The sequence below is a fragment of the Rhodanobacter aciditrophus genome, from assembly GCF_050026795.1.
GTDB lineage: Bacteria > Pseudomonadota > Gammaproteobacteria > Xanthomonadales > Rhodanobacteraceae > Rhodanobacter_A.
On the sequence record NZ_JALBWP010000012.1, the window covers coordinates 340,923 to 397,583 of the forward strand.

Below are 56,661 nucleotides of genomic sequence, written 5' to 3' on the forward strand. Positions count from 1 at the left end.
CGCAAGGCGATCCAGGTGACGAAGGGCACGATTTCCATCGCCATCGCGCCGACCAGCAATGGCAGGCCCACGCCCAGCGCCAGCGCGCCGGCAAGCAGGCCGCGACCGGCGAGCAGCGACACCGCCGCCAGCAGCAGCGCAACCAGGCCCATGCGCCAGTGCCGGTACAGCGCGTTGCGCCGCGCGGCCGGTACCGGCCACTGCAGGCCCAGCGCGGCCAGCGCGAACGCGCCACCGCCCGCGGCCGCCACTGCCGGCAGCACCACGCCCGTGCCATGCCGCAGGTGCCATGCGGAAGCCAGCGGCAGCGCCAGCGCCACGCCGGCCAGCCAGATCGCCTGCGCACGCGCCGGCACGCTGCCGGTGGCCTGGAACATCGGCATGGTGAGCCGCCCCACCGCGGCCAGCAGCAGCACCATCCAGCCCAGCACGCCGAAGGCCGCATGCACATCCACCGCAGCGGGCGACCACGGCCGCCCGCCGGCAAGCAGCAGGGCCAGCCCGCCGCCCGCCAGCGCTGCCGCCACGCCATAGCCCAGCGCCGCGCCGATGCCGGCGCGCAGCAGCCGTTCGCCGGCGGCGGCGAACACGCCGGGCAGTGTCATCGCCGCCAGCCACAAGAAAGCCAGCGGCAACAGGATGCCCGCGGCGAACAGCGGCACGCGCGCGGCGGCGTGCAGGCCGGCGACCAGCAGCAGCACACCGAGGTTGAACACCGCATGCAACCACGGCGCGCTGCGACGCCAGCACAGCTCCGCGCCTGCCGCCACCGGCAGGAACTGCAGCAGGCTGCCGAACATCGCGTTGCCCAGCACGCCCAGCGTCCACACGTGCACCAGCGCCAGCGTGGCGGGGTGCCAGCGGGCACCGAGTGGCGCATCGCCGTCGATCAGCAACAACATGCCGCCCGCCATGCCCCAGCACGGCATGGCCAGCAGGAAGCGCAGCGGCAGCGTGGCCGCGGGCGCCTGTTCAAGCCGCAGTTTCGGCATCTTCGCAGCGCTGGATCACCACGCGCACGCTGCCGTCGGCCTGCGGCGCTTCCGGCTCTGCGTCGAAGCCGAGGCGGGCAAGCTCCAGCAGCAGCGGACGGGGCAGACGCGGCGCCACGATGGCCACCGCCTCGCCCGGCGCCAGCCGCTCGGCAGCAGCCAGCGCACGCAGCATGGGTTCGGGCGCCTCGAGTCGGCGCAGGTCCAGTTCCCGGAAAATCATGTCGGCATTGCAGCATCGGCGATGCCATGCCGGCGCTGATGCAGGTCAAGCGCCGGCACGATGGCCACCGCAGGGGCGTCAGAACCTGTAGGCGATCATCACCCGGTCGTAGACGAAGGGCCGGTTGCCGGGGTTCAGGCCGATGCCGCCGATGGAACGCTCCCAGCGGTTGCGCAGCGACAGCCCCTGCAGGCGGCCGTCGAAGTTATAGGCGGTGTCGAAGTACACGTCGTGGCTGCGGCCGCTGCGTGCGGTGTCGTACTTCGCATAGGCGGCGGCGAGCTGCAGGCGTTCGTCGAGCAGGCCATAGACGAAGCGGGCCTTCCAGGCGCGGCCAGGACCCTGCTCCACCAGGCCGCGGATCATCGAGGTGGTGTACAGCGGATCGCTGGCCCAGCCTGCGGTGTACGGGGAGACCAGGCCGCCATCGCCGACCGCGCCGTCCCGCCGCGCGATCCGGTTCCAGGACAGGTCGAACCCGCCGTGCGGGATGTGGACGCCGACGTCGGCACCCCAGGCGCGGCTGCCCACCTTGCTGCCGGCGACGCCGAACAGCTTCGCCTGGCTCTGCGCCAGCGTGCTGCCCGCGCCGGCGCGCTCGCGGACGTACTGGGCGGCGACGAAGGGGTCGAGGCCGCTGCCGGTCCTGAACGTGTAGCTGCCATCGGCGTAGGCCATCCGCGCGAAGCCGATGAAGTCGTAGTACCAGGCCCTGCCCTTGAAACCGCCTTCCGCATAGGCGGTGCCGAGTGCCCAGGTGCCGGACATCGCCCTGGCCGTGGCGGGCAGTCCGCCGAGGCCGCCGTACATCGCGTCGCCGCGGTAGGTGGCCGGGTAGTAAAGGTTGTCGGAGTGGTAGCCGTTCGATGTGCGGCTCTTCCAGCCGAAGCTGCGCAGCGCGCAGACGTCCCAACCCCTGGCCGGGGCGAACCCTGCCAGCAGCGCCTAGTACGACGCCGGCAGCACGCGCGCGTCGCTGCTGCCCATCCATGGCGTGTCGAGGTACTGCTGGCCGGCACGCAGCAGCATGCCGTGGTTCCGGTACTGCACGTAAGCCTGGCCCAGCGCGCTGACGGCATTGTCCGTGCCCATCAGCGTGACGTCGTTCCTGGCCGGGTTCGACGGCTGCGTACCGAAAGCGTTGGCGCTCAGCAGCGAGGCGCCGAGGCCGAAACCGCCGCCGAAATCCGCGGTGCGCAGGTTGAGCAGCACGGCGCCGGACAGCGCCCGGGCATCAGGTTTGGCATCGGACGAATACAGGCGATTGAAATCGTAGAGGCGCAGTTCGCCGTCGATGTGGCCGTGGCTGAGGGGGTCGCCGAGCGCATCGGCGTGGCCGGCAAAACTCAGGCCGCCCAGCACGACGGCGGCGGCAACGGCGATCAGGGGGTGGCGCATTCGGGGAGCTCCGGAGGGGAAAAGGAAGTGATCGACCTGCCGCGCGCGACGCGCGTTGCACCGGGCGCGTCGGTCCGGCGTCGCGATCGCGAAAGGGTTTGCCGCAGCCGCGCCGGCACGCATCGGCATGCGCACGCCCGTGATGGATGCCGCAACGCCGGCGGCGCCCGCCGGCGCTGCCGGTCAGGTTCCGTGGAGCTGGTGCCTGATCGCCTCGACGAACGCCGGATCGAGCCGGCCGATGTGGCTGGTGCGCGCCACGATGCGGCCGTCGGCGTCGAGCAGGATCAGCTCGCTGGAATGGTTGAAGTCGCCGTCGGGCAGCTGGCGGTACTGCAGGCCGAGCACGCCCGAGAGCTGGCGCACCGCGGCGGGCTCGGCGCGCGCCAGCGTCCAGGCCGGGGCGTCCAGCTTGCGTTGCTGCGCGTAGCGGTGCAGCACCGCCACGCTGTCGCGGGCCGGGTCGAAGCTCACCGCCAGCAGGTCGATCTGCGCACGCTCGGCGGGATCGAGTGCACCGCGGGTGGCGCGCATGCTGTCAATGATCATCGGGCAGACCATCCGGCAGGACGCGTAGAACATCGTCACCAGTTGTAGCCGGCCGCGTCGCACGGAAAGCGGCTGCCGGTGGCCGTCCTGGTCGGTGAGCTGCAGCTTGAGGTTGTAGACCGAGTCGCCGGGCAAGGGCTGGGTGGCGTGCGCCGCACCGAATGCGAGCGTCAAGGCAAAGAGCAGGAGCAACCGTTTCATCGTGGACCTCGCCAGGCATGCTTTGCTGTACTGATGTCGCGGGAGGGCATTCCTGCCCCCTCCCAGACTCGCCCAGGCCGGCCGCTGGCCGGCCTGGGCTCCGCCGCGGAATTGCTGCGCGATTCCCCGCGTGCGGCCCATCCATGGGCCGCCGGCTTCGGGCTGCCGCACCGCGAGCTGGAGTTCAGGGTTTCGCGCAACGGAAGCCCATGTTGTTGGTGGTGTCCGACGCCTTCAGTGCGGAGAGCATGGCGATGCGCATCAGCACCGCGTAGTTCTCCTTCTGCCGCAGGCTGATCGCGCCCGCGCCGCAGAATTTCAGCAGATCGGAATCGTTCGGGTCGCGGCTGTCGCCAGCGACCATCAGCGCGTTGAAGTCGTCCACCCACTCCCACACCGGCTGGGTGATGTCGCGCACGCCCCAGGCATTCGGCGCGCCACCGATGTCGGGCAGCGGCGCACCGGACGGGCGCGCGTACCAGGCCAGCAGGTTCTCGCGCCAGGCGGGATCGCGGCGCGCGTCGCGCCGCGTGGCATCGGCGGCGGCCGCGTATTCCCACTCGTACCAGCTGGGCAGGCGCGCGCCTTCGCTTGCGCAATAGGCCTGGGCAGCGAACCAGCTCACCCGGGTCACCGGCTGGCGCGGCTTCGCCGCCTCGCCCAGCGCGACGGGGCCGGCCCAGTGGCTGAGGTAGCGCGCGTCGGCGAGGATGCCGGCGACGCGGTCGCGCCGCCATTCGGGATGGGCCTTCACGAACGCCAGGAACTCGGCATTGGTGACTGGCTCGGTGCGCAGGCGGAACGGCGCGAGCTGCGCAGGTGCCGACTTGCCGTCGGCCGGAAGCACGCTGGCGAAGCGCCCGCCCGGCAGGGCGGCGTAGTTCGCCGCCGCTGCCGGCAGGGCCAGCACCAGGCCCAGCCAGGCCAGTACCAGGTGCGCACGCATGCTCAGTGCTCCGCCACCACCACCGGCGCCGACCCGGCGCGGGCCTTGGCCACTTCGTCCGCGCTGAAACGGCCGCCCGGGTTGCCCCAGCTGTTCATCACGTAGGTGAGGACGCTGGCCACCTCGTCGTCGGTGAGCTGGCTCATCGGCGGCATCACCGAGTCGTACTCGTGGTCCCGCACCTTGATCTTGCCGCTGAGGCCGTGGGTGACGATGCTCATCGCGCGCCTGGGATCGGCGGCCAGGAAGTCCGACTTGGCCAGCGGCGGGAACACGCCCTGCAGGCCCTCGCCGTTCGCCTGGTGGCAGGTCGCGCAGGTGCCGCCGAACAGCCGCTTGCCAGCGTCGATCTGCCCTTCCTTGGTCGAGGCCGCCACTGCAGGCACCTTCGCCGCGGCGAGCACCGCATCGCGCCTGGCCTGGGCGGGATCGCCCGCGAATGCCGTGTCGGCTTGCTTGCCGGAGAAGACGGCCTTGTTCTCCGGACCGTCTACCTTGAGCGCGCCCAGTGCGCCCTTGTTGAACGCGCGGAAGATCGCATGGTCCACCAGGGCGTAGGTGCCCGGCACCGTCGTGCGGAACTGCACCGTGACGGCGGCGCCCGGCGACACCGGCACCGTCTGCATGTCCTCCAGCGGACGATCGAAACTGCCGAGCCACACCTTGTCGAAGACCTCGCCGATCACGTGGAAGCTCGACAACAGGTTCGGGCCGCCATTGCCCACGAACAGGCGCACGGTTTCGCCGGTCTTCGCGGTGAGCGCGTTGGCCCCGGTGAGCGCCCCTTCCCGGCCGTTGAACAGCACGTAGGTGGGCTGCTCGGCGATCGCCTTCTGCATGTCGAAGTCCTGGTGACCCTTCGCGTGGTAGGCGCCGCTGGTGTAGAAGTCGCCTTGCATCACGTAGTACTCGTGGTCCACCTTCGGCAGCCCCTGCGGCGGTTCCACCAGGATCAGGCCGTACATGCCATTGGCGATGTGCATGCCCACCGGCGTGGTGGCGCAGTGGTACACGAACAGGCCCGCGTGCAGTGCCTTGAAGGTGAAGGTCGACGCGTGGCCCGGCGCGGCGAAGCTGGCGGCCGCGCCGCCGCCCGGACCGATGACGCTGTGCAGGTCGATGTTGTGCGGCATCTTGTTGTCGGGCGCGTTCTCCAGATGGAACTCCACCGTGTCGCCCTGGCGCACGCGGATGAAGCTGCCCGGCACGGTGCCGCCGAAGGTCCAGAAGGTGTAGGTCGCGCCATCGGCGATCGGCATCTCCTTCTCCACCACCTCCAGGTTCACGATGACCTTGGCGGGGTAGTCGCGGTGGATCGGCGGCGGCACGTTCGGCGGACTGGCCAGCACCGCGTGGATCGGCTGGCCCTGCGGCGCACCGGGATCGACTGACGCGACGCTGGTCGGCGCGGGATCGGCATGTGCGTCTCCGATCACCGCCGCCGACACGCCGCCGGGTCCGCCGCTGCACGCGGCAAGGGACAGTGCGGCAGTGATGGCGGCAACACACAACACGTACTTCATGGCATGGCTCCTTGGTTTTCGGCGCCATGCTGGCGGGCATCCGGCAGACCGGGCTTGACCGCAATCAGGCGCACACACGCCGATCGCCTTCTGCGTCAAGTCACCGCAGCACCACGGAATGCAGACGCGCCGACATCGATCATGCAGACGCGAAAACGGCCCGCATGGGCGGGCCGTTCTTCATCGCAGCGACGGATGGCGCGTCGCGCCGGGCGGCTCAGCCGCGGCGCGGCAGCATGCGACGCAGCGTGTCGTCGCGGGTCCAGTAGTGATGGAACAGTGCGGCAGCGGCGTGCAGGCCGATCAGGTAGTAGCCGATCTCGCCGATCGTCCCGTGGAGTTCCTCCAGCGAATGGCCCAGCGCCTTGTCCGCACCGAGCAACGCCGGCAGTTGCAGGCCGAAGAACGGGACCGGCTTGCCCTGGGCACTCAGGGTCAGCCAGCCAAGCACCGGCATGACCAGCAGGAAGACATACAGCACCAGTTTCATCAGCGCGGCGAGGCGATGCTGCCACGCCGGCAGCGGCGGGCGGATCGGCGGCGCCGCACCTCCGGCGGCACGCAGTGCCAGGCGGATCGGCAGCAGCGCCAGCACCACGAGGCCAAGCATGAAATGCCATTGCATCATCGCCGCACGGCCGGCGCTGCCGCGCGGGAAAATGCCGCGCAGCTCGATCAGCGCATACACGGCGACCAGCAAGCCCAGGGTAAGCCAGTGCAGCGCGATCAGGCCGCTGCCGTAATGGTCGTTGCCGTTCCGGAAGTTCATGGCGGGGCTCCCATGGCGGGTCGAGGATGACCGTAATCTGGCACGACCATCCGGGCAGCCATTTGAGCGCGGTCAACCGCGTGCGACGCTTCCGTACGACGCTGGCCGCGCGGCGGCATCGAACGGGCTTTCAGGCAGCGAGCAGGTTCTGCCCCAGCTCGCGCAGCTGCAGCGGCTCGCGCAGGTGCAGCACGCGCCGCTCGATCGCCACCAGGCCCTTCGCACGGAAGCGGCTAAGCGTGCGGCTCACCGTCTCGGCGGCTAGGTTGAGGTGGCTGGCGATGTCGCTGCGCGACATGCTGAGCTGGAAATGGGTGCCCGGGAATCCGCGCGCCGCATAGCGTTCGCCGAGGTCGACGAGGAAGGCGGCCATGCGTTCGTCCGCGCTGTGGTCGCCACCCAGCAGCCGGGCCATGCCAAGCTGGCGGCTGATCAGCCGGAACAGGTGCTGCTGCACCGCCGGCTTGCGCGTGGCCAGCGCGCTCATCGCGGGGAACGAGAAGCGGCAGAACTGTGCGTCCTCCAGCGCCACGGCGTCGCAGGGAAAGCGGTCCGGGTAGATCGCGTCGAGGCCGATCACCTCGCCCGGCAGGAAGAAGCCGAGCACGTGCTCGCGGCTGTGATGGTCCTGCTGGCGGATCTTCACGGTGCCCGCGCGCACCGCGAACACCGCCTCGAACGGGTCGCCCTGGCGGAACACGGTTTCGCCGGCGCGGTATGGGCCCAGGTGCTCCATCAAGCCATGCAGGGGCGACAACTCGGGCTTGCCGTAGCCGACCATGGCGCACACGCTGGACAGCGCGCAGGTGCGGCAGAAGTCCGGAGCATCGCCCGCGGCGAGGGACACCCCCGGCTGGCGGCTGGCAACGTGATGCGGTCGCGCTTCCGCGTCGGGCCCGGGCAGCGGTCCGTCACTCATATCGTGCGCGAGAACCGGGGCGCCGCCGTCCGGCCGAGGTAGGCGTCGAAGCACATCGCCACGATGCGCAGCAGCAGCCGCCCGCGCGGGGTGACCCGGATCATCCGCTCGTCCAGCGTCAGCAGGCCGTCGTCGGCCAGCGCGCGCAGGCGTTCCAGTTCCGCCGCGAAGTATTCCGCGAACACGATGTCGCGCTGCCCGCCGAACTCGAGCATGTCCAGCTCGCCGTAGCACATCAGCTGGCCGATCACCTCGCGCCGGATCAGGTCGTCCACGTTCAGCGACAGCCCCCGCGCGATCGGCAGGCGGCCGTTGTCCAGCGCGGCGTAGTAGCCGGTGAGATCGCGCGCGCTCTGGCTGTAGCTGTCGCCGATGCGGCCGATCGCGCTGACGCCGAGGCCGACGATGTCGCATTCGCCGTGGGTGGAATAGCCCTGGAAATTGCGCTGCAGGGTGCCGGCGCGCTGCGCGGCGACCAGCTCGTCGTCCTCGCGGGCGAAGTGATCCATGCCCACATAGACGTAACCGGCCTCGCCCAGCCGCGCCAGCGCACGGCCGATCAGCTGCAGGCGCGTGGCCGGATCGGGCAGATCCTCGGCCTTGATGTGGCGCTGGGCCTTGAACATCTCCGGCAGGTGCGCGTAGGCGTACACCGCCACGCGATCCGAGCCCAGCGCGATGATCTCATCCAGCGTGCGCTCGAAGCCGGCCACGGTCTGCTTGGGCAGGCCGTAGATCAGGTCCACGCTGGTGGAACGGAATCCGCTGTCGCGCGCCGCCTGCAGCACTTCGCGCGTCTGCGCCACGCTCTGGATGCGGTTCACCGCCTCCTGCACCGCCGGGTCGAAATCCTGGATGCCCACCGAGATGCGGTTGAAGCCCAGTTCGGCGATGCCGCGGATGTAGTCGGCATCGGCGAAGCGCGGGTCGATCTCGATGCCGAACTCGCGGCCGCGCTCGTTGCTGAAGCTGAAGTGGCGCGCCAGCACGCCCATCAGCTCCTGCATGCGCGGCACGTCGAGGAAGTTCGGCGTACCGCCGCCGAAATGCAGCTGGGTCACCTGGCGGTCGCGGTCGAACAGCCGCGCCACCAGCTCGATCTCGCGGTACAGCCGTTCCAGGTAGCGGTCGGCCTTGCCCACGTCGCGCGTGATGATGCGGTTGCAGCCGCAGTAGAAGCACGGGCTGACGCAGAACGGCACGTGCACGTAGATCGACAGCGGGCGCGGGATCGGGTCCTCGTTGGAGGCCCGGATCACCGAGCGCAGCGCGCGCTCGTCGAAATCGCCATGGAACTGCGGCGCCGTCGGGTAGCTGGTGTAGCGCGGACCGGCCACGTCGTAGCGTGCGACCAGCGCGGGATCGAACTCGGGAATCTGGATGGCGTGGTTCATGGGCGCAGTGTGCGCAAGCGCCCGCGCAAGAGCTTTGACGCACGTCAAACCGGCGTCCCGGCAGCGCACGGCCCCGCGCGGGGCGCGCAGGCCGCGCCGCGCGGCCGGGCGTGGCGCGCCGGCGCCACCGCCCTGGCGGAAACCCCCGTGTCGAATCGCCGCAGCCGCCCTTCCCCGCCCGCAGCCGCATCGGCGACGTCGTCCACCATGCGCCCGGCGCACTCAAGCATCGCGTGGAGCGACCGATACCCCAGCAACAGCTGCGCACGCTACAGGGAGTGATACATGCTGGTTCTCGTCGGCTCGTTGGTGGTGATCGGTTGCGTGCTGGGCGGCTACGTGCTGTCGCACGGCCACCTGCTGGCACTGTGGCAACCCTACGAGTTGCTGATCATCTTCGGCGGCTCGATCGGTGCCTTCCTCACCGCCAACTCCAGCAAGGTGGTGAAGGCCGCGCTGGGCGAGGTGGCGGCGCTGTTCAAGGGGCCGGCCTACCGCCAGCAGGATTTCCTGGACCTGCTCTCGCTGCTGTACGACATCTTCAGCGTGATGCGCAAGGAAGGCCTGCTCGGTATGGAGGAGCACATCGAGGACCCTCAGTCGAGCACGCTGTTCTCCGCCTATCCGCGCCTGCTCGGCGAACGGCACCTGGTGGAGTTCATCACCGACTGCCTGCGCCTGATCGTGGGCGGCAACATGGAGGCGATCGAGCTGGAGGCGCTGCTCGACGCCGAGGTGGAAACCCACCACATGGAGGCGGAAGTGCCGGCGCTGGCGGTGGCGAAGATGGCCGACGCGCTGCCGGGCTTCGGCATCGTGGCGGCCGTGCTCGGCATCGTCACCACCATGTCGAGCCTCTCCGGCGATACCTCGCAGATCGGCGAGCACATCGCCGGTGCGCTGGTCGGAACGTTCCTGGGCATCCTGCTCTGCTACGGCTTCATCGGCCCGCTGGCCGCCGCGATGGAGGCGCGCGTGCGCGAGAACAGCAAGGCCTTCGAATGCGTGAAGGTGGGCCTGCTGGCCAACCTGCGCGGCTACAACCCCAAAGTGTCGGTGGAGTTTGCCCGCAAGGTGCTCTCCGCGCATGCACGCCCGAACTTCCAGGACCTGGAGGAGCATCTCGGTAAGGTGCATGCCGGAGCCCGAGCATGAGCGACGCGCCACCGCCGATCATCATCAGGCGGGTCAGGAAGCGCGGCCATGGCCACCACGGTGGTGCCTGGAAGGTGGCCTATGCCGACTTCGTCACCGCGATGATGGCGTTCTTCCTGGTGATGTGGATCGTCGGCGCGGGCTCGCGCCAGCAGAAGGCGGCGATCTCCGACTACTTCCGCAACCCCAGCGCCACGCCGGGCAATACCACGGTGGCACCACCCGGCCGGATGGGCCCCGGCGGCGCCAGCGACTCCCTGATCAAGCTGGGCGGCGCGATGGATCTTTCGCACGGCCCCGGCAAGGACCGCCACAACGGCCCGACGGGCGCCCCCTCGAAGGCGGAGATCGAACGCCGCGCACGCGAACTCGACCGTGCACGCCTGCAGGAGCTGAAGGAGCAGCTGAACGCGGCCATCCAGAACAGCCAGGCGCTGGCGCCGTTCAAGGACCAGCTGCTGCTGGACATCACGCCGGAAGGCCTGCGCATCCAGATCGTGGACAAGCTCAACCGGCCGATGTTCAACCTCGGCAGTGCGCGACTGAAGGATTACACGCGGGTGATCCTGGGCGAGCTGGCCAGATTCATCAACCGCGTGCCCAACCATATCAGCATCATCGGCCACACCGACGACGCGCCCTACGGCAACGACAACAGCTACAGCAACTGGGAGCTGTCCACCGACCGCGCCAATGCCGCGCGGCGGGCGCTGATCGCCGGCGGCCTGCTGGACGACAAGGTGACGCGCGTGGTGGGGCTGGCCGCCTCGGTACCGCTGGACAAGACCAACCCCGGCAACCCGATCAACCGGCGCATCAGCATCATCGTGATGACCAAGGAGGCCGAGGCGGCGGCACTTTCCAGCGGGATGGCGGACAGCACCTTCATGCCAGGCCGGAACGACGCGTCGCCAGCGGCACCTGGGCCCGCCACGCCGCCCGCACCGGCGAACGGAGCGCATGCGCAGGCCACTCCAGCCACCGAGCCGACCGCCGCCATCGCCACGCTGCCGGTACCGCCGACACTGCGCGCCAAGGAAGGCGGGCAACGCGCAGGTTGAGCGCAGCACGCCGCGGGTCACTGTGCCCGCGAGCGGGCACGCCGACTCCATATCGCCTGCACCGCGACACCGGTCTCCCCCCCAAACATCCTGCAGGGTGCCGGGCGCCGCGCCGCCTGCCGCACGTGTTCCGTCGCGCGTGAGACGAAATGCCGCAGCCGCCGCGGCCGCGCCACGACACGCTTTCCCTGCCGATGGTCCGCGGGCTGATGCAGATCAGGGGCAACAGCGATTCCGGCACCTAGCATGCCGCCCGCTTCCCCTCCCCCACCCATCCTCCCAAGGAGATTTGCATGGCCTCAGCCACGCCATCTGCGGACCCGGCCGGCCCGCAGGATCGCATCAGCCGAATACTGGTCTGGATTCTCGTCGCCGTCACCATCGCCTGCTCGGCCGGCATGCTGGCGGCCACGCGCTCCACCTATCAGCAGGCCGCGCCGATTCCCCAGTTGATGGCGACGGCCGACGGCACGCCGGTGCTGAGCTACGCCGACATCGTCGCCGGCAAGTCCGGCTTCCAGAAAGCCGACCTGATGGACTACGGCAGCCTGTACGGCATGGGTTCGTCCTTCGGCGAGGACTACACCGCCGAGTACCTCGTGCAGCTGGCGAAGGAGGTGCGGGACAACCTGGCGCAGGCGCGCTACGGCCAGCCGTTCGACGCGCTCGACGCCGACCGGCAGTCCGGCATCACGCGGACCATGCGCGCGGAACTGCAGGGCATCGACCTCAGCCAGTCGCACGTGGTGCTGCCTGACACGGTGGCCAGGGCGATCGACACGCTGCGCACGCGCATCGGCGCATCGCTGCGCCGCGACGACTTCACCAAGGGCTACACCGGCGCCCGCGCGCTGAACCCCGAGAGCGCGCGGCAGACCGCGGGCTTCCTGCTCTATTCCTCGCTGACCACGGTGGCACGCCGTCCCGGCAAGGACTACTCGTGGACCAGCAACTGGCCGTCCGAACCGCTGGTGGGCAACCAGCCCACGCCGGCCACGTTCACCTGGACCTGGGCCTCGTTCACCATGGTGTTCTTCGCCATCGGCGCGATCCTGGTGATCTTCCGCCTGTGGATCGAGCCCAAGGCGCCGAACGAAACCTTCGAACCGGTGCTGGAAAAGTTCTTCGCGCCGACGCCGAGCCAGAAGGCGCTGTGGAAGTACTTCCTGGTCGTGGCCGCCGTGCTGCTGGTGCAGATCCTGGCAGGCTCGATCATGGCGCACTACTACACCGAGCGCGCCAGCTTCTACGGCATCGAGGTGGACAAGTGGCTGCCGTTCGCCTTCCTGCGCAGCGTGCATCTGCAGGCGCCCATCGTGTGGATCGGCGTGAGCTGGATCGCGGGCGGCCTGTTCCTCGCCCCGATCATCGGCCGCGGCGAGCCGCGCGGGCAGCGCTTCCTGGTGAACCTGATCTTCTGGGTGCTGGTGGTGATCGTGGCCGGCGCGCTGATCGGCAACTACCTCGGCATCGCCGGCATCGTCGACCAGCACTGGTTCTGGCTGGGCAACCAGGGGCTGTCCTACCTTGAGATGGGGCGCTTCTGGCAGATCCTGTTCTTCGTCGGCCTCGCCGTGTGGTGCCTGGTGCTGCTGCGCGCGTTCCTGCCCACGCTGCGCACGCTGTTCCGGCAGAGCGGCTCGCTGTACGGCCTGTTCCGCATCGAGCACCTGGTGTGGATCAGCACGCTGACCGTGGCCCTGTTCTACGTGTTCGGCATGATCCCGCTGGGCTCGCCCAACCCCTCGTTCTCGATCACCGACTTCTGGCGCTGGTGGGTGGTGCACCTGTGGGTCGAGCTGGCCTTCGAGCTGTTCGCCGCCTCGGTGACCGGCTACTTCCTGATGGCGCTGGGGCTGGTGTCGCGGCAGATGGCCGAGCGTGCGGTGCTGTTCGAATGGATCCTGATCGTGATCGGCGGCGTGCTCGGCACCGGCCACCACCTGTACTGGGCCGGCGAGCCCGGCCTGTGGGTGGGCGTGGGCAGCATGTTCTCCTTCATCGAGGTGCTGCCGCTGGTGCTGCTCGCGCTGGAGGCGATCGACCAGCACCAGCACATCAAGGCCAAGCAGAACTTCCCGTACAAGCTCGCCTACCTCTACATCCTGGGCGCGGCGTTCTGGAACTTCGTGGGCGCCGGCGTGTTCGGCGGCGGCACGCTCAACGCGCCGCTGGTGAACTACTACGAGCATGGCACCTTCCTCACCCTCAACCACGCGCACACCTCGATGTTCGGCGCCTTCGGCCTGCTGGCCATCGGCCTGCTCTACATGGTGCTGCGCTACTTCAACGGCGAGCGCCCGTGGAGCGACCGCTGCGGCGTGTGGGCGTTCTGGCTGTACAACATCGGCGTGGTGATGTGGATCGTGATGAACTTCTACCCGGTGGGCTGGCCGCAGCTGGAAGCGGTCTACACCCACGGCTACGCCTACGCACGCAGCCTCGCGTTCTACGACACCACCACGTTCTGGCAGTGGATGCGCATGCCGGGCGACATCGTGTTCGCCGCCGGCGCGCTGCTGATGGCCTGGGATTTCCTGGCCAAGCTGTGGGGCCAGCACCGCGCCCGCCTCGCGGCACCCGGCCGCTAGGCGGCCGCGCGGGCAGCCGGTGGACGCGCTCCACCGGCTGCCCGTCCTTGATCGGCGGGTTTCGCCGGGCCAACGAATCCGCGCTCCCCTGTCGCAAGAAAATTCAGCGTTGCCGCGCCTGCCGCCGAGGGAATATCTTCGGCGGCTCGTGCTTGCCCGGGACGTCCGCCAAGACTGGGGCCCGGAGCCGAAGCATGGCCGATGGCGCGGGGCTCGTCTCTCGCCGCAACGATGCGTGAGGAGAGTACGGGTTCGCCATGGTTGCCTTGCCGTTCGTCCGCGTGCCCCTGGCGCAAGCCTTGCGATTCGCCGTGCCGGTGGCCGCCGCGACGCTGCTCGCGGCCTGCGCCGCGGGGCCGGATTTCAAGACGCCTGCGCCGCCCGCAGTCGGCGGCTACGCGCCGCATCCGCTTTCGACGACCGTCGCCACGCCGGGCGTGGCCGGTGGCGCGGCCCAGCACCTCGAGCCGGGCGCGGACATTCCCGGTGACTGGTGGACGCTGTTCCATTCCGCGCCGCTTGATGCGCTGATCAGCCAGGCGCTGCGGCACAACCACGACCTGAAGGCGGCACAGGCAGCCCTGCGCGTGGCGCGCGAGAACACGCTGGCGCAGCGCGGCGCGTTCCTGCCCAGCGTAACGGCGAGCTTCTCGGCCAGCCATCAGCGGCAGTCGACCCAGCTCGCCCCGACGCCGAACTATCCCGTGGTGTCGAGCGAGTATCAGTACAACCTGTATACGCCGCAGCTCTCGATTTCCTACACACCGGACGTGTTCGGCGGCAACCGGCGCGCGGCCGAGTCGCTCCGGGCGCAGGAACAGGCTGCACGCTTCCAGATGATCGCGACGTGGAACACGCTGGCCGCCAACGTGGCGGTGGCGGCGATCCAGCTGGCCTCGCTGCAGGCGCAGCTCGACGCCACGCGGCAGGTGCTGGACGCGGACACGAAGATGCTCGGCATCCTGCGCTACCAGTACGCCAGGGGTTACGCCAGTCGCGTGGATCTCGCCGCGCAGGAATCGCAACTGGCGCAGACCCGGGCCACGCTGCCGCCGCTGGAAAAACAGCTGGCGCAGCAACGCGATCAGCTGGCCGTGCTCACGGGACGCTTCCCGTCGCAGGCGGCGGACGGCGGGATCGCGCTGGACAGCCTGCAACTTCCCGGCAAACTGCCGCTGTCCCTGCCTTCGGCCCTGGTGGCGCAGCGGCCGGACGTGCGCCAGGCGCAGGCCAACCTGCACGCCGCCAGCGCCGCGATCGGCGTCGCCACCGCGGCGCGGCTGCCGGACATCACGCTGTCCGCCGATGCCGGCAGCTCGGCGCTGGAACTCTCCAGGCTGTTCACCGGCGGCACCGGCTTCTGGGACGTGGCGGCCGGCATCACTGCGCCGATCTTCGAGGGCGGCACCCTGCTGCACCAGCAGCGCGCGGCCAAGGCGGCCTACGACGAAGCCGCCGAGCAGTACCGCGGCACGGTGCTCGCGGCGTTCCAGAACGTCGCCGACACGCTGGCAGCGCTGGATCAGGATGCCAGGGCGCTGCAGGCGGCAGCCGGGGCCGAGCGGGCCGCGCGGCTGACGCTCGATCTCACGCAACGCCAGCTCAAGGACGGCTACGCCGGCAACCTGCAATGGCTGACCGCCGAACAGACCTGGCAGCAGGCGCGCGTCGCCCTGGTGCAGGCCCAGGCCAACCGCTACGCCGACACGGCCGCGTTGTACCAGGCGCTGGGCGGTGGCTGGTGGCACCACTCCGATCTGAGCAAGCAGTGACGATGAACAAGCCCGTCCCGTCCTTCCCTGCCTTCCCGCGCCGCGGCGTCGCGTTCGCGGCGCTGCTCGCAGCCCTCGCGCTCGCCGCCTGTTCATCCGGCGCGAGCGCGCCGGAAGGTGCCGCCACCACGCCGCACAACGTGACGCTGACGCAGGCGCAACAGCAGCGCATCCGGCTCTACACGGTCGAGCCATCGACCTACCGGACGGAGACCGACACCACCGGTGTGGTGGACTATGACCATGACCGTTCCGCCGCGGTGCTGGCGCCGTTCTCCGGCCCGGTGCTCAAGGTGCTGGTGAACCTGGGCGACCGGGTGAAGCAGGGCCAGCCGCTGGCCACCGTGGCCTCGCCCGACTTCGCCGCGGCCGTGGACGGCTACCGCAAGGCACTGGCGGCCGCGCGCGCCGCCGCACAGCTCGCTGCCACCGACAAGGACCTGTACGCCCACGACGCGATCTCGCAGCGCGAGAACGCGCAGGCGCAGTCCGATGCGGTGGGCGCCGAATCCGACAGCAACGCGGCGCGGCTGGCGCTCGTGGCGCTGCAGGTCGATCCGCAGACGATCAGGGCCATCGAGCAGGGCCGTCCGGTGGCCAACCTGCAGGGCGTGATCCGCGCACCGATGGCCGGCACCGTGGTGCAGCGTTCGATCACGCCCGGCCAGCTGCTGCAGGCCGGCAGCACACCCTGCTTCGCCGTGGCCGACCTGTCGAAGATGTGGGTGATGGCGCAGCTGTTCGGCAACGACCTCGCCAAGGTGCAGGTCGGCGACAGCGCGGAAGTGGAAACCGGCGCCGGCGCGAAGACGCTGCCCGGCAGCGTGGCCAACGTGTCGCCCGAGGTCGATCCCGATACCCGTTCGGTGGCCGCCCGCGTGGTGGTGGACAACCCCGGCGGCCTGCTGAAGAAGCAGATGTACGTGCGCGTGCGGGTCCGCTCCGCGAGGCCGGAACGCGGCCTGCTGGTGCCAGTGGACGCGGTGCTGCGCGACGACGAGAACCTGCCCTTCGTGTACGTGCGGGAATCCGACGGCAGTTACGCGCGCCGCCCGGTGACGCTGGGCGCGCGCACGGGCGACCGCTACCTGGTCACGAAGGGCCTCGCAGCCGGCGACAAGGTGGTGACCGAGGGCGGCATCTTCGTGCGATTCATCCAGACCCAATGAGCGAGCTGACGCCGCCACCGGGAGCGCGTCCGGCCTCCTTCATCAACCGCATCGTGGCGTTCGCGCTGCAGCAGCGCCTGCTGATCGTGCTGCTCACGGCGCTGCTGGCGGGTGCCGGCATGTGGGCGCTGAAACGCCTGCCGATGGACGCCTACCCCGACCTCTCGCCGCCGATGGTGGAGATCATCACGCAGTGGCCCGGCCATTCCGCCGAGGAGGTGGAGCGGCTGATCACGGTGCCGGTCGAGCTGGGCATGAACGGCATTCCCAGGCTGTCGGTGAAGCGCTCGATCTCGCTGTACGGCCTGTCCGACGTCACCCTCACCTTCAACGACGGCACCGACGACTACTGGGCACGCCAGCGCGTGTTCAACCGGCTCGGCGGCATCGCGCTGCCCAGCGGCGTGACGCCCTCGGTGTCGCCGCTGTCCTCTCCGTCGGGGCTGATCTACCGCTACGTGCTCGAGAGCACCGACCGCTCGCCGATGGAGCTGAAGACGCTGGAGGACTGGGTGATCGCGCCGCAGTACCGCTCGGTGCCCGGCGTCGCCGACGACTCCGCGTTCGGCGGCGGCGACATGCAGTACCAGGTGCTGCTCGATCCCGCGAAGATCGCGGCGCAGGGCCTGTCGGTGAGCCAGGTGGAAGCGGCGATCGCCGCCAACAACGGCAATGCCGGCGGCGGTTTCTACACGCAGGGCGGGCAATTCTTCTACGTGCGCGGCCTCGGCCTGCTCAAGACCACCGAGGACATCGGCAACATCGTGCTGGCCGTGCACAACGGCACGCCGGTGCTGGTGAAGGACGTCGGCAAGGTGGAGATCGGCATCGCGCCGCGCCTGGGCGAGTTCGGCTACATGGGCCAGGACGACGCGGTGGAAGGCGTGATCCTGATGCTCGCCGGACAGAAGACCCAGGACGTGCTGCAGCGCGTGGAGGCCAAGACCCGCGAGCTCAACGAGCACCTGCTGCCGCCGGACGTGAAGATCCATCCGTTCTACGACCTCAGCGACCTGATCGCGCAGACTACCCACGTCGTGCAGCGCAACCTGCTGCTGGGCATGCTGCTGGTGGTGGCGGTGCTGATCTTCTTCCTGTACGACGTGCGCGCCGGCCTGATCGTGGCGGCGACGATACCGCTGGCGCTGCTGTTCGCCTTCGTCTGCATCCAGCTGCAGGGCGCCTCGGCCAACCTGCTCTCGATCGGCGCGGTGGATTTCGGCATCCTGGTGGATGGCGCGATCTTCATGGTCGAGAACATCTTCCGCGAGCTGGCGAAGCGGCACGGCACCGGGTACGACATCCGCGAAGTGATCCGCGTCGCGGCCTCTGAGGTGGACCGCCCGCTGGTCTACGCCATGGCGGTGATCGTGGCCAGCTTCCTGCCGATCTACGTGCTCACCGGGCCGTCCGGCACGCTGTTCAAGCCGATGGCCGACACCATGATCTTCGCCCTGGTGGGCTCGCTGCTGGTCACGCTCACCCTGCTGCCGGTGCTGTGCGCGCTGTTCATGCGCAAGGGCGTGCGCGAGCGGCGCAATGCGATCCTGGAGAAGCTGCAGGTGTCCTATACCCGCTGGCTGGACCGCTGCCTCGCCGCGCGCCGGCGCACGGTGCTGGTGCCGGCGGTGCTGCTGGCGCTCTCGATGCTGCTGGCGCCGCGCATCGGCGCGGAATTCATGCCCCACCTCGACGAAGGCTCGCTGTGGGTGCGCGCCACCATGCCCTACACCATCTCGTTCAAGGAGTCGGCCGAGATCACGCCGAAGATCCGCGCCATCCTGCGCTCCTTCCCGGTGGTGACCACGGTGACTTCGGAGCTGGGCCGGCCCGACGACGGCACCGACTCCACCGGCTTCTTCAACGTCGAGTTCTTCGTGGGACTCAAGCCGTATTCCGAATGGGGCGGCAAGTACGCCAGCAAGCAGGCGTTGATCGACGCGATCAACAAGAAGCTCGCGGTGTTCCCCGGCATTTCCTTCAACTACACCCAGCCGGCCGAGGATGCGGTGGACGAGGCCGAGACCGGCCTCAAGAGTTCGCTGGCAGTGAAGGTGTACGGGCCCGACCTCAAGACGCTGCAGGACAAGGGCAAGGCGATCAAGGAAGCGATGCAGCAGGTGCCCGGCATCACCGACGTGACCCTGGTGCACGAGCTGGGCCAGCCGAACCTCGCGATCGCCATCGACCGTGCGGCCATCGCGCGCTACGGGCTCAACGTGTCCGACGTCAACAACGTGATCGAGGCCGCGGTCGGCGGCGACGTGGCCACCCAGGTCGTGCAGGGCGAGAAGCAGTTCGATCTGGTGGTGCGGCTCGAGCGCCGGTACCGCGACAATCCGCAGGAGATCGGCGACATCCCGGTGCTGACGCCCGGCGGCCAGCAGATTCCGCTGAAGGCGCTGGCCGACATCCGGGTCGAGAACGGCGCCTCCTTCATCTACCGCGAGGACAACTCGCGCTACATCGGCGTGCAGTTCTCGGTGAGCGGGCGCGACCTCGCCAGCACGGTCGGCGAGGCGATCAGGCAGGTGGCGCAGAAGGTGAAGCTGCCGCAGGGCTACCGGCTGGACTGGGGCGGCGAGTACAAGGAATACACCGCCTCGCGCGCGCAGATGGACGTGATCCTGCCGCTCACCGTGCTGCTGATCTTCGGCCTGCTGTTCGTGCTGTACGGCAACTTCAAGTTCCCGTTCATCACCGTGCTGGGCGTGCTGCTCACCTCGCCCGTCGGCGCCATCCTCGCGCTGTGGCTCACCGGCACGCCGTTCTCGGTGTCCTCCGGCATCGGCTTCATCGTGCTGTTCGGCGTCTCGGTGCTGACCTCGGTGGTCTACATCTCCTGCGTCAACGAGCTGCGCCTGGGCGGCATGGGGATCGCCGAAGCCACCCGCCAGGCCGCCCTGCTGCGCCTGCGGCCGATCATGATGACCGCGCTGGTGGCCGCGCTGGGCCTGCTGCCGGCGGCACTGGCCACCGGCGTGGGCACCGACTCGCAGCGCCCGTTCGCGCTGGTGATCGTCGCCGGCATGATCTCGCGCCTGGTGATCGGCGTGCTCCTGATGCCCGTGCTGTACAGCCTGGTGGCGCGCGACGACGACCGGTTGCAGGTGTGACGGCTATCCGAGCAGACCGGCGATGCCGGCGTACAGGCCCAGCCCGGTGGTGAGCGCGATGGTGGCGCCGGCCACGGCCGCATAGGCTCCCTTGAGGCGATGCGGCTCGGGCAGCACGCGCCAGGCCAGCAGGAACAGGAAGCCCAGCACGATCGGCAGCAGCAAGGCATTCATCACCTGCACGCCCACGCTCAGTTCCACCAGATCGGTACCGGAAGCCACCAGCACGCCCCCCAGGGCGAGGATCGAGGCGTAGGACCCATAGAACCACGGCGCCTCCTGCGGGCAATAGCGCAGGGAGTGCTCGAGACCCATCACCTCGCACAGCGCACGGGCCGCGGTGAGCGTGACCACGATAGTGGCCACCAGCGCGGCTCCCGTCATGCCCAGCGCGAACATCAGGGTGCCGGTCCAGCGGCCCAGGAACGGCGTGACCGCTTCCACGATCTGCTGCACAGTACCCAGCGGTCGCCCCGGTTCCGAGCGCCCGATCGTGGCCGCCACCGCGATCAGCACGGCTGCCATCACCGCCTGGGTCGCCACCGAGCCGATAGCGGTATCCCATCGCGCCGCCCGCAGGTCGGCGGCCGTCAAACCTTTCTCCGCCACCGCCGACTGCTGGTAGAACACCATCCACGGCATGATCACCGCACCGATGTTGGCGGCCACCAGGTACAGGTAGTGGTGGTCGGCGAACGGCACTCGCAGGGTTTCGCCCCATGCCGCCGACCAGTCCGGCCGGGCGAGCCAGGCGACGAGCAGGAACACGCACTCGAACAACCCGATGCACAGGGCGATGCGCTCCACGGTGAGGCAGGAGCCGCTGCAGACCATCGCGGTGAGCCCGGCCACCACGATGAGCATGCTGAGCCAGGCGGGGATGCCCACCAGCGCGGCAACGCCGGCGATGCCGCTCAACTCGGTGATCAGCGCCCCCACGCAGGCGAACAGCAGGGTCGACACCGATACCCAGGCCCAGAACCGGCCGAAGTGCCGGCGGATGGCGTAGCCGTGCCCGTGTCCGGTGAAGATGCCGAGGCGAACCGTGAGCTCCTGCACCACGAACAGGATCGGCACCAGCATCACCTGCAGCAGCAATAGCCGGTAGCCGGATTCCGCCCCGCTCTGCGCCGCCGTGACGATGCTGCCCGCGTCCGTGTCCGCCAGCATCACCACCATGCCGGGGCCGGCGACGGCGAAAAAACGCAGCAGGCGCGCCAGTCGTCCCCCTGGTGGCCGCGCCCGGAGGGCTCCGGTGCCCGGCAGGGCTTCGGCGGCTTCGATCTGCATCGACTCGCTCGGCTCAATTGCGAATGATTCGCATTGTAAGGCGAGCCTGTCCGGCGGACCTGATCCAGGTCAGGGGTAGCCACGGGAGTCCGCCCATGGCCGCAAGTGAAAGTCAGCGCCGGGCGCGGAAGAAATCCCGCAGCATCGTGGCCGATTCCTCGGCCAGCAGGCCGCCCTGCACCTCGAGGCGATGGTTGTGGCGCGGGTCGATCAGGGTGTCGAACACGCTGCCGGCGGCGCCGGTCTTGGTGTCGGTGGCCGCGTACACCACACGGCCGATGCGCGCGTGGATCAGCGCCATCGCGCACATCGCGCACGGCTCCAGCGTCACGTACAAGGTAGCCCCCACCACCCGGTGGTTGGCGACTTTTTCTCCCGCTGCGCGCAGCGCCATCACCTCGGCGTGTGCGGTGGGATCGTGCAGGGTGATGTTGCGGTTCCAGCCCAGCCCCACGATCTCCCCGTTCAGCACCAGCACCGCGCCCACCGGCACCTCGCTCTCGGCGTCGCGGGCATGCGCGGCCAGCTGCAGGGCGCGGCGCATGTGGGCTTCGTCGGTGGCTGAGAACACCGTGGGGGATGCGGGGTTGTGGGCGACCATCATGCGACGCGGGATTTTTCGCCATTGTAGCAACCCGGCGCTGGCCAGCGGCCGACTATCGCACCGCCGCACCTGCCATGAAGAAGGCCAAGGCGCCAGTGAGCTCGTCGGTCAGCTTGATCCGGCGATCTTCCAGCCAGCGCAGCAGCGCGCCCAGATACAGAAAATGCAGATGGCTGGACAGCAGCGCAGCAGGGATATCGTTGCGAATCTCGCCTTGGCTCTGTGCTTGCTCGATGAGCGTCTCGTACAGGGTGAGCATCTCCGAGTCGCCCTGCCCGGCATTGCCGTCCCCCAGCATCTGAAAACGATGGCGGATATAGGGAGCGGCGTAACTGCGGTGCGCCTCCCACCATCGCGCCGATGCCTCCATGACGCCGGCGAGCTGCGTCCGCAGGCTGCGGCGGGCCACAACCTTGTGCAACAGCGGCTCCAGATCGTGCGCCAGTTGCGCATGCAGGGCGTGCGCGAGCACCGCCTCCTTCAACGCGAAATGGTTGTACAGCGTGCCGCGGGCCACATCCGCTTCCGCGGCGATCTGCTCCATGGTGACGGCCTCGTAGCCGTGCCGCTCGAACAGCGCTCGCGCCACCGCAGCGAGGTGCTCGCGGGTACGGGCGCGTCTGCGGTCGTTGCGTGTCGGGGTCGCCATGCTTGCAGCTTACATTGAACAGTGACTAATATCGAACATTGTTCAATAATTAGCGGCACGCGAAGCGCCTGGCATGCGCCGAGCCCCATCGCTCCTCCCTTCCCTTCCGTCCCGAGCGCCCGACATGTCCAGTGTTTCCCGCCCATGCATCGTGATAGGCGCCGGCCTGGCCGGCCTGTCGGCCGCCCTGCGTCTGGCGCGCGCCGGCAGAGAAACGATCGTGCTTGAAGCCGCGCAGGCCATCGGAGGCTGCTGCTCCGGCGCGCAGTTGGACGGCTGCACGTTCAACAACGGCGCGGTCTACGTGGCCGTACCCTCGCTGTTGCGTCGCGCATTCGAAGAGCTGGGACTCGACTTCGACGCCGAAGTGCCTTTGATGCCGATCGCGCATCCGCACGAAACGCATCTCGACGACGGTACCGTGATCCACCTCGGATCACCGGATGTCGCCCATGCGGAAGGGGTGGAGTCACAGGCACGAACGCTCCTGCTGCGCGACGGGCTGCGCGAGCTGCACGCCGACTGGCAACCGATCTATCGCTGCCTGGTGGACAAAATCCTCCCCAACGAGCCCTCCCTGCCCCGGGCCATCGCACGCCTGTGGCATCACCTGCCCAAGCTGGGTGGCCGGGCGGACCGCCTGATCGCGCGCCACTTTCCCGACCCGACCTTGCAGGCGGCGGTGGCGTCCACCCTGCTTTATACCGGCACGGCACCCCGGCGCCTTCCCGCAACGCAGATGATCGGCTTGATTGCCATGCTGGAGGAAGGGTTCCACCTGCCGCTTGGCGGCATGGGCGCGATCACGGCGACCCTGCACCGTGCGCTGCTGCAAGCTGGCGTACCGGTCCGTTGCGGCAGCAAGGCCGATCGCATCGAGGTGGTTCGCGGCGCCGTGGCGGGCGTCATGCTGGCCAGCGGCGAGCGCGTTCCGGCTGGCCAGGTGATTGCCACCTGCGCGGGCTTCGACGTGGTCGAACGCTTGCTGCCGGCGCGGGACGTCCCAGGAACGTTGCGGCGCAGGGCCGGCAAGGCACCGCTGTCGCACCGCGCGATCGCCGTGCAACTGGCCGGCCGCTTCGAGCCCAGGTCCGATGCCTTCATCGTCAACCACGTGCCGGACATGGCGCGCCAAGGCGAAATGCACCAGTCGCCCTTGGCCATGCGCCCCTGGCTGTCGTGGACGACGCCCACGGCGGTGCTCCCCACTCTGGCGCCACCGGGCACAACGATCATCGAGACGTACGCGCCCGTCTCCGGTATCTCGCACGCGCAGGAGTGGACGCCGGACATGACCAGGCATGCGCTCGGCATGCACCTTGAAGCGCTGCATCGGCATCTCCCGGGCCTGAAGGTCGATACGTTGCGAACGCTCGATCCGCAGGATTTCGTGCGGCAACGCCACCTGCACGAGGGCGCACTCTACGGCATCGCCCCCGGCACCACACCCAACCACTACTTCCCGCATCGCACCGCATTGACCGGCCTGTACCTCGCGGGACAAACCACGTTCCCGGGTTTTGGCGTACCTGCGGCGATGTATTCGGGCCTGCAGGCTGCCGAATCCCTGCTGGGCGAAGCTCGGCACTGACGGGTCCCGCGGCCGTCAACGATTCACCATCCAACCCGGGACAAGCGCCACGGCAAAAGCGATCCGGGCGGATCCGGACTCGAACGACGTCCTGCTGCAGGCACGCGGATTTCTTCAGCGCCTCCGGTGCAGCAATGCTGCAGCCGCACGGGCGGCGCTCACTCCCACTCGATGGTGGCCGGCGGTTTGCCGCTGATGTCGTAGACCACGCGCGAGACGCCGCGCAGCTCGTTGATGATGCGGTTGGACACCTTGCCGAGGAACTCGTACGGCAGGTGCGCCCAGTGCGCGGTCATGAAGTCGACGGTTTCCACCGCGCGCAGCGCGATCACCCATTCGTAGGCGCGCGCGTCGCCGACCACGCCGACCGACTTCACCGGCAGGAACACGGCGAAGGCCTGGCTGGTCCTGTCGTACAGGTCGGCCTTGCGCAGCTCGTCGATGAAGATGGCATCGGCGCGGGCCAGCAGTTCGGCGTATTCGGGCTTCACTTCCCCCAGGATGCGCACGCCCAGGCCCGGGCCGGGGAACGGGTGGCGGTAGACCATCTCGCGCGGCAGGCCGAGTTCCACGCCGATGCGGCGCACCTCGTCCTTGAACAGCTCGCGCAGCGGCTCGACCAGCTTGAGCTTCATGTGCTCGGGCAGGCCGCCCACGTTGTGGTGGCTCTTGATGACGTGGGCCTTGCCGGTCTTGCTGCCGGCGGACTCGATCACGTCCGGATAGATCGTGCCCTGCGCCAGCCACTTCACGTGGCCGTTGCCGGCGGCGGTAACCTTCGCCGATTCCTCGTCGAAGATCTCCACGAACAGGCGGCCGATGATCTTGCGCTTGGCCTCCGGGTCGGCCACGCCTTCCAGTGCCTCGAAGTAGCGCGCCGCGGCGTTCACGCGGATCACCTTGACGCCCATGTGCTCGGCCATCGTGGCCATCACCTGGTCGCCTTCCTTGAAGCGCAGCAGGCCGGTGTCGACGAACACGCAGGTGAGCTGGTCGCCGATGGCCCGGTGCAGCAACGCGGCGACCACGGAGGAATCCACGCCGCCGGACAGGCCGAGCAGCACGTGATCCTCGCCGACCTGCTCGCGCACGCGGGCGATCTGGTCGTCGATGATGTTGGCGGCGGTCCACAGCGTGGCGCAGCCGCAGATCTCGGTGACGAAACGCTTGAGCAGCGCGCTGCCTTGCTTCGTGTGCGTCACCTCGGGATGGAACTGCACGCCGTACCAGCGCTTGTCCTCGTTCTCCATCACCGCCACCGGTATGCGGTCGGTGGATCCGGTGATGGCGAAGCCCGGCGGCGCCTGGCTGACGTGGTCGCCATGGCTCATCCAGACGTCCAGACGGTGCGCGTCGGCATGGTCGCTCAGGCCGTCGAACAGGCGGCTCTTCGCCACGATGTCCACTTCCGCGTGGCCGAACTCGCGCTGGTCGGCCGCTTCCGTCGCGCCGCCCAGCTGCGCGGCCAGCGTCTGCATGCCGTAGCAGATGCCGAGGATCGGCAGGCCCGCGTCGAACACTTCCTGCGGCGCCTTCGGCGCGCCTTCCAGCGTGGTCGATTCGGGGCCGCCCGAAAGGATGATGCCCTTGGCGCCGAACTTGGCGATCTCGGTCGGGTCGTGGTCCCAGGCCCAGATCTCGCAATACACGCCGATCTCACGCACCCGGCGCGCGATCAGCTGTGTGTACTGCGCGCCGAAATCGAGGATGAGGATCTTGTCGGAATGGATGTTCTGCATCGGACTCGGGCTTTTCGGGAATGGGTCCGGAATGGGTCGTGTCGTGCCCGCAGGCGCGGGAACGTCGTCACGCATGGATCGCGGGTCGGGCAGGAATCTGCTGCCCGCCCTGCCTCAGGAATTCAGCCGGTAGTTCGGCGCTTCCTTGGTGATCTGGATGTCGTGCGGATGCGCCTCGGTGACGCCGGCCGAGGTCACCTTGACGAACTGCGCCTTGTGGCGCACGTCGTCGATGGTGGCCGCGCCGAGGTAGCCCATCGAGGCGCGCAGGCCGCCGATCAGCTGGTGGATGATGTTGCGCAGCGGGCCGCGGTACGGCACGCGCCCTTCGATGCCCTCGGGCACCAGCTTGTCGGCGTCGGCTTCGTTGTCCTGGAAGTAGCGGTCCTTGGAACCGAGCTGCATCGCGCCGATCGAACCCATGCCGCGGTAGCTCTTGTACGAGCGCCCCTGGAACAGCTCGACCTCGCCCGGCGATTCCTCGGTGCCGGCGAACATCGAGCCCAGCATCACGGTGGAGGCACCCGCGGCCAGCGCCTTCGGGATGTCGCCGGAATAGCGGATGCCGCCGTCAGCGATCAGCGGTATGGAATCCTTCAGCGCCGTGGCGACCAGGTCGATCGCGGTGATCTGCGGCACGCCCACGCCGGCCACCACGCGCGTGGTGCAGATGGAGCCGGGGCCCACGCCCACCTTCACCGCGTCGGCGCCGGCATCGCGCAGCATCAGCGCGGCCTCGCCGGTGACAATGTTGCCGGCCACCACCTGCACCTGCGGGAACTGCTTCTTCACCCAGGCCACGCGGTCGATCACGCCCTGCGAATGGCCGTGCGCGGTATCCACCACCAGCACATCCACGCCGGCCTCGACCAGCGCCTCGACGCGGCGCTCTGTATCGCCGCCCACGCCCACCGCGGCGCCGACCAGCAGCGCCTCGTTGCGGTCCTTCACCGAATTCGGGTTGTCGCGCGCCTTCTGGATGTCCTTCACGGTGATCAGGCCGCGCAGCTGGAAGTCGTCGTTGACCACCAGCACCTTCTCGATGCGGTGCTTGTGCAGCAGTTGCAGCACCTCGTTCTGGCTGGCGCCCTCCTTCACCGTGACCAGCTTGTCCTGCCGGGTCATGATGTTGCGCACCGGGTCGTCGGGCTTGCGCTCGAAGCGCATGTCGCGGCTGGTGACGATGCCGACCAGCTTCTCGCCCTCCACCACCGGCACGCCGGAGATGTTGTGTGCGCGGGTAAGCTTGAGCACCTCGCGGATCGAGGTGTCCGGGCTGACGCTGAAGGGATTGCGGATCACGCCCGCCTCGAACTTCTTCACCAGGCGCACTTCGGCGGCCTGCTGTTCGAGCGTCATGTTCTTGTGGATGATGCCGATGCCGCCCTGCTGCGCCATGGTGATGGCGAGGCGCGCCTCGGTGACGGTGTCCATTGCGGCGGAGACGATGGGGATGTTCAGGCGCAGGTTGCGGGTGAACCGGGTGGAGGTGTCCACGTCGCGCGGAAGCACGGTGGAATGGCCCGGAACGAGGTAGACGTCGTCGTAGGTGAGCGCCTCGGCGAGTATGCGCATGGTAAGCCCCGCGGCAAAGAGAGGATTATACGCGGCACTGCAGCATGCCGCCAGCGCGGAGGCTGAATGGATCAGGCCGCGTCGCGCGCTTCCGCCGCTTCCAGCGTGTTCTCCATCAGCGTGGCCACCGTCATCGGGCCGACGCCGCCGGGCACCGGCGTGATCCAGCTTGCGCGCTCGGCGGCGGGCTCGAATTCCACGTCGCCCACCAGCCGGCCGTCGTCGAGCCGGTTGATGCCCACGTCGACCACCACCGCACCCGGCTTGACCCATTCGCCCTTCACCAGCCCCGGCCGGCCCACGGCGACGATCACGATGTCGGCCTGGCGCACGTGGCTTTCCAGGTCGCGGGTGAACTTGTGGCAGCAGGTGGTGGTGCAGCCGGCGATCAGCAGTTCCAGCGCCAGCGGCCGGCCCACGTGGTTGGACACGCCCACCACCACCGCGTGCTGGCCGCGCACCGGGCGGTCGGTGTGCCCGAGCAGGGTCATCACGCCCTTGGGCGTGCACGGGCGCAGGCCGAAGCGGCGCAGCGCGAGGCGCCCCACGTTCACCGCCTGGAAGCCGTCCACGTCCTTGCCCGCGTCGATGCGGTCGACCAGCGCGTCTTCGTCGATGTGCGCCGGCAGCGGCGACTGCACCAGGATGCCGTGCACCGCGGGATCGGCATTGAGCCGGTCGATCAGCGCGAACAGCTCGTCCTGCGTGGTGCTCGCCGGCAGGTCGAAATCGAAGGAGCGGAAACCCACCTGGTGGCAGGCCTTGCGCTTGTTGCGCACGTACACCGAGGAGGCGGCATCGTCGCCCACCAGCACCACGGCCAGGCCCGGTGCGGGCCGGCCCTGCGCCTTGCGCTCGGCGACGCGCCGGCCGATCCGCTCCAGCAGTTCCTGCGCGATGCGTTTGCCGTCGAGTATGCGTGCGCTCATGTTGATGCCATGCCGGAAGAGGCGCCATTATCCAAGCTCCCGCCGCAGCGCACAAACGCCACGCCATGGCAGATGCCGTCGCCAACACTTCGCCCACACTCGCCGACGGCCGCCTGCTGCTGCGGCCGTGGTGCGATGCGGATGCCGCCGACCTGCATGCGGCGGTGCGCGAATCGGTCGCCAGCGTGGGGCGCTGGCTGCCCTGGTGCCGCGACGACTACGGCATGGCGCAGGCCATGGCGTGGACGACGCATTGCCGCGAGACCTGGCAGAGCGGCACGCAGTTCGCGTTCGCCGCACGCGACGCGTCCAGCGGCGACTTGCTGGGCGGCTGCGGGCTCAATCAGCTCAACCTGCCGCATCGCAGCGCCAACCTCGGCTACTGGGTGCGTGCGTCGCGCCAGGGCCACGGCATCGCCACCGCCGCCGCCCGGCTGGTGGCGCGCTTCGGCTTCGCCGAACTGGGCCTGATCCGGATCGAGATCGTGACGCTGCCCGGCAACCACGCCAGCCGCCGCGTCGCGGAAAAGCTCGGCGCCGCGTTCGAAGGCATGGCGAGGCACCGGCTGTGGGCCTGGGACCGCGCCCACGACGCGGCGCTGTATGCGCTGATTCCCGCCGATCTCGCTCAACCGGCAGCGGCGCAGAAGGCGGCGATGTCCTCGTAACCGGTGAAGCGCGCCGCCGCACCGCAGCCCGGGCAGGCCGGGTCGCGCGGCAGGCGCGTCTCGCGGAAGCGCATGCCCAGCGCATCGAAGGACAGCAGGCGGCCGACCAGCGGCTCGCCGATGCCGAGGATCAGCTTCAGCGCCTCGGTGGCCTGCAGCAGGCCCACGATGCCAGGCAGCACGCCGAGCACACCTGCCTCGCTGCAGTTGGGCGCGTCGGCGGCTGCGGGCGGTTCGGGGAACAGGCAGCGGTAGCACGGCGCATCGTTGCGGCGCGGATCGAACACGCTGACCTGGCCGGTGAAGCGCTCCACCGCGCCGTACACCATCGGCAGGCGCAGTCGTCGCGTAGCGGCGGCAAGCAGGTAACGCGCGGGAAAATTGTCGGCGCCGTCGATCACCAGCTCGTGGCCCCCGAGCAGGCGTTCGACGTTGTCGGCACGCAGCCGCTCGTTGCGCGTTTCGACGCGCACGCGCGGGTTCAGCGCGTTGAGCGCGAGGCGCGCCGATTCGGTCTTGGCCATGCCCATGCGCGCATCGGCGTGGATCACCTGGCGATGCAGGTTGGAGCGCTCCACGCGGTCGTCGTCCACCAGGGTGAGCTGGCCGACGCCGGCCGCGGCGAGATACAGCGCCGCCGGCGCACCGAGGCCGCCGGCGCCGAGCAGCACGACCTTCGCCGTGGCGAGCTTCGCCTGTCCCGCCTCGCCCACCTGCGGCAGGCGCAGCTGGCGCGCGTAGCGTTCGGCGGCGTCGGCGTCCAGCGCGGCGGCGCTCACCGGCAGGCCTTCGGTCTTCCAGCGCTCGAAGCCGCCGGCCACCGAGGCCACCTCCCGGTAGCCCATGCGCCTGAGTGCCTCGGCCGCCAGCAGCGAACGCGCGCCGCTGCCGCACAGCGTGAGCAGCGGCCGCGCGCGGTCCGGCTCGCTCTGTTCGATGCGCAGTTCGAGGAAGCCGCGCGACAGGCCCAGCGCGCCGGCCGGCATGCCGGCGGCGCGCTCGCCCTCCTCGCGCACGTCGACCAGCAGCGCGCCCCTGGTCTGGCGGGCCAGCGCTTCGGCGGGAGAAACCTCGGGAATGCTGGCGCGCAGCGAAACCAGCCAGCTTTCGCGATTCAGTGCGTCGTTCATCGCGTCAGTTTAGACCTGCCGGCGCGAGCGCGCGCTCAGCGCTTGCGCTTTTTCATCTCGCGGATCATGCGCTGGCGCTTGCGCTGCTGCGCCTCGGTGAGCACGTTCTTCTTGCCGGCGTAGGGATTCTCGCCCTCGCGGAACACGATGCGGATCGGCGTGCCTTCCAGCTTGTAGCGCTTGCGGAAGAAGTTCTCGAGATAGCGCTGGTAGGCCGGCGCGATGTGCCTGGTGCGGCTGCCGTGCAGCACGATGGTGGGCGGGTTGCTGCCACCAGGATGGGCGAAGCGCAACTTGGGCGCGTGCCCGCGCACCAGCGGCGGCTGGTAGCCCTGGTAGGCCTGCTCCAGCGTGCGGGTGAGGTCGGAGGAGCCGAGTTCCTTCGTGGCCGAGGCATGCGCGCGCACCACCGCGCGCATCAGTTCGCGCAGCCCCGACCCGTGCAGCGCGGAAATGTAGACCTGTTTCGCCCAGTCCACGAACTGCAGGCGGCGTTCCAGCGCACGCTGGCACTGCTCGCGCTGGTAGGCGTCCAGGCCATCCCACTTGTTGACGGCGATCACCAGCGCCCTGCCTTCGTCCAGGGCGTGGCCGATCAGGGTGAGGTCCTGGTCGGCGAGGTTTTCGCGCGCGTCGATCATCAGCACCACGACTTGCGCGGCGGCCATCGACTGCAGGGTCTTGATGACGCTGAACTTCTCCAGCGCCTCCTCGACGCGCGCCTTGCGCCTGACGCCGGCGGTGTCGATCAGGGTGTAGCGGCGGCCGTCGCGCTCCAGCGGCACGCGGATCGGGTCGCGGGTGGTGCCGGCCACGTCGGAGACGATCAGCCGGTCCTCGCCGAGCAGGCGGTTGACCAGGGTGGACTTGCCCGCGTTGGGCCGGCCGACGATGGCAACGCGGATGCTGCCGTCCTCGTCCGGCACGGCTTCCCCGTCAGCGTCGTCGGGCAGCAGCGGTCGCAGCGCGGCAAGCAGGCGGTCGGTGCCGCGGTTGTGCGCGGCGGCCAGCGGCAGCGTGGCGGCGATGCCGAAGGCGGCGAACTCGGCCAGCGCGGCCTGTTCGTCCAGGCCGTCGGTCTTGTTGACCGCGGCGATGATCGGCTTGCCGCTGCGGCGCAGTTCGTCGAGGATGCTGCGGTCCTGCGGCAGCAGGCCGTCGCGCGCGTCCAGCACCAGCACCAGCACCTGCGCCTCGTCGATGGCGAGGCGCACCTGCTGCGCGGTGAGCGCGTCGAGGCCTTCGTCCATGCCGGACAGGCCACCGGTGTCGACGACCACGAAAGGCCGCTCTTCCATGAGGTGGCAGACGCCGTAATGGCGATCGCGGGTGACGCCCGGCAGGTCGGCCACCAGGGCGTCGCGGCTGCGCGTCAGCGCGTTGAAGAGGGTCGATTTACCGACATTGGGACGGCCGACCAGGGCGACGACGGGCAGCATGGCGAAACACGGCTCCTTGCGGCGGGTGCGGCGTCAGTGCGCACCGAGACGGTAGGCGCCGATATGGCCCTTCACGTCCTCGACGTACACGGTGTCGCCCACCACCAGCGGCTGGGCCTGGATCGCCTTCTTCGACAGGCGCACGCGCGCGGCCAGCGCGCCGTCGCCGGTCTGCAGCCAGTGCACGTAGCCGTACATGTCGCCGACCACCACGTAGTTGCCCTGCACCGCGGGACCGGTCAGCCAGCGGTACTTCAGCTTGTCGTTCTTCCACATGTCCGCGCCGCCGCTGCGGTCGAACGCCCACACCACGCCCTGATCGTCGACGCCGTAGACGGCGTTGCCGCCGGTGGCCAGCGCGGTGTAGGTGGAGAACGGGTGCGACCACAGCGGACGCCCGCTGGGTCCGTCGATCGCGGTGAGGTTGCCGTGGTAGGCGGCACCGTACAGCGTGCTGCCGTCAAGCAGGATCGCGCCGTCGGCGTCGTCGAGGCGCTCGATGTCGGTGCGGCCCTCGCCGTTGGCGAGCTTCTGCTCCCACAGCTTCTCGCCGTTGTCCTGGCGCAGCGCGACCAGCTTGCCGTCATCGCTGCCGACGAATATCACGCCGTTCGCGGCCAGCGGCACGCCGTTGCCGCGCAGGCTGAGCGTGGGCACGTTGCCCTGGTCGTAGACCCAGCGGCGCTTGCCGGTGGCGGCGTCGAGGCCATAGATGCGGCCGTCCTGGGTGCGCGCGATCACGAGGTCGCCGCTGATCGCCGGCGCGGCGACCACCTCGGAGACCAGGTCGGCTTCCCAGCGCGGGCCGCCGTCCTTCGCGTTCATGCCGTAGACGTGGCCGTCGAGCGTGCCCACGACGAGCAGGTCGCCGGCCACGGCCGGACCGCCGGCGTACAGCGCGTCAGGGCGCTTCTTGTCGCCCCAGCCGAACCAGCCCTTGGTGCGGCTGCTCTTTTCCCACAGCTTCTTGCCCGTGGCGGCGTCGAACGCGGCGATCTTGCCGTCGGTGCTGTCGGCGTACAGCACGCCGTCCACCACCGTCGGGCGCAGGCGCACGCCGCTGATGCCGGGACCGTCACCGATGCGTGCGCTCCACACCTTGCTGACCTGCACCGTGGCCTTGAAATGCTTTTCCAGCGGAGTCGGCGGCTCGAGGTTCTTCTTCTTGAACGAATTGCAGCCGGCCAGCAGCACCAGCGAACCGACAGCGACCAGCCATGCGCGCTTGTTCACCACGACTTTCATGCACCCTGCTTCCCGGCCACGGCCAGATCGTCGATTTTCATCTGCAGGACGGCATGCTGCGGCGCGTCCTCACCCAATGCCGTCATCGCCGCCTGGTAGGCCTTGCGTGCGTCGTCGGCGCGTCCCAGCTTGACCAGCGCATCGCCGCGGAGTTCCTGGTCGAGGCCGGTGTACTGCCCGGCCGGTATCGCGTCGAGCGTGGCCAGCGCGGCCTTGCCGTCGCCCTTGGCCAACTGCACCCGGGCGATGCGCAACTGCACCAGCGCCTTCAGCGCCGGGGCGGTGGCGTGCCCCTCCGCCCACTGCAGCGAAGCGATCGCCTTGTCCAGTTGCTTGTCCTGCACCTGCTGCTTCGCGCGGTCGCTGACCGCGAACAGCGCATACGGCGACTTGGCATAGTCCTTCATCAGCTCGTCGACGAAGGCGGTCGCCGCCTCCGGCTTGCCGCTGGCCAGCGCCACCTGCGCCTGCTGGTACAGGGTGGCGGCGGCGGCTTCGTTGTTCGCCTGGTGCTTGCGCCACTGCTGCAGGCCGAAGATGCCGACCAGGCCGATCGCGATGCCCACGGCGATGGACAAGCCGTTCTCGCGCAGCCATTTCTGGACACGTTCGCTTTGTTCGTAGTCGTCGTATGCGTCGAATGCCATGCTTCACCGTTGAAGGAAATCGTGCGCGTCGCGCACCGCGTGCGGGGGACGGAAAACAGTCCGCCGGCACCCTTCGCCCGGTCAGGGGCGAAGAATGGGCAAGCATAACCGAAATGGATCGCCCGCAGGCGCGGCGCGCGCCTGCGCTGCAGCGGTCAGAGGCTGGCTGCAGCGGCCTTGCCGTCCGCGATCTGCACGCGGAAATGCGCCACGTTGGCGTGGCGGAAACCGTCGAGCGCCACCGGCTGGCCGTCGATGCTCACCTGCGCGCCGCCGACGTTGCCGATGCGCACGTCCAGCGGCTGGTCGCTGTGCCAGGTCTTGCTGCTGCCGGCCGGCAGCAGGCCATATTCCAGCCGCGTGCCGTCCTGCCCGGTCACCTCGATCCAGCTGGCCGCGCTGAGGTTCACGCTGAGGCTGTGCCCGCCCGTCCCCGCATCTGCGGCGGCCGCGGGCGCGGCGACCTTCGGCGGCTGCGGTGCGTCGTCGCCGAGGCTCGGGAACGGCGCCATCGAGGCCATCAACGGCTGATCCTGGGCGGGCTGCGCGACCGGCGCCTTCGCGACGGGTGCCGCCGCAGCCGCGGCTGCGCCCGGCTTGCCCGGCACGGTGGCCTGCACGTCCTGCTGCGCCACCGGCGAGGCATCCAGCGGGGTGAGATGGCTGAGGTCGCGATCCAGCGTGCTGCGCACGCCGAACCATACCGTCGGCACCACGATCACCAGGGTAAGCACCAGATAGGTGGCGGCGGTGGCGTAGCGGTCGAACAGGAAGCGCGAATGCGAGACGCCGCCGGTGGCCACCAGCGGCGGCTCGGCCTGGCGGATGCGCGCCTGCTCGGCCTGGATCTCGGCCTCGCTGATGCCGAGGTACTGGCCGTACTTGCCGATGTAGCTGGCGAGGTAGATCTTCGAATCGATGCCTGCGTGCTCGCCCTGCTCCAGCTTGCGCAGGATGCGCAGCGGCAGCTTGAGTGCGTGCGCGCAGGTCTCGAGGTCCCTGCCAAGCGCCTCGCGCGCCGCCCGCAGGCGGCTGCCGAAGGCGGCGTCGTGGTGGTCGAGCGGGTGACTGGCGGCGGAGACTTCCATGACGTCACGCCGATCGACGAACAGATCATGCGCGGCCGGATCCTGGCCGGACTGGGAAGGCTGCATCGTGGTCATTGACTGCTGGCAGTGGTTTTCAGGGCGCGAGCCTGCTCCGAGTCCGGGAACTGGCCCTGCAAACGCCTGAGATAGGTCTGGGCTGCGTCCGTATTACCCAAGCGCGACTCGATATCGTAACCAAGCTTGAGAGCGGCCGCATTGGGTTTGCCCAGCGCATCGAAACGCTGGATGAAGGCCCGAGCACGAAACGCATCCCCCTGCCGGTAGAGTACTTCGGCGAGATGGAAAAGTGCATCGCCATTGCGGGGATTTCGTGCGATTGCGTCACGAAAACTCGCTTCCGCGCCGGCCGTGTCGTTCACCCGCAACTGGCAGATGCCGGCATTGGTCAGTGCCACGTCGGGGGTGGCGTAGAAGGGATCGGCCACCGCCCTGTTGAAGTAGCCGATCGATTCCTGCACCTTGCCGGTGCGGCAGAGGAACTGGCCGAGGTTGTTGTTCGGGCCGCCCTTGGTCGGCTCCAGCGCCACCGCCTTGCGATAGTGGGCCTCGGCCTCGGGGAGGTTGTTGATCTTCTCGTAGACCACCGCGATCACGGTGTGTGCCGGCGCGTAGTTCGGGTCGAACTTCAATGCCAGCTGCAGCTTGGCCAGCGCGTCCTGCAGGTCGCCGTCGGCGAGGTAATGCTGGGCCAGCTCGGTATGGATGCGGGCCGCGTCCTGGCGCTGGTCGGCCTTGCTGGTCGCCGCGATGTTGGCGCTGCTCGATTGCCCGCTGCCGCTGCCGTTGCCGTTGTCGCCACCGCCCACCGTCACGCAGCCGGCGAGCGCCAGCGCCAGACCGAACCCCAGCAGCGGCTTACAGCGCATGCGTCACCTCTTGGTCCACACGTTGGCGAATCCCGGCGCTGCGCCGGGTGCGGTCGTTCACCTGCCCGGCCAGCTGGCCGCAGGCCGCGTCGATGTCGTCGCCGCGGGTACGGCGCAGCATGGTGAGGATGCCGGCGTTGAGCAACTGGGTCTGGAACGCACGGATGGTCTCGGCGTCCGAGCGCTCGTAGCGCGTGCCGGGGAAGGGGTTGAACGGGATCAGGTTGACCTTGCAGGTCGGCAGCCTGCGCATGAAGCGGATCAGCTGCTTAGCATGCTCGGGCTGGTCGTTCACGCCCTTCATCAGGGTGTATTCGAACGTGATCGAGGTGCGCGGCTTGCGCGCGATCCAGCGCTGGCAGGCGGCGGTGAGTTCGGCCAGCGGATAGCGCTTGTTGATCGGCATCAGCTCGGTGCGCAGCTCGTCGTTGGCCGCGTGCAGCGACACCGCCAGCGACACGTCGATCACCTCGGAAAGCCTGTCGATCCAGGGCACCATGCCCGCGGTGGACAGCGTGACGCGCTTGGCGGCGAGGCCGAAGCCGAGGTCGTCGCGCATCAGGTTCATCGCGCGCACCACGTTGTCGAAGTTCGCCAGCGGCTCGCCCATGCCCATCATCACCACGTTGGTGATGCGACGGTTCTGGTGGGTGACGTTGCCCAGCTGCTTCGCCGCCACCCACATCTGGCCGATGATCTCGGCGGTGGCGAGGTTGCGGTTGAAGCCCTGCGCGCCGGTGGAGCAGAACTGGCAGTTCAGCGCGCAGCCGATCTGCGAGGACACGCACAGCGTGCCGCGGGTGGGTTCGGGGATGTACACCGCCTCCACCGCGTTGCGGGCATCGATGCCCAGCAGCCACTTGTGCGTGCCGTCGGCGGCGGCCTTGTCCAGCAGCGTCTTCGGCGGACCGACGTGGCAGCTCGCCTCGAGCTTGGCGCGCAGCGCCTTGCCCACGTCGGTCATGTTGGCGAAGTCGGACTCCAGGTGATGGTAGATCCACTTCATCACCTGCTCGGCGCGGTACGGCTTCTCGCCGAGCTGCGCGAAGAAGTCGCGCAACCCCTGGCGGTCGAAGTCGAGCAGGTTGACCTTGCCGGCGGTGCCGGTCGGATCGGATGAAGTGGCGGGTACCTGGTTCATGTCCTTTTTCTGAGCGCGGCCACGGACGGCCGCCTTTTGATCTTCGCGTTGATGGATGAACGCCCTGGCTCAACTCGTGCGGCCACGGGCGGCCGCGTTTCGATCTCCGCGTTCATCGATGAACGCATCAGCGGGAGTGCACTTCCGTCGCGGCGAAGAAGTAGGCGATCTCCACCTTCGCGGTCTCGGCGGCGTCGGAACCGTGCACCGCGTTCGCGTCGATCGAGTCGGCGAAATCGGCGCGGATCGTGCCCGGCGCGGCTTCCTTCGGGTTGGTGGCGCCCATCAGCTCGCGGTTCTTCAGGATCGCGTTCTCGCCTTCCAGCACCTGGATCATCACCGGGCCGGAGATCATGAACTCCACCAGCGCCTTGAAGAACGGGCGCTCCTTGTGCACCGCGTAGAAACCCTCGGCCTCGGCGCGCGACAGCTGCGCCATCTTGGCGGCGACCACCTTGAGGCCGGCCTTCTCGAAACGGGCGTAGATCTCGCCGATCACGTTCTTCGCGACGGCATCGGGCTTGATGATGGAAAGGGTGCGCTCCAGCGCCATGGGGGTGCTCCGGGAAACGGGATGGAATGAGGAGTCGGCGTTGCGCCGCGATGAGCCAAAACCGACTCGGAATGCGGGTTTAGCCTGCGAAGTTTGACAGATTCTATCCCATTCGCAAGTCGCGCACGGGCCGGCCGCCCCGGCGGTTTGACGGCGGCGAAGCCGCCCGCGTATGCTCAAACGATCGTTTGAACGACACCCCCGGCCACCTGGGAAGACCCGATCCGTGAACCGTACCGGCTCCACCAAGGAACGCATACTCGCCGCCGCCGAGGCGCTGTTCGCCCAGCGCGGCTTCGACGGCGCCTCGCTGCGCCAGCTGACCAGCTCCGCCGGGGTCAACCTCGCTGCGGTGAACTACCACTTCGGGTCCAAGGAGAAGCTGGTCGAGCAGGTGTTCCGGCGCCGGCTGGACGCGCTGAATGCTCGGCGCCTGGCCGCACTGGCCAGGGTGGCCGGCCAGCCCGAGACCCGGCTGGAGGACGTGCTGGACGCCTTCATCCGCCCTGCTCTCGAACTGTCGCACGACGACAACGGCTCGCTGTTCATGCGCGTGCTGGCGCGCGCCTTCGCCGAGCACGACGACACCCTGCGCAAGTTCCTGTCCGAGAACTACGGCCACGTGATGCGCCAGTTCACCGCCGAATTCGCCCGCCTGCTGCCGCGGTTGAGCAAGGAGGAGCTGTACTGGCGCATCGACCTCGTCACCGGCGCGCTGACCCACGCGATGTCCGGCTTCGGCATGATCCAGCGCAAGCACGACGTCAGCGAAAGCGTCCACCGCGAGCAGACCGTCGCCCACCTCGTCCGCTTCGCCGCCGCCGGCCTGAGGGCCGGCGAATGAGCGCCCGCGACCTTGCCTTCACCGGCCGCTGAGCGCCGGCCGCGTTCCATGTCCTTCCCGCCTCATGTATTCGCATCACACCTGGAGAATCCAATGACCGCTCCATCCACCACCACCCCGGCGCTGCGCATCCGCAAGGCGGCCGTGCTCGGCGCCGGCGTCATGGGCGCGCAGATCGCCGCGCACCTGACCAACGCCGGCGTCGAGACCGTGCTGTTCGACCTCGCCGCGAAGGAAGGCCCCAAGAGCGGCATCGCGCTCAAGGCCATCGAGCACCTGAAGAAGCTCTCGCCCGCCCCGCTGGCCGACGCCAGCCTCGCCGCCGCCATCATCCCGGCGAACTACGACGAGCACCTGGCCCTGCTGGAAGGCTGCGACCTGATCGTGGAAGCCATCGCCGAGCGCATGGACTGGAAGCTGGACCTCTACCGCAGGATCGCCCCGCACGTCGCGCCCGCCGCGGTGCTGGCGTCGAACACCTCCGGCCTGTCGATCAACGGCCTGGCCGAGGCGCTGCCGGAGGAAATGCGCCACCGCTTCTGCGGCGTGCACTTCTTCAACCCGCCGCGCTACATGCACCTGGTCGAAGTGATCCCGACCCGCCTCACCGACGCCAGGGTGGTCGAAGGCCTCGAAGCCTTCCTCGTCACCACCGTCGGCAAGGGCGTGGTGATCGCCCGCGACACGCCGAACTTCATCGGCAACCGCATCGGCGTGTTCTCGATGCTGGCCACCATGCACCACACCGAGCAGTTCGGCCTGGGCTTCGACGTGGTCGACGCGCTCACCGGCCCCGCCGTGGGCCGCCCGAAGAGCGCCACCTACCGCACCGCCGACGTGGTGGGCCTGGACACCATGGCGCACGTCATCAAGACCATGGCCGACACGCTGCCGAACGACCCGTGGCACGCCTACTTCAAGTCGCCGGTGTGGCTCTCCGCACTGATCGAGAAAGGCGCGCTGGGCCAGAAGAACGGTGCCGGCTTCTACCGGAAGGCCGGCAAGGACATCGTGGTGCTCGACGTCGCGAAGCAGGACTACCGCGCCAGCGAGCAGAAGGCCTCGGACGAGGTGGCCGCCATCCTCGCCATCAGGAACCCCGCCGAGAAGTTCGCCAAGCTGCGCGCCTCCGCGGACAAGCAGGCGCAGTTCCTGTGGGCCACCTTCCGCGACCTGTTCCACTACACCGCCTACCACCTCGCCGACATCGCCGACACCGCGCGCGACGTGGACTTCGCCATCCGCTGGGGCTACGGCTGGAAGCTCGGCCCGTTCGAGACCTGGCAGGCCGCCGGCTGGCAGCAGGTGGCCAAGTGGGTGCAGGAGGACATCGCCGCCGGCAAGGCGATGAGCAGCGCGCCGCTGCCCGCCTGGGTGCTGGACGGCCGCGACGGCGTGCACGGCAAGGACGGCTCCTGGTCCGCCGCCGACGGCAAGTACAAGTCGCGCTCCGCGCACCCGGTCTACGCGCGCCAGCTGTTCCCCGATCCCATCCTCGGCGAGACCTTCGACCAGGGCAGCACCGTGTGGGAGAACGACGGCGTGCGCCTGTGGACGCTGGGCGACGACGGCGTGGGCATCCTCTCCTTCAAGACCAAGATGCACACGGTCAACGACCAGGTGCTGGACGGCATCCAGCACGCCATCGGCATCGCCGAGGAAAAGCTCAAGGCCGTGGTGATCTGGCAGACCGGCGAGCCGTTCTCCGCCGGCGCCGACCTCAAGGGCGCGCTGGGCCTGCTGCAGGCCGGCAGGTTCGACGACTTCGAGAAGATGGTCGCCAACTTCCAGCGCACCAGCATGCGCATCAAGCATTCGCTCGTTCCCGTGGTGTCCGCCGTGCGCGGCCTCGCGCTGGGCGGCGGCTGCGAGTTCCAGATGCACTCCGCACGCACCGTGGCCGCGCTGGAAAGCTACATCGGCCTGGTCGAGGCCGGCGTGGGCCTGCTGCCCGCCGGCGGCGGCCTGCACGAGCTGGCCGTGCGCGCGGCCAAGGCCAACCCGGCCGATCCGTTCGAGGCGCTGAAGAAGGTGTTCGAGACGGTGGCGATGGCCAGGGTCTCGCCCAGCGCGATCGAGGCGAAGAACATGGGCCTGCTGCGCGACAGCGACGTGGTCGTGTTCAACGCCTACGAGCTGCTCTACGTGGCGAAGAAGGTGGCGCTGTCGCTGGCCGAATCCGGCTACCGCCCGCCGCTGTATCAGCGCAACGTGCCGGTCGCCGGCGACGTGGGCACCGCCACCTTCAAGGCCTCGCTGGCCAACCTGCAGGCCGGCTACTTCGCCTCCGAGCACGACATCGCCATCGCCACCCGCATCGCCGACACCCTGTGCGGCGGCAACGTGGAGCGCGGCTCGCTGGTGGACGAGGAGTGGCTGCTGGAGCTGGAGCGCAAGCACTTCGTGGAGCTGGCCAAGACCGAAAAGACCCAGGCCCGCATCGCCCACACCATGACCACCGGCAAGCCGCTCAGGAACTGATCGGACTTCACAGGCACGTCATCCCGGCGCAGGCCGGGATCCAGCGGCAAAAAGCGACCACTGTCGAGACTGGATTCCGGCCTGCGCCGGAATGACGAACAAAACAAACCAACGGCGCGTCGCTGCTTGATGCGCGACGCCACGGAGCAAGAACCATGACCAAGCAAGTGCAAGACGCCTACATCGTCGCCGCCACCCGCACCCCGGTGGGCAAGGCGCCGCGCGGCGTGTTCCGCAACACCCGCCCCGACGACATGCTGGCCCACGTGATCAAGGCGGTGCTGGCGCAGGCACCCGGCATCGACCCGCACGAGATCGCCGACGTCATCATCGGCTGCGCCATGCCCGAGGCCGAGCAGGGCATGAACGTGGCGCGCATCGGCCTGCTGCTGGCCGGCCTGCCCGACACCGTGCCCGGCGTCACCATCAACCGCTTCTGCTCCTCCGGCCTGCAGGCCGTGGCGATGGCCGCCGACCGCATCCGCCTCGGCGAGGCCGACCTGATGCTGGCCGGTGGCACCGAGAGCATGAGCATGGTGCCGATGATGGGCCACAAGATCGCGATGAACCCCGCGATCTTCAGCAACGAGCACATCGGCATCGCCTACGGCATGGGCATCACCGCCGAGAACGTGGCCAAGCAGTGGAAGGTCAGCCGCGAGGCGCAGGACGCGTTCTCGGTGGAAAGCCACCGCCGCGCGCTGGCCGCGCAGGCCGCCGGCGAGTTCAACGACGAGATCACCCCGTTCCGGCTCGACGACCGCTACCCCGACCTCGCCACCCGCGGCATCGTCACCGACAGCCGCGTCATCAGCGCCGACGAAGGCCCGCGTGCCGGCACCACCGCCGAGGTGCTGGGCAAGCTCAAGACCGTGTTCAGGAACGGCCAGTTCGGCGGCACCGTCACCGCGGGCAACTCCAGCCAGATGTCCGACGGCGCCGGCGCCGTGCTGCTGGCCAGCGAGGCCGCGCTGAAGAAGTACAACCTCGCGCCGCTGGGCCGCTTCGTGGGCTTCTCCGTCGCCGGCGTCAAGCCCGAGGTGATGGGCATCGGCCCGAAGGAGGCGATCCCCAAGGCGCTCGCGCAGACCGGCATCAGGCAGGAGCAGCTCGACTGGATCGAGCTCAACGAAGCGTTCGCCGCGCAGGCGCTGGCGGTGATCGGCGACCTCCGGCTCGATCCCGCCAAGGTGAACCCGCTCGGCGGCGCCATCGCGCTCGGCCACCCGCTGGGCGCCACCGGCGCCGTGCGCATCGCCACCCTGCTGCACGGCCTGCGCCGCAGGAAGCAGAAGTACGGCATGGTGACCATGTGCATCGGCACCGGCATGGGCGCGGCGGGGATCTTCGAAGCGCTGTGATCGCGCGACCGCCCGGCACCACCTTCGTTCCAACGCAAAGGGCGGCCACAGGCCGCCCTTTGCTTTATGCCGTCGACTTGCGCCCGCCGGCCATGGCCATGCGGGCGCCGCCGGCGAACCTCACGCCGGCGTCGGCTCCCCCGCCGGTGCCGGTGTAGCGCCCGCCTTCGCAGCGCGGGTAAAGCGCGCCGAAAGCATGCGGCGCATCTCGTCCAGCCCCTGCCCCTTGCCGGCCACCTTCAGCACCGCGTAACCCTCCAGCGCACTGCTCATCAGGTCGCTGCCCAGCGCCATCTCCGTATCCGCGCCGCGCTGGTACAGCCGGCCGAGGCGCAGCAGGCGCGGACGCAGCGCATCCAGCGTGGCCAGGTCGCGCTGGTAGGCGGCCAGGTCGAAATTGCCGGGCAGCACGCCGGGGTTCTGCGCAAACACGTGGCCCGCCTGCCGGCAGAACGATTCGGACTTGTCGCCCATCTTCACCAGCTGGTGGCGCTGGTCCGGCGTGAGCGCCACCAGCGGGGCGAGGCCGGCCTCCAGCGCAGTCAGCGCGTTGTCGATGGCGGCGAGGGCGTCGGCGGTAAGGTCGATGTCGACGAGGTTCTGGCTCATGTTCGCTCCATGAATGATGGGAAGGTCGCGCCGGTCCGCAGGGCCGGCGCAGGCAGCCTATCCGCCCACTCCGCCCGGGCTTGTAGGGCGTCGCCCCGCATCCGCACCGGCCTATTCCGCAAAACCTGCCCGCGCCCGCCGACCACGGCGCGCACACCGCCCCGCCCTGCCATTCCCCCCGCGCAGGGCCAGCGCAAGGCCCCAAGCTCCGAGCGCAAGGCTTTTAGTCCCACGCGCAAGGCAAAAAGCCTTGCGCGCCACTCCGCCGGCCTTGCGCGCAAGGGTCCGAGCCTTGCGCGCAACGCCCAAAGCCCCGTGCGCAAGGCAAAAAGACCCGCACGCAAGGCCGACCAGCCTCGCGCGCCGGACTAAAAGACCCATGCGCAAGGCTCCGCGAGCCGCGCGCCGGACAAAAAGACCCGCGCGCAACGCCCGGAGCCTTGCGCGCGAGACAGATTGCGTTGCGGCCGGGTCGCCGGGACTTGCGACCGACCCTGTCCGGCTTGTCGCCTGAACTCAGGGACACTCCGGCAAGCTGAGCAGGTTGTCCGGTTGCTCGCCATCCGCTTCGGTCTTGAGGTATTTGTGGCCGAACCGGCTGACGGCCACCAGCACCCGCACGGTGTTTCCGGCGCGCGACACGTAGAAACTCCACGTACCGCGCTCGATCCCTGCAATCGCATCCTGCTGGCTCAGCTGCCAGCGTTCCCCGTTTGGGTTGACGCCTCCGACACGAAGGATCCGCTCATGCGCGTCGTAGCGGTTCGACTTGTTGATGCAACGTATTTCGACTTGATTGGCCATGACCCTGCTCCTGTAGACATTCGGGCGACGCCGACCATCGGCGCCACCGACACAGGCTTAGCCCTTGCTGTCTCATGGGTCGAGATCGCCAACGTGCAGCGACGCAGCTCCCCAGCCTCTACACTTGCCGCAGGAACGACGCAGGGGAATCGCCCATGACGCCCGAGGCGCGCGCACGGGAAGTGATTGATCGCAAGCTGCAAGACGCGGGCTGGCTCATCCAGGACACCAGAACCCTCAACCTTGGCGCGGCAACTGGCATTGCCGTTCGCGAATTCCCCACCGACACCGGCCCGGCCGACTACCTGCTGTTCGTGGACCGCCAGCCGGTGGGTGTCATCGAGGCCAAGCGGGACGAAGCCGGCGAAAACCTCACCGTGCACGAGGCGCAGACCGAGCGCTACGCCGGCGCCCAGCTCAAGTGGCGCAAGGACAACGCGCCGTTGCGCTTTCTGTACGAGAGCACCGGCCAGATCATCCACTTCACCGACGCTGGCGACCCGCGGCCACGGGCCCGCGAGGTGTTCCACTTCTTCCAGCCGCGCACGCTGGCCGAATGGGCGGCCCAGCCCGACACCCTGCGCCAGCGGCTGGCGACACGGATGCCGCCGCTGCCGACGGACAACCTGCGCGACTGCCAGATCGGTGCCGTCACTGGCCTGGAAAAGTCGCTGGGGATGGCCAAACCGCGCGCACTGGTACACATGGCCACCGGTGCCGGCAAGACCTTCACCGCCATCACCTCGGTCTACCGGCTGCTGAAGTTCGGCGGGGCCAAACGCATCCTGTTCCTGGTCGACACCCGCAACCTCGGCAAACAGGCGCACCAGGAGTTCATGGCCTACACACCGCCGGACGACGGCCGCAAGTTCACCGAGCTGTACAACGTGCAGCGCCTTGCCAGCAGCCGCATCGATCCGCACGCGCAGGTGTGCATCAGCACCATCCAGCGCATGTACTCGATCCTTTCCGGCGAGGCCATCGACGAATCCGCCGAGGACATCTCGCTGGCCGAGCTGCCGCCCGGCACCAAGCCGGCGCGCGAAGTCCGCTACAACCCGACCGTGCCGATCGAGACCTTCGACTTCATCGTCATCGACGAGTGCCACCGCAGCATCTACAACCTGTGGAAGCAGGTGCTGGACTACTTCGACGCCTTCCTCATCGGCCTCACCGCCACCCCGGACAAGCGCACCTACGGCTTCTTCAACGAAAACGTGGTGGCCGAATACAGCTACGAGCAGTCGGTGATCGACGGTGTCAACGTGGGCTATGACGTCTACGAAATCGAAACCCAGATCACCAAGGCCGGCGCCGAGGTGAAGGCGAAGGAATGGGTTGACCACCGCCACCGCGAGACCCGCGCAAAGCGCTGGGCCGAAACGGAAGAGGACATCGACTACACCGGCAAAGAGCTGGACCGCTCCGTGGTCAACCCCAGCCAGATCCGCACCGTGATCCAGGCGATGAAGAGTGCGGTGGAAAACGCCCTGTTTCCCAGCCGGCAGGAAGTGCCCAAGACGCTGATCTTCGCCAAGACCGACAGCCACGCCGACGACATCATCCAGATCGTGCGCGAGGTCTACGGCGAGGGCAACGCGTTCTGCAAGAAGGTCACCTACCGCGCCGAGGATGACCCGGACACCGTGCTCTCCAACTTCCGCAACGACTACCACCCGCGCATCGCCGTCACCGTGGACATGATCGCCACCGGCACCGACGTGAAGCCGCTGGAAGTGCTGCTGTTCATGCGCGACGTGCGCTCCAAAGGCTACTACGAGCAGATGAAGGGCCGCGGCGTGCGCAGTCTGGACGTCGAGTCGCTTAAGAAGGTCAGCGGCAGCGCCGACAGCGCCAAGACCCGCTTCGTGCTGATCGACGCGGTGGGCGTGGAAAAGTCGCTCAAGACCGAAAGCCGCCCGCTGGAGAAGAAGCCCGGCGCCAGCCTGGAGCAACTACTCAAGAGCATCGCCTTCGGCGGGCGCGACGAGGACACCGTGCTCAGCCTCGGCAACCGCCTGGTGCGCATGGCCAAGCAGCTGGACGACAAGGCGCAGGCACGCATCACCCAGGCGGCCCAGGGACTCAGCCTGCGCGAGCTGGCTCGCGGCCTGATCGAAGCGGTGGACCCGGACCGCGTGGTGGCCGATGCGCTGGACGCCGCCAAGGCCGCCGGCATCACCCGCAGCGAGGACACCCTCACCCCGGGCGAACTCGACGCCGCCCGCGAGCAGCGCATCACCGCCGCCTGCCAGCCGTTCGACGATCCGGCCTTGCGAGACATGCTGGAAACCGCCCGCCGCGAGCACGAGCAGCTGATCGACCACCTCAACCTCGATCAGGTCACCTTCTCGGGCTACGGCGCGCAGGCCGAGGCCAAGGCGCAGGCCACCGTGCAGGCCTTTGCCGACTACCTCAGCCAGCACAAGGACGAGATCGCCGCGCTGGGCTTCTTCTACGCGCAGCCGTACCAGCGCCGCCCGCTCACCTTCGCCATGATCGAAGACCTGCACGAAGCACTGAGCCGCCCGCCGCTGATGCTCACCACCGAGCGCCTGTGGTCGGCCTATGCCCGCGTGCAGGCCAGCAAGGTGAAAGGCGCCGACACCCGCCGCCAGCTCACCGACCTGGTGGCACTGGTGCGCTTCGCATTGGGGATGGACGACGAACTTAGGCCCTTCGCCGACAACGTGGACAGGCGTTTCCAGGCCTGGATCTTCCGGCACAATGCGCAGCGCGCCACGTCGTTCACCCCCGAACAGACCGAGTGGCTGCGGCTGATCAAGGACCACATCGCGTCCAGCTGTGCCATCAGCCCCGAAGATTTCGACTACGCCCAGCTCGCCGCCAAGGGCGGGTTGCAGAAGGCGTGGCAGGTATTTGGCGAGCAGCTCGATGGGCTGCTGGCGGAAATGAATGAGGAGTTGGTGGCTTGAGCTTATGCGTCTGGACTAACGGTGATATCCCTACTGGGTGGGTAGTGAACGAGCTCACTGGAATGGTCACCACACGAGCGGGAAACTCCAAACTCATCAAAGGAAAGTTGAGCAGCCTCCCATCAAGACGGCTCTATCAGGCTTTCAGTGCATCTGGTCCCGACGTGTGGACTGAACATTTTGAATATCAAGGGGATGGCATCGTCGTTTCTGCGGTCGGTGCGCGTTGTGGCAAGTCATTTCTGGCACATGGGGAATGGACAGCGATAGCAAATACGCACGTGATCATTCCTGACCCGGAAGCGTTCGAAACCAAATTTTTGTGGTACGCACTTAACGATGAAGACTTCTGGATAAAAAGCGGCTCGGCTCAGCCATTTGTTGTGGTCAGTAAAAGTCTGGCTCGTAAATTCGCACTCCCTCCACGACACGAACAAACCCGCATCGTCGAAAAGCTCGAAGAACTGCTGTCCGACCTCGACGCCGGCGTGGCCGAACTGAAGGCAGCGCAGCGCAAGCTGGCGCAGTACCGCCAGTCGCTGCTGAAGGCCGCCGTGGAAGGCGCCCTCACCGCCGACTGGCGTGCCGCCCGCGCCCGCTCCGGCGAACCCCAGGAAACCGGCGCCGACCTGCTCCAACGCATCCTCACCGAACGCCGCGCTCGCTGGGAAGCCAAGCAACTCGCCAAGTACGCCGAACAAGGCAAGACCCCACCCAAGGGCTGGCAAGCCAAATACCCTGAGCCTGTCGCGCCAGATACCGCAGACTTGCCAGTGCTGCCCAGTAAGTGGACATGGGCGAGCCTGGATATGGTCGGCGACATCGCTTCGGGTGTCGCCAAGGGTATGAAGCGTTCGCCCACGGTAGCCACTCGCGAAGTGCCCTACCTTCGGGTGGCGAATGTTCAACGTGGCTATCTCGACCTCACGCAAGTTAGGACCATCGAGGCTACCGAGGCCGACATCCAAGACCTTCGCCTGCAGCCACGGGACGTGCTCTTCAACGAAGGCGGAGATCTCGACAAACTCGGCCGTGGCTGGGTCTGGCGCGGCGAAGTGCCCGAATGCATCCACCAAAATCACGTGTTCCGACTGCGGCCTTACCTGCCTGCAACTCCGTCCGAGCTGATCTCACACCACGGAAATACATTTGGCAGGACCTGGTTCAAGACGGCGGGCAAGCAGACGACCAATCTTGCGTCTATCAATATGACGATGCTGCGGGCTTTTCCCGTTCCCGTGGCCCCGGAAGATGAGGGCGTCGAGATCTTGGAACAGCTTTCCCCGATGCTTGACGCCGTGGCAGCGCAGGAGGCCAGCATCGAGCTGGCCTTGAAGCAAGCGACCACCCAGCGCAAGAACATCCTCAAAGCCGCCTTCACCGGCCAGTTGGTTCCGCAAGATCCCAACGACGAGCCCGCCAGCGTGCTGCTGGAGCGCATCCGCGCCGAACGCGCCATGCGCGACAGCGCGGCGAAACAACGCGGCCGCAAGCCCAGGACCACCGCATGAACAGCAACACCCTCGTCCAGAAGATCTGGAACTTCTGCCACACCCTGCGCGATGACGGCGTGGGCTACGGCGACTACCTGGAACAGCTCACCTATCTGCTGTTCCTCAAGCTCGCGCACGAGTACGCCCAGCCGCCGCACAACCGCGCCACCCACATCCCGCGCAGTTGCGACTGGAACAGCCTCAAGAGCAAAACCGGCGAACCGCTGGAGGCGCACTACCTCAACGTGCTGCACAAGCTCGGCGAAGAGCCGGGCATGCTCGGCGCGATCTTCTTCAAGGCGCAGAACAAGATCCAGGACCCGGCCAAGCTTTCCCGGCTGGTGCAGATGATCGACGCGGAGAACTGGCTGAGCCTGGATGCCGACGTGAAGGGAGACCTCTACGAAGGCCTGCTGCAGAAGAACGCCGAGGACACCAAGAGCGGCGCCGGCCAGTACTTCACCCCGCGCGCGCTGATCCAGGCGATGGTCGAGTGCGTCAACCCCGAGCCGATGAAGACCGTGGCGGACCCGGCCTGCGGCACTGGCGGATTTTTCCTCGGCGTGCACGAGTGGCTCACCCGCCCCGGCACGTCGCTCGACCGCAAGCAGGCCAGGTTCCTGCGCCACGAGGCCTTCCACGGCAACGAGATCGTCGCCGGCACGCGCCGCCTGTGCCTGATGAACCTGTTCTTGCACAACATCGGTGAACTGGATGGCACGCCGGCCGTGGACCGCTCCGACGCGCTGATCTCCGAACCGTGGAAGACCTTCGACTACGTGCTGGCCAATCCGCCCTTCGGCAAGAAGAGCAGCATGACCATCACCAACGAGGACGGCGAGGAAGACCGCGACGCGCTGACCTACGAGCGCCAGGACTTCTGGCAGACCACCTCGAACAAGCAGCTCAACTTCCTGCAGCACATCGTCTCGATGCTCAAGACCACCGGCCAGGCCGCCGTGGTACTGCCGGACAACGTGCTGTTCGAAGGCGGCGCCGGCGAGAAGATCCGCCGCAAGCTGCTGGAAACCTGCGACGTGCACACCCTGCTGCGCCTGCCCACCGGCATCTTCTACGCGCAGGGCGTGAAGGCGAACGTGCTGTTCTTCGATAAGAAGCCAGCCAGTCCGAAGGCTCACACCAAGGGCGTGTGGATCTACGATCTGCGCACCAACAGGCACTTCACGCTCAAGACCAAGCCGCTCAAGCGCGAGGACCTGCAGGACTTCATCGACTGCTACCACCCGGCCAACCGCCACAAGCGCCAGGAAACCGAGCGCTTCAAGTACTTCGACTACAAGACGCTCGTCGCCCGCGACAAGGCCAGCCTCGACATCTTCTGGCTCAAGGACGAAAGCCTCGACAACCTCGACAACCTACCCCCGCCGGACGTGCTGGCGCAGGAGATCGTGGAGCACCTGGAATCGGCGCTGGCGTCGTTCCGCGAGGTGGCGGCGGCGCTGCCGGGTTCGCATGACGGCAACCGCTGACGCCGGGCCGCCGCAGGGTCAACCTCCTCCGCGCAGGCGCTGGCCGATCCGCTTCCAGAACGACGGCCTGGCCTGCCCCGCGGACGCCTTCGGCGGCACATAGCCGGGCTGCATGGCCTGGCAGTCCGCATAGAACGGTTGCGTGAGTTTTTCGGCCAGCGAGGGCGCCAGCCAGAAGCCGAGCCGCACCGGGCTGCCGGTGATCTCGACCCAGGCACCCAGCGAACCTGTACGCAGCACATTCGTGAGTTCCGCGAACGGCATGCGGCGCTCGAACACCAGCGCGTCGCCGTCCGCCTGCGGGCGCTTGCCCAGGTGCGGCTGCCAGGCCTGCTCGCCCACCTCGAAGTAGGCGTACATCGCGCGGGCGGCCAGGCTGCGGGCGCGTTCGTCGCCCACCGCGTAGCGGGCTGTCAGGGCGACCTGGCCCGGCGCGCACTGCAGCGTCACCTGGTCCTCGCGGCCGCGCACCGTCTGCGAAAGCACGAGCCGGGGCGCGTCGCCGGGGGTCTTCATGTAGGACGCCGCCAGCGGCAGGCGGCCGTTGTTCGCCACCTGCGCGGGCAGCAGCCTGGCGGCGTCCCACCAGGCGATGCCGTTCGCCATCGCGCCGCTCACCTGGGCGAGGCGCGCGGGATCCACGTCCATCGCGGCGACGTAGTCGCGCAGCTCGGCCGGCGGCGGCGCGCCGGGCTCGGCGGCGGCGCGGTCGGGCAGCAGGTTCTGGTGCAGGCCAATGCGGTCGGTGCCGCTGGGCGACCAGCGGTACAGGCCGCCCAGCCAGGCGTAGGCGCAGGCGTCGAGGCAGGTGGCCGGCCGCGCCGGCGCCGAGCCCGTGTGCCAGGTGCCGAGGTGGGTGCTGAGGCGGGCGGCGCGGAACAGCCTGCCGAGCTCGATGCCGGCGGCGATGTCGCCGCTGGACGAGTCGAGGTAGATGTCGGTGCCGGGCGACACCCGGCCCGAGCGCAGCAGCTGCCGCATCTGCTCCACCGCGGCGGCGTCGATGGTGCCGGCCAGGTAGAGCTGCGGCGCCTTGGCCATGCGCAGCGTGATGCTGTCGCTGCGGAGGTGCACGGCCAGTGGCCCCGCGAACCCGGGCGCGGATGTCGCCATGGCCGGAGCCGCCAGCGCGCAGCCCACCGCGGCCAGCAGCAGCATCGCGCCGCGGGAAAGGAGTGAATCAGGCAAGATCACGCGCCTCGTGGGGAGCAAAGAGGCGAAGTGTCGCGCACTCGCGCTGGGCCTTGCATGAATGCGCGGGAGCCTGAGGATTCGGCCTCGCCTGAATTCCAGGCCGTGCGGACTGTTCCATCGGCGCGTGCGGCGCATCTCCGCTCGCATTCGCGCGAATCGGCCGCATGCACACCGCGGCCGCGGCGGAGAACCACGGCCGCTCAGCGCAGCTGGCTGTCCTTGCTGCCGCGGCGGTTGTAGAGGTTGGCCGCGCGTTCGGCGTCCTGCGCCTGCTGGCAGGCCACGCACAGTCGCACGCCTGGCATGGCGCGGCGGCGCGCCTCGGGAATCGGCGCGTCGCATTCCTCGCAGCGGGCCAGGCCCGGGCCGCGCTTCAACTGGTCGCGGGCACGCTGCACCGCGTCGGCGACGGTGGCGTCGATCTGGTCCTGCACGGCGCCGTCGCCGGCCCATCCGGTAGCCATGGAAACCTCCGCACACGCTATGGCTGACTCTGAAATATGCGGCCGCCGGCGCGGGATTTCCAGCAGGCGGGGCTTGACCCACATCAGCGCGCTGCGGGCGTCGATGGCTAGGATGGACCGCCGACAGCGGCGACACCGGCGGGCGGCATGGGCATGTTTCAACTGGCGTGGTTGCAGGAGCAGGCCGACGCACCGGCCGGCAACCGCACGGCGCAACCGTCCGGCCCCGTCGCCGACGCGCACTTCGCACCGGGCCCGTTGCTGATCGCCTATGCCTCGCAGACCGGCGTGGCCGAGGATCTGGCCGAGGCCACCTACGAGCAGTTGCGCGCCGCCGGCATCACGGCGCAGGTGGTGGATTTCGAGGCGCTGGACCGGCCGCTGCTGGAAGCCACCGGCCAGGCGCTGTTCCTTGCCAGTACCACCTACGACGGCGACCCGCCGGACATGGCCGGGACGTTCAGCGACGAGGCGATGGCGCAGCCCGCCGCGCTGGCGCAGCTGCGCTACGGCCTGCTGGCGCTGGGCGACCGCGGCTACGGGGATTTCTGCGCCTTCGGCCGCGCGCTCGACGCCTGGCTGCAGGCGGGCGGCGCGCAGGCGTGGTTTCCGCGTATCGAGGTGGACGACGAGGACGCCCAGGCGCTGCAGCGCTGGCATGCGCAGCTTGCGGCGCTGGCCGCTCCGCCCGCGCCGCGCGGTGCCGACGCCCTCCCGTCGAAGGTGTCCACATGAGGACGCCGCTTCCTGTCGAATGGCACGAGCGCCTCGGCGCGGCACGGCCGTTCCTGCTCACGGCGCTGGCGGCCCTGCTGGCTGCGGGCTTCGTGGCGGCCGCCGTGGCACACGAACCGACCCGGCCGCTGGTATGGATGGTGGCCTACCTGGTGCTGGTGGCAGGCGTGGCGCAAGCCGTGCTGGGGCTGGGCCAGGCCGGGCTGCCCGGGCGGCTGCCGCCGCCGCGCTGGCGGGCCGCCGAATGGTTGCTGTTCAACGCCGGCAATCTCGGCGTGATCGCGGGCACGCTGCGGGGTTCGCCGGCGCTGGTCGCCGCCGGCACCGTGCTGTTCGTGGCCGCGCTGGCGGCCTTCCTGCTGGGCGTGCGCGGCGAAGGCGGCGGCTGGCTGCTGCACGCGTTCCGCGTCGTGCTGGCGGTCACCTGCCTCGGCGCCTGCGTGGGCCTGGCGCTGTCGGTGTCGGGCGCAGCGGCCTGATCGCGGAAACAATCCGTTCGCCGCGCGCCCGTTCTCCCGCGGCGCGTTCGCCTTCATGCTGTGGCCATCCAACCATGAGGGCATTCCCATGATCGAACGCAGGCCTTTCGACCGCCTCGGCGGCGCCGACCACGGCTGGCTCGACGCGAAGCATCACTTCTCGTTCGCCGGCTACCACGACCCGGCGCGCATGGGCTGGGGCGCGCTGCGCGTGTGGAACGACGACACCATCGCGCCGCACACCGGCTTTCCGCCGCACCCGCACGCCGACATGGAAATCATCACCTACGTGCGCGAGGGCGCGATCAGCCACCAGGACAGCCTCGGCAACAAGGGCCGCACGGTGGCCGGCGACGTGCAGGTGATGAGCGCGGGCAGCGGCATCACCCACGCCGAGTACAACCTGGAGGACGAGACCACGCGCATCTTCCAGATCTGGATCATCCCCGACGCGCACGGCCAGCCGCCGTCGTGGGGTACGCGGCCGTTCCCCAGGGGCGAGCGCGCCGGACGCTTCGTGGCGATGGCCAGCGGCCTCCCGGGCGACCCCGACGCCCTGCCCCTGCGCACCAACGCGCGCGTGCTGGGCGCCACGCTGCAGGCCGGCGAGACGGCGGAATACGCGATGGCGCCGGGCCGCCACGCCTACCTGGTGCCGGCGCGCGGCGCGGTGGAATTGAACGGCGTGAGGCTGGAGGCACGCGACGGCGCCGCGATCCGCGACGAGCGCGTTCTGCGCGTCACCGCGCTGGAGGATGCCGAGCTGGTGCTGGTGGACGTGGCCGCCTGAGCCACGTCCGACCGCGATCACGGGGCATGTCGATTGCGGCCTGCCCCGTTCGTCGTTTCCGGGAATACACCAGACCCGGAGACGACCGATGCCGACACTCCCCGCCATTGCCAGCCGCGAAACCTGGCTGGGTGCCCGCAAGGAACTGCTGGCTGCCGAGAAGGCCGCCACCGTCATGCTGGACCGGCTGAACGCGCAGCGCCGCGCGCTGCCGATCGTGCCGGTGGACAAGCCTTACCTGTTCGACACGCCGCACGGCGAAGCCACCCTGCTCGGCCTGTTCGAAGGCCGGCGCCAGCTGATCGTGTACCACTTCATGTTCCTCCGCGACCGCGGCGAGGGTTGCCCCGGCTGCTCCTTCCTGGTGGACAACATCGGCCACCTCGCCCATCTGCACGCGCGCGACACCACGCTCGCGCTGGTCTCGCGCGCGCCGCTGGACGAGCTGCTGCGCTTCCAGGCGCGCATGGGCTGGACGCTGCCGTGGTATTCGTCGTGGGGCAGCGACTTCAACTACGACTTCCACGTCAGCCAGGACGAGGCGGTGGCGCCGGTGGAATACAACTACCGCGACAAGGCCGAGATGCTGGCGCGCGGCGAGCACGGCAACCTCGCGGGCGAGCTGCCCGGCGTCAGCGTGTTCCTGCGCGACGGCGAGCGCGTGTTCCACAGCTATTCCAGCTATGCCCGCGGACTGGACGTGCTGCTGACCACCCACCACTATCTCGATCTCACGCCGTTCGGCCGCGGCGAAGGCTGGGACGGCATGCCCGACCTCGACGGCAAGGGCATGCACTGGCAGCGCCTGCACGACCGCTACGATGGCGAGCCACGCGCCGTCGCCGCTTCCTGCTGTGGAGACACGCCTTGAACGCACACGCTGCCGCATCCTCCCCGCCGCACGACCGCCGCTGGCTGGCGCTCGCCGTGCTGTGCCTCGGCGTGCTGATGATCGTGCTGGACACCACGGTGGTGAACGTGGCGCTGCCCTCGATCCGCGCCGACCTGCGCTTCACCGAGACCGACCTGGCCTGGGTGGTGAACGCCTACATGCTCACCTTCGGCGGCTTCCTGCTGCTGGGTGGGCGGCTCGGCGACCTGTACGGCCACCGGCGGCTGTTCCTGCTCGGCATCGCGCTGTTCACGCTGGCCTCGCTGGCCTGCGGGCTGTCCGCCACGCGGGCCATGCTGGTGGTGGCGCGCGGCGTGCAGGGCCTGGGCGGCGCCGTGGTCACCGCGGTGGCGCTGTCGCTGATCATGAACCTGTTCACCACGCCGGGCGACCGCGCCAAGGCGATGGGCGTGTACGGCTTCGTCTGCTCCGGCGGCGGCAGCCTCGGCGCCCTGCTGGGCGGTGCGCTGACCGGGGCGCTGAGCTGGCACTGGGTGTTCCTGATCAACCTGCCTATCGGCGCGGCGGTGCTGCTGCTCTCGCTGCGCCTGCTGCCCACGCTGCGCCTGGCGCTGGCGCACCGGCACCTGGACGTGGCCGGCGCGATCAGCGTCACCGCCGCGCTGCTGCTGGCGGTGTACGCGGTGGTGAACGGCAACGCGGCGGGCTGGCTGTCGCTGCGCACGCTGGGCCTGCTCGGTGCGGCGCTGGCGCTGCTGGCGGTGTTCCTGCTGGTGGAGTCGCGGGTACGCGCGCCGCTGATCCCGCTCGGCCTGTTCCGCCTGCGCAACATCGCGGTGGCCAACCTCACCGGCGTGCTGTGGGCGGCGGCGATGTTCGCCTGGTTCTTCCTCTCCGCGCTGTACCTGCAGCTGGTGCTGGGCTATCGCCCGCTGCAGGTGGGGCTGGCCTTCCTGCCGGCCAACCTGATCATGGCGGCGTTCTCGCTGGGGCTGTCGGCAAGGATGGTGATGCGCTTCGGCATCCGCGCGCCGCTGGCCGCGGGCCTGCTGCTGGCCGCGCTGGGGCTGGCGCTGTTCGCGCGGGCGCCGGTGGACGGGCATTTCGCGCTGGACGTGCTGCCCGGCATGCTGCTGCTCGGCCTCGGCGCCGGCATCGCGTTCAACCCCGTGCTGCTGGCGGCGATGGGCGACGTGGCGCCGCAGGAATCCGGGCTCGCCTCGGGCATCGTCAACACCTCCTTCATGATGGGCGGTGCGCTGGGCCTGGCAGTGCTGGCCAGCCTGGCCGCCGCCCGCAGCGGGCAGCTGCTCGCCGCCGGCACCGGCCAGGCCGCGGCGCTGGTGGGCGGCTACCAGTCGGCCTTCCTCGCCGGCGCGCTGTTCGCCACCCTGGCGGCGCTGCTGGGCGGCGGACTGCTGCGTCCCCGCCCGCATGCCGCGTCATCGCACGAAGCGCCGCGCATCGCGGAGGAGTCCTGAACCGCACCGGCGACCCGGCGGCTCCGGACCGGGCCTGAGGCTGCGGCTGCCGCGCACGATCCGGAGTGCGCGCGACGCAGGCCGGGGGCATGCTCGGCGGACCACAACTGCCTGACGGATACCGCCGAATGGACCACGCCCCCGCGCGCGCCGTGCCCGCGCCCGAGATCCACCCCCTCGAACGACGCCTGGACGCCTGCGACTGGCCCGACGTCGAGGCCAGCCTCGATGCGCAGGGCCATGCCCTGCTGCCGCGCCTGCTGCCGCCCGCCGCGTGCCGCGAGCTGGCCGCGCTGTATGCCTGCGACGCCCTGTTCCGCAGCCGCGTGACGATGGAGCGGCACGGCTTCGGGCGCGGCGAGTACCGCTACTTCGCCTATCCCCTGCCCGCACCGGTGGAAACGCTGCGCCGTGCAGCGTGGCCGCACCTCGCGCCGCTGGCCAACCGCTGGAACGAGGCGCTGGGCGTGGCCGCGCGCTATCCCGCCACGCTCGCGGACTATCTCGCGCAATGCCACGCCAACGGCCAGCGCCGGCCCACGCCGTTGCTGCTGCGGTACGGCGCCGGCGACTACAACTGCCTGCACCAGGACCTGTACGGCGAGCACGTGTTCCCGCTGCAGCTGGCGGTGCTGCTCTCCGCGCCCGGCGAGGATTTCGACGGCGGCGAATTCGTGCTGACCGAGCAGCGTCCGCGCATGCAGTCGCGCGCGCAGGTGGTGCCGCTGCGGCAGGGCGACGCGGTGGTCTTCGCGGTGAACCAGCGCCCGGTGCACGGCACGCGCGGCAGCTACCGGGTGCGCATGCGCCACGGGGTGAGCACGGTGCGCACGGGCCGGCGCCACGTGCTCGGCGTGATCTTCCACGACGCGGAGTGAACAACCCTCTTGTGCCGGCGGGTCGTCGCCTACACTGGAGTGAACGCGCCCGCAGGGAAACCCCATGTCCACCATGCACGCCATCGAGATCGTCCGCTACGGCGCGCCGGAGGTGCTGCAGCCGGCGCAACGGCCGATGCCGAAGCCCGGTCCCGGCGAAGTGCTGATCAAGGTGGCGGCCTCGGGCGTGAACCGGCCCGACGTACTGCAGCGGCAAGGCCACTACGCGCCGCCGCCCGGCGCGTCCGAACTGCCGGGGCTGGAGGTGGCCGGTGTCCTGCTCGAAAGCGACTTTCGCGGCGACAACCCGTTCGGCCTCAAGCCCGGCGACACGGTGTGCGCGCTGCTCGCCGGGGGCGGCTACGCGGCCTATGCGGCGGCGCCGCTGGCGCAGTGCCTGCCGGTGCCCGCCGGCCTCTCGCTGGTCGAGGCGGCAGCGCTGCCGGAAAACTTTTTCACCGTGTGGAGCAACGTGTTCGTGCGCGGCGCGCTGGGCCGCGGCGAAGGCGGCCCGCACGAAAGCCTGCTGGTGCAGGGCGGCACCAGCGGCATCGGCGTCACCGCGATCCAGCTGGCGCGGGCGTTCGGCCACCGCGTGTTTGCCACCGCGGGCAGCGCGGAGAAATGCGCCGCCTGCGAGCGGCTGGGCGCGGAAAAGGCGATCAACTACCGCACCCAGGACTTCGTGGCGGAGACGAAGCAGGCCACCGGCGGCCGCGGCGTGGACGTGATCCTCGACCACGTCGCCGGCGACTACGTCCCGCGCGAACTGGAGGCGCTGGCCGAAGGCGGCCGGCTGGTGGTGATCGCCACCAT

General features: G+C 69.1%; 49 protein-coding genes (2 of these 49 running past the window's edge). 21 read left to right on the forward strand and 28 right to left on the reverse strand.

Features of this window, described 5'->3' with window-relative positions; genetic code table 11:
* The 10 genes from ACQGNW_RS14580 to hemN all read right to left on the reverse strand — a co-directional run.
* On the reverse strand, positions 1-992 hold the 5' portion of the coding sequence (locus ACQGNW_RS14580; RefSeq protein WP_426663946.1) for a hypothetical protein. Its footprint begins 253 nt before the window's first position; only the first 992 of its 1,245 coding nucleotides appear in the window; it begins with the start codon at positions 990-992; its stop codon lies off the left edge, out of view.
* The gene (locus ACQGNW_RS14585) at positions 973-1,215 is read right to left on the reverse strand and encodes a DUF2249 domain-containing protein (protein WP_426663947.1); all 243 of its coding nucleotides are present in this window, start codon (positions 1,213-1,215) and stop codon (positions 973-975) included. Before ACQGNW_RS14585 ends, ACQGNW_RS14580 begins: the two co-directional genes overlap by 20 nt.
* Before the next feature lie 78 nt (positions 1,216-1,293).
* Complete coding sequence (locus ACQGNW_RS14590; RefSeq protein WP_426663948.1) at positions 1,294-2,025, reverse strand: hypothetical protein; 732 nt, start codon at positions 2,023-2,025, stop codon at positions 1,294-1,296.
* Between the two features lie 135 nt (positions 2,026-2,160).
* Positions 2,161-2,613 carry a hypothetical protein gene (locus tag ACQGNW_RS14595; RefSeq protein ID WP_426663949.1) on the reverse strand — a complete coding sequence of 151 codons (453 nt, stop codon included), beginning with the start codon at positions 2,611-2,613 and terminating at the stop codon, positions 2,161-2,163.
* 183 nt (positions 2,614-2,796) lie between these two features.
* A complete protein-coding gene (locus ACQGNW_RS14600; RefSeq protein WP_426663950.1) occupies positions 2,797-3,363 on the reverse strand; it encodes an SCO family protein in 567 nt (188 codons plus the stop codon).
* A gap of 184 nt (positions 3,364-3,547) precedes the next feature.
* Positions 3,548-4,309: a formylglycine-generating enzyme family protein gene (locus tag ACQGNW_RS14605; RefSeq protein ID WP_426663951.1), complete on the reverse strand. Its 762-nt coding sequence runs from the start codon at positions 4,307-4,309 to the stop codon at positions 3,548-3,550.
* 2 nt (positions 4,310-4,311) lie between these two features.
* On the reverse strand, positions 4,312-5,832 hold the full coding sequence (gene nirK, locus ACQGNW_RS14610; protein WP_426663952.1) for a copper-containing nitrite reductase: 1,521 nt from the start codon (positions 5,830-5,832) through the stop codon (positions 4,312-4,314).
* 217 nt (positions 5,833-6,049) lie between these two features.
* Complete coding sequence (locus ACQGNW_RS14615; protein WP_426663953.1) at positions 6,050-6,601, reverse strand: cytochrome b; 552 nt, start codon at positions 6,599-6,601, stop codon at positions 6,050-6,052.
* Positions 6,602-6,731: 130 nt separating this feature from the next.
* Positions 6,732-7,448, reverse strand: a complete 717-nt coding sequence (locus tag ACQGNW_RS14620; RefSeq protein ID WP_426663954.1) for a cyclic nucleotide-binding domain-containing protein — start codon at positions 7,446-7,448, stop codon at positions 6,732-6,734.
* A 68-nt stretch (positions 7,449-7,516) separates the two neighbouring features.
* The gene (gene hemN / locus ACQGNW_RS14625) at positions 7,517-8,914 is read right to left on the reverse strand and encodes an oxygen-independent coproporphyrinogen III oxidase (RefSeq protein ID WP_426663955.1); all 1,398 of its coding nucleotides are present in this window, start codon (positions 8,912-8,914) and stop codon (positions 7,517-7,519) included.
* Between the two features lie 285 nt (positions 8,915-9,199).
* On the opposite strand from hemN, the gene motA reads away from it, so the two are divergent.
* The 6 genes from motA to ACQGNW_RS14655 all read left to right on the forward strand — a co-directional run bounded on the left by motA (position 9,200) and on the right by ACQGNW_RS14655 (position 19,778).
* Positions 9,200-10,069 (forward strand): flagellar motor stator protein MotA, encoded by an 870-nt coding sequence (gene motA, locus ACQGNW_RS14630; protein ID WP_426663956.1) that lies wholly within the window; start codon positions 9,200-9,202, stop codon positions 10,067-10,069.
* Positions 10,066-11,130 (forward strand): flagellar motor protein MotB, encoded by a 1,065-nt coding sequence (motB, locus tag ACQGNW_RS14635; RefSeq protein ID WP_426663957.1) that lies wholly within the window; start codon positions 10,066-10,068, stop codon positions 11,128-11,130. The genes motA and motB overlap by 4 nt, the downstream gene beginning before the upstream one ends.
* A gap of 293 nt (positions 11,131-11,423) precedes the next feature.
* Positions 11,424-13,721, forward strand: coding sequence for a nitric-oxide reductase large subunit (locus ACQGNW_RS14640; protein WP_426663958.1), 2,298 nt, complete (start codon positions 11,424-11,426; stop codon positions 13,719-13,721).
* 257 nt (positions 13,722-13,978) lie between these two features.
* A complete protein-coding gene (locus ACQGNW_RS14645; RefSeq protein ID WP_426663959.1) occupies positions 13,979-15,493 on the forward strand; it encodes an efflux transporter outer membrane subunit in 1,515 nt (504 codons plus the stop codon).
* A gap of 2 nt (positions 15,494-15,495) precedes the next feature.
* A complete protein-coding gene (locus tag ACQGNW_RS14650) occupies positions 15,496-16,662 on the forward strand; it encodes an efflux RND transporter periplasmic adaptor subunit (RefSeq protein ID WP_426663960.1) in 1,167 nt (388 codons plus the stop codon).
* Positions 16,659-19,778, forward strand: coding sequence for an efflux RND transporter permease subunit (locus ACQGNW_RS14655; RefSeq protein WP_426663961.1), 3,120 nt, complete (start codon positions 16,659-16,661; stop codon positions 19,776-19,778). Before ACQGNW_RS14650 ends, ACQGNW_RS14655 begins: the two co-directional genes overlap by 4 nt.
* 3 nt (positions 19,779-19,781) lie before the next feature.
* On the opposite strand, the gene ACQGNW_RS14660 is transcribed toward ACQGNW_RS14655, so the two are convergent.
* The 3 genes from ACQGNW_RS14660 to ACQGNW_RS14670 form a co-directional block, all read right to left on the reverse strand.
* Positions 19,782-21,068, reverse strand: coding sequence for an NRAMP family divalent metal transporter (locus ACQGNW_RS14660; protein WP_426663962.1), 1,287 nt, complete (start codon positions 21,066-21,068; stop codon positions 19,782-19,784).
* 112 nt (positions 21,069-21,180) lie between these two features.
* A complete protein-coding gene (gene tadA, locus ACQGNW_RS14665; RefSeq protein ID WP_426664777.1) occupies positions 21,181-21,669 on the reverse strand; it encodes a tRNA adenosine(34) deaminase TadA in 489 nt (162 codons plus the stop codon).
* Between the two features lie 55 nt (positions 21,670-21,724).
* On the reverse strand, positions 21,725-22,321 hold the full coding sequence (locus ACQGNW_RS14670) for a TetR/AcrR family transcriptional regulator (protein WP_426663963.1): 597 nt from the start codon (positions 22,319-22,321) through the stop codon (positions 21,725-21,727).
* Positions 22,322-22,445: 124 nt separating this feature from the next.
* Between ACQGNW_RS14670 and ACQGNW_RS14675 the strand changes: the two genes are divergently transcribed.
* On the forward strand, positions 22,446-23,912 hold the full coding sequence (locus ACQGNW_RS14675) for a phytoene desaturase family protein (protein WP_426663964.1): 1,467 nt from the start codon (positions 22,446-22,448) through the stop codon (positions 23,910-23,912).
* Between the two features lie 158 nt (positions 23,913-24,070).
* Here ACQGNW_RS14675 and guaA read toward each other — a convergent pair whose 3' ends face one another.
* The 3 genes from guaA to folD form a co-directional block, all read right to left on the reverse strand.
* Positions 24,071-25,651 (reverse strand): glutamine-hydrolyzing GMP synthase, encoded by a 1,581-nt coding sequence (gene guaA, locus ACQGNW_RS14680; protein ID WP_426663965.1) that lies wholly within the window; start codon positions 25,649-25,651, stop codon positions 24,071-24,073.
* Positions 25,652-25,765: 114 nt separating this feature from the next.
* Positions 25,766-27,226, reverse strand: a complete 1,461-nt coding sequence (gene guaB, locus ACQGNW_RS14685; protein ID WP_426663966.1) for an IMP dehydrogenase — start codon at positions 27,224-27,226, stop codon at positions 25,766-25,768.
* A gap of 71 nt (positions 27,227-27,297) precedes the next feature.
* On the reverse strand, positions 27,298-28,155 hold the full coding sequence (gene folD / locus ACQGNW_RS14690; protein ID WP_426663967.1) for a bifunctional methylenetetrahydrofolate dehydrogenase/methenyltetrahydrofolate cyclohydrolase FolD: 858 nt from the start codon (positions 28,153-28,155) through the stop codon (positions 27,298-27,300).
* Positions 28,156-28,220: 65 nt separating this feature from the next.
* On the opposite strand from folD, the gene ACQGNW_RS14695 reads away from it, so the two are divergent.
* Positions 28,221-28,823: a GNAT family N-acetyltransferase gene (locus tag ACQGNW_RS14695; protein ID WP_426663968.1), complete on the forward strand. Its 603-nt coding sequence runs from the start codon at positions 28,221-28,223 to the stop codon at positions 28,821-28,823.
* On the opposite strand, the gene moeB is transcribed toward ACQGNW_RS14695, so the two are convergent.
* From moeB to ndk, 8 genes are all read right to left on the reverse strand, one after another.
* Entirely contained in the window at positions 28,784-29,953 is a 1,170-nt protein-coding gene (moeB, locus tag ACQGNW_RS14700) for a molybdopterin-synthase adenylyltransferase MoeB (RefSeq protein WP_426663969.1), read from the reverse strand. The genes ACQGNW_RS14695 and moeB overlap by 40 nt on opposite strands.
* 35 nt (positions 29,954-29,988) lie before the next feature.
* Positions 29,989-31,392, reverse strand: coding sequence for a ribosome biogenesis GTPase Der (gene der / locus ACQGNW_RS14705; RefSeq protein WP_426663970.1), 1,404 nt, complete (start codon positions 31,390-31,392; stop codon positions 29,989-29,991).
* A gap of 33 nt (positions 31,393-31,425) precedes the next feature.
* A complete protein-coding gene (bamB, locus tag ACQGNW_RS14710; RefSeq protein ID WP_426663971.1) occupies positions 31,426-32,637 on the reverse strand; it encodes an outer membrane protein assembly factor BamB in 1,212 nt (403 codons plus the stop codon).
* Complete coding sequence (locus ACQGNW_RS14715; RefSeq protein WP_426663972.1) at positions 32,634-33,284, reverse strand: YfgM family protein; 651 nt, start codon at positions 33,282-33,284, stop codon at positions 32,634-32,636. Before ACQGNW_RS14715 ends, bamB begins: the two co-directional genes overlap by 4 nt.
* Positions 33,285-33,439: 155 nt before the next feature.
* Entirely contained in the window at positions 33,440-34,372 is a 933-nt protein-coding gene (locus ACQGNW_RS14720) for a helix-turn-helix domain-containing protein (protein ID WP_426663973.1), read from the reverse strand.
* Between the two features lie 71 nt (positions 34,373-34,443).
* Positions 34,444-35,259: a type IV pilus biogenesis/stability protein PilW gene (gene pilW / locus ACQGNW_RS14725; RefSeq protein ID WP_426663974.1), complete on the reverse strand. Its 816-nt coding sequence runs from the start codon at positions 35,257-35,259 to the stop codon at positions 34,444-34,446.
* Positions 35,249-36,400, reverse strand: a complete 1,152-nt coding sequence (gene rlmN, locus ACQGNW_RS14730; RefSeq protein ID WP_426663975.1) for a dual-specificity RNA methyltransferase RlmN — start codon at positions 36,398-36,400, stop codon at positions 35,249-35,251. Before rlmN ends, pilW begins: the two co-directional genes overlap by 11 nt.
* 127 nt (positions 36,401-36,527) lie before the next feature.
* Positions 36,528-36,953: a nucleoside-diphosphate kinase gene (gene ndk / locus ACQGNW_RS14735; protein ID WP_426663976.1), complete on the reverse strand. Its 426-nt coding sequence runs from the start codon at positions 36,951-36,953 to the stop codon at positions 36,528-36,530.
* Between the two features lie 172 nt (positions 36,954-37,125).
* Here ndk and ACQGNW_RS14740 point away from each other — a divergent pair, with 172 nt between their 5' ends.
* The 3 genes from ACQGNW_RS14740 to ACQGNW_RS14750 all read left to right on the forward strand — a co-directional run bounded on the left by ACQGNW_RS14740 (position 37,126) and on the right by ACQGNW_RS14750 (position 41,639).
* Positions 37,126-37,797, forward strand: a complete 672-nt coding sequence (locus ACQGNW_RS14740) for a TetR/AcrR family transcriptional regulator (RefSeq protein ID WP_426663977.1) — start codon at positions 37,126-37,128, stop codon at positions 37,795-37,797.
* 93 nt (positions 37,798-37,890) lie between these two features.
* Complete coding sequence (locus tag ACQGNW_RS14745) at positions 37,891-40,278, forward strand: 3-hydroxyacyl-CoA dehydrogenase/enoyl-CoA hydratase family protein (RefSeq protein WP_426663978.1); 2,388 nt, start codon at positions 37,891-37,893, stop codon at positions 40,276-40,278.
* 155 nt (positions 40,279-40,433) lie between these two features.
* Positions 40,434-41,639: an acetyl-CoA C-acyltransferase gene (locus ACQGNW_RS14750; protein ID WP_426663979.1), complete on the forward strand. Its 1,206-nt coding sequence runs from the start codon at positions 40,434-40,436 to the stop codon at positions 41,637-41,639.
* Between the two features lie 120 nt (positions 41,640-41,759).
* Here ACQGNW_RS14750 and ACQGNW_RS14755 read toward each other — a convergent pair whose 3' ends face one another.
* Together ACQGNW_RS14755 and ACQGNW_RS14760 are read right to left on the reverse strand one after the other, a co-directional pair.
* Positions 41,760-42,248 carry a hypothetical protein gene (locus ACQGNW_RS14755; RefSeq protein ID WP_426663980.1) on the reverse strand — a complete coding sequence of 163 codons (489 nt, stop codon included), beginning with the start codon at positions 42,246-42,248 and terminating at the stop codon, positions 41,760-41,762.
* A 516-nt stretch (positions 42,249-42,764) separates the two neighbouring features.
* Entirely contained in the window at positions 42,765-43,052 is a 288-nt protein-coding gene (locus ACQGNW_RS14760; RefSeq protein WP_426663981.1) for a DUF3892 domain-containing protein, read from the reverse strand.
* A gap of 155 nt (positions 43,053-43,207) precedes the next feature.
* Here ACQGNW_RS14760 and ACQGNW_RS14765 point away from each other — a divergent pair, with 155 nt between their 5' ends.
* Genes ACQGNW_RS14765 through ACQGNW_RS14775 form a run of 3 tightly spaced genes read left to right on the forward strand, consistent with a single transcriptional unit; the run spans position 43,208 to position 48,971 of the window.
* Positions 43,208-45,988, forward strand: coding sequence for a type I restriction endonuclease subunit R (locus ACQGNW_RS14765; protein ID WP_426663982.1), 2,781 nt, complete (start codon positions 43,208-43,210; stop codon positions 45,986-45,988).
* Between the two features lie 44 nt (positions 45,989-46,032).
* Entirely contained in the window at positions 46,033-47,499 is a 1,467-nt protein-coding gene (locus ACQGNW_RS14770) for a restriction endonuclease subunit S (RefSeq protein ID WP_426663983.1), read from the forward strand.
* Complete coding sequence (locus tag ACQGNW_RS14775) at positions 47,496-48,971, forward strand: class I SAM-dependent DNA methyltransferase (protein ID WP_426663984.1); 1,476 nt, start codon at positions 47,496-47,498, stop codon at positions 48,969-48,971. The genes ACQGNW_RS14770 and ACQGNW_RS14775 overlap by 4 nt, the downstream gene beginning before the upstream one ends.
* A gap of 18 nt (positions 48,972-48,989) precedes the next feature.
* Here the strand turns inward: ACQGNW_RS14775 and ACQGNW_RS14780 are convergent, their stop codons facing one another.
* Together ACQGNW_RS14780 and ACQGNW_RS14785 are read right to left on the reverse strand one after the other, a co-directional pair.
* A complete protein-coding gene (locus ACQGNW_RS14780) occupies positions 48,990-50,159 on the reverse strand; it encodes a hypothetical protein (RefSeq protein ID WP_426663985.1) in 1,170 nt (389 codons plus the stop codon).
* A gap of 206 nt (positions 50,160-50,365) precedes the next feature.
* The gene (locus ACQGNW_RS14785) at positions 50,366-50,629 is read right to left on the reverse strand and encodes a DksA/TraR family C4-type zinc finger protein (protein WP_426663986.1); all 264 of its coding nucleotides are present in this window, start codon (positions 50,627-50,629) and stop codon (positions 50,366-50,368) included.
* A gap of 147 nt (positions 50,630-50,776) precedes the next feature.
* Here ACQGNW_RS14785 and ACQGNW_RS14790 point away from each other — a divergent pair, with 147 nt between their 5' ends.
* From ACQGNW_RS14790 to ACQGNW_RS14820, 7 genes are all read left to right on the forward strand, one after another.
* Entirely contained in the window at positions 50,777-51,364 is a 588-nt protein-coding gene (locus tag ACQGNW_RS14790) for a flavodoxin domain-containing protein (RefSeq protein ID WP_426663987.1), read from the forward strand.
* On the forward strand, positions 51,361-51,843 hold the full coding sequence (locus ACQGNW_RS14795; RefSeq protein WP_426663988.1) for a hypothetical protein: 483 nt from the start codon (positions 51,361-51,363) through the stop codon (positions 51,841-51,843). The genes ACQGNW_RS14790 and ACQGNW_RS14795 overlap by 4 nt, the downstream gene beginning before the upstream one ends.
* An 88-nt stretch (positions 51,844-51,931) precedes the next feature.
* Positions 51,932-52,633 (forward strand): pirin family protein, encoded by a 702-nt coding sequence (locus ACQGNW_RS14800; protein ID WP_426663989.1) that lies wholly within the window; start codon positions 51,932-51,934, stop codon positions 52,631-52,633.
* Between the two features lie 88 nt (positions 52,634-52,721).
* Positions 52,722-53,504: a DUF899 domain-containing protein gene (locus ACQGNW_RS14805; protein ID WP_426663990.1), complete on the forward strand. Its 783-nt coding sequence runs from the start codon at positions 52,722-52,724 to the stop codon at positions 53,502-53,504.
* On the forward strand, positions 53,501-54,967 hold the full coding sequence (locus ACQGNW_RS14810) for a DHA2 family efflux MFS transporter permease subunit (protein ID WP_426663991.1): 1,467 nt from the start codon (positions 53,501-53,503) through the stop codon (positions 54,965-54,967). Before ACQGNW_RS14805 ends, ACQGNW_RS14810 begins: the two co-directional genes overlap by 4 nt.
* A gap of 128 nt (positions 54,968-55,095) precedes the next feature.
* Positions 55,096-55,845, forward strand: a complete 750-nt coding sequence (locus ACQGNW_RS14815) for a 2OG-Fe(II) oxygenase (RefSeq protein WP_426663992.1) — start codon at positions 55,096-55,098, stop codon at positions 55,843-55,845.
* A gap of 73 nt (positions 55,846-55,918) precedes the next feature.
* On the forward strand, positions 55,919-56,661 hold the 5' portion of the coding sequence (locus ACQGNW_RS14820; RefSeq protein ID WP_426664778.1) for an NAD(P)H-quinone oxidoreductase. The gene runs 265 nt beyond the window's last position; only the first 743 of its 1,008 coding nucleotides appear in the window; it begins with the start codon at positions 55,919-55,921; its stop codon lies off the right edge, out of view.

Excerpts from the sequence above, each read along its gene's own strand:
- ACQGNW_RS14585 (WP_426663947.1), bottom strand. The coding sequence starts at position 1,215 with ATGATTTTCCGGGAACTGGACCTGCGCCGACTCGAGGCGCCCGAACCC.
- ACQGNW_RS14590 (WP_426663948.1), bottom strand. The coding sequence starts at position 2,025 with ATGTACGGCGGCCTCGGCGGACTGCCCGCCACGGCCAGGGCGATGTCC.
- ACQGNW_RS14595 (WP_426663949.1), bottom strand. The coding sequence starts at position 2,613 with ATGCGCCACCCCCTGATCGCCGTTGCCGCCGCCGTCGTGCTGGGCGGC.
- ACQGNW_RS14600 (WP_426663950.1), bottom strand. The coding sequence starts at position 3,363 with ATGAAACGGTTGCTCCTGCTCTTTGCCTTGACGCTCGCATTCGGTGCG.
- ACQGNW_RS14605 (WP_426663951.1), bottom strand. The coding sequence starts at position 4,309 with ATGCGTGCGCACCTGGTACTGGCCTGGCTGGGCCTGGTGCTGGCCCTG.
- nirK (WP_426663952.1), bottom strand. The coding sequence starts at position 5,832 with ATGAAGTACGTGTTGTGTGTTGCCGCCATCACTGCCGCACTGTCCCTT.
- ACQGNW_RS14615 (WP_426663953.1), bottom strand. The coding sequence starts at position 6,601 with ATGAACTTCCGGAACGGCAACGACCATTACGGCAGCGGCCTGATCGCG.
- hemN (WP_426663955.1), bottom strand. The coding sequence starts at position 8,914 with ATGAACCACGCCATCCAGATTCCCGAGTTCGATCCCGCGCTGGTCGCA.
- motA (WP_426663956.1), top strand. The coding sequence starts at position 9,200 with ATGCTGGTTCTCGTCGGCTCGTTGGTGGTGATCGGTTGCGTGCTGGGC.
- motB (WP_426663957.1), top strand. The coding sequence starts at position 10,066 with ATGAGCGACGCGCCACCGCCGATCATCATCAGGCGGGTCAGGAAGCGC.
- ACQGNW_RS14640 (WP_426663958.1), top strand. The coding sequence starts at position 11,424 with ATGGCCTCAGCCACGCCATCTGCGGACCCGGCCGGCCCGCAGGATCGC.
- ACQGNW_RS14645 (WP_426663959.1), top strand. The coding sequence starts at position 13,979 with ATGGTTGCCTTGCCGTTCGTCCGCGTGCCCCTGGCGCAAGCCTTGCGA.
- ACQGNW_RS14650 (WP_426663960.1), top strand. The coding sequence starts at position 15,496 with ATGAACAAGCCCGTCCCGTCCTTCCCTGCCTTCCCGCGCCGCGGCGTC.
- ACQGNW_RS14655 (WP_426663961.1), top strand. The coding sequence starts at position 16,659 with ATGAGCGAGCTGACGCCGCCACCGGGAGCGCGTCCGGCCTCCTTCATC.
- ACQGNW_RS14660 (WP_426663962.1), bottom strand. The coding sequence starts at position 21,068 with ATGCAGATCGAAGCCGCCGAAGCCCTGCCGGGCACCGGAGCCCTCCGG.
- tadA (WP_426664777.1), bottom strand. The coding sequence starts at position 21,669 with ATGGTCGCCCACAACCCCGCATCCCCCACGGTGTTCTCAGCCACCGAC.
- ACQGNW_RS14670 (WP_426663963.1), bottom strand. The coding sequence starts at position 22,321 with ATGGCGACCCCGACACGCAACGACCGCAGACGCGCCCGTACCCGCGAG.
- ACQGNW_RS14675 (WP_426663964.1), top strand. The coding sequence starts at position 22,446 with ATGTCCAGTGTTTCCCGCCCATGCATCGTGATAGGCGCCGGCCTGGCC.
- guaA (WP_426663965.1), bottom strand. The coding sequence starts at position 25,651 with ATGCAGAACATCCATTCCGACAAGATCCTCATCCTCGATTTCGGCGCG.
- guaB (WP_426663966.1), bottom strand. The coding sequence starts at position 27,226 with ATGCGCATACTCGCCGAGGCGCTCACCTACGACGACGTCTACCTCGTT.
- folD (WP_426663967.1), bottom strand. The coding sequence starts at position 28,155 with ATGAGCGCACGCATACTCGACGGCAAACGCATCGCGCAGGAACTGCTG.
- ACQGNW_RS14695 (WP_426663968.1), top strand. The coding sequence starts at position 28,221 with ATGGCAGATGCCGTCGCCAACACTTCGCCCACACTCGCCGACGGCCGC.
- moeB (WP_426663969.1), bottom strand. The coding sequence starts at position 29,953 with ATGAACGACGCACTGAATCGCGAAAGCTGGCTGGTTTCGCTGCGCGCC.
- der (WP_426663970.1), bottom strand. The coding sequence starts at position 31,392 with ATGCTGCCCGTCGTCGCCCTGGTCGGCCGTCCCAATGTCGGTAAATCG.
- bamB (WP_426663971.1), bottom strand. The coding sequence starts at position 32,637 with ATGAAAGTCGTGGTGAACAAGCGCGCATGGCTGGTCGCTGTCGGTTCG.
- ACQGNW_RS14715 (WP_426663972.1), bottom strand. The coding sequence starts at position 33,284 with ATGGCATTCGACGCATACGACGACTACGAACAAAGCGAACGTGTCCAG.
- ACQGNW_RS14720 (WP_426663973.1), bottom strand. The coding sequence starts at position 34,372 with ATGGAAGTCTCCGCCGCCAGTCACCCGCTCGACCACCACGACGCCGCC.
- pilW (WP_426663974.1), bottom strand. The coding sequence starts at position 35,259 with ATGCGCTGTAAGCCGCTGCTGGGGTTCGGTCTGGCGCTGGCGCTCGCC.
- rlmN (WP_426663975.1), bottom strand. The coding sequence starts at position 36,400 with ATGAACCAGGTACCCGCCACTTCATCCGATCCGACCGGCACCGCCGGC.
- ndk (WP_426663976.1), bottom strand. The coding sequence starts at position 36,953 with ATGGCGCTGGAGCGCACCCTTTCCATCATCAAGCCCGATGCCGTCGCG.
- ACQGNW_RS14740 (WP_426663977.1), top strand. The coding sequence starts at position 37,126 with ATGCTCAAACGATCGTTTGAACGACACCCCCGGCCACCTGGGAAGACC.
- ACQGNW_RS14745 (WP_426663978.1), top strand. The coding sequence starts at position 37,891 with ATGACCGCTCCATCCACCACCACCCCGGCGCTGCGCATCCGCAAGGCG.
- ACQGNW_RS14750 (WP_426663979.1), top strand. The coding sequence starts at position 40,434 with ATGACCAAGCAAGTGCAAGACGCCTACATCGTCGCCGCCACCCGCACC.
- ACQGNW_RS14755 (WP_426663980.1), bottom strand. The coding sequence starts at position 42,248 with ATGAGCCAGAACCTCGTCGACATCGACCTTACCGCCGACGCCCTCGCC.
- ACQGNW_RS14760 (WP_426663981.1), bottom strand. The coding sequence starts at position 43,052 with ATGGCCAATCAAGTCGAAATACGTTGCATCAACAAGTCGAACCGCTAC.
- ACQGNW_RS14765 (WP_426663982.1), top strand. The coding sequence starts at position 43,208 with ATGACGCCCGAGGCGCGCGCACGGGAAGTGATTGATCGCAAGCTGCAA.
- ACQGNW_RS14775 (WP_426663984.1), top strand. The coding sequence starts at position 47,496 with ATGAACAGCAACACCCTCGTCCAGAAGATCTGGAACTTCTGCCACACC.
- ACQGNW_RS14785 (WP_426663986.1), bottom strand. The coding sequence starts at position 50,629 with ATGGCTACCGGATGGGCCGGCGACGGCGCCGTGCAGGACCAGATCGAC.
- ACQGNW_RS14790 (WP_426663987.1), top strand. The coding sequence starts at position 50,777 with ATGGGCATGTTTCAACTGGCGTGGTTGCAGGAGCAGGCCGACGCACCG.
- ACQGNW_RS14795 (WP_426663988.1), top strand. The coding sequence starts at position 51,361 with ATGAGGACGCCGCTTCCTGTCGAATGGCACGAGCGCCTCGGCGCGGCA.
- ACQGNW_RS14800 (WP_426663989.1), top strand. The coding sequence starts at position 51,932 with ATGATCGAACGCAGGCCTTTCGACCGCCTCGGCGGCGCCGACCACGGC.
- ACQGNW_RS14805 (WP_426663990.1), top strand. The coding sequence starts at position 52,722 with ATGCCGACACTCCCCGCCATTGCCAGCCGCGAAACCTGGCTGGGTGCC.
- ACQGNW_RS14815 (WP_426663992.1), top strand. The coding sequence starts at position 55,096 with ATGGACCACGCCCCCGCGCGCGCCGTGCCCGCGCCCGAGATCCACCCC.